Origin of the sequence: Enterobacter wuhouensis (assembly GCF_004331265.1) — a bacterium.
GTDB lineage: Bacteria > Pseudomonadota > Gammaproteobacteria > Enterobacterales > Enterobacteriaceae > Enterobacter > Enterobacter wuhouensis.
In genome coordinates this window covers 55,823-113,493 of sequence record NZ_SJOO01000009.1, presented here as the reverse complement: position 1 = coordinate 113,493, position 57,671 = coordinate 55,823, and the positions used below count along the sequence as shown (strand labels likewise).

48 protein-coding genes (2 of these 48 running past the window's edge) are annotated in these 57,671 nt (G+C 58.6%); 32 read left to right on the top strand and 16 right to left on the bottom strand.

Annotation, left to right across the window (positions count from 1 at the left end):
• Positions 1-422, top strand: partial view of a branched chain amino acid ABC transporter substrate-binding protein LivJ gene (gene livJ / locus E0L20_RS18215; RefSeq protein WP_131635176.1) — the 3' end only. It extends 679 nt beyond the left edge of the window; the window shows 422 of its 1,101 coding nt (coding positions 680-1,101); its start codon lies beyond the left edge, outside the window; the stop codon is at positions 420-422.
• A gap of 115 nt (positions 423-537) precedes the next feature.
• Here livJ and panM read toward each other — a convergent pair whose 3' ends face one another.
• The gene (gene panM / locus E0L20_RS18210; RefSeq protein WP_131635175.1) at positions 538-927 is read right to left on the bottom strand and encodes an aspartate 1-decarboxylase autocleavage activator PanM; all 390 of its coding nucleotides are present in this window, start codon (positions 925-927) and stop codon (positions 538-540) included.
• Positions 928-1,352: 425 nt separating this feature from the next.
• On the opposite strand from panM, the gene livK reads away from it, so the two are divergent.
• From livK to ugpQ, 10 genes are all read left to right on the top strand, one after another.
• Complete coding sequence (livK, locus tag E0L20_RS18200) at positions 1,353-2,462, top strand: high-affinity branched-chain amino acid ABC transporter substrate-binding protein LivK (protein ID WP_131635174.1); 1,110 nt, start codon at positions 1,353-1,355, stop codon at positions 2,460-2,462.
• A 46-nt stretch (positions 2,463-2,508) separates the two neighbouring features.
• Complete coding sequence (gene livH / locus E0L20_RS18195) at positions 2,509-3,435, top strand: high-affinity branched-chain amino acid ABC transporter permease LivH (protein WP_131635173.1); 927 nt, start codon at positions 2,509-2,511, stop codon at positions 3,433-3,435.
• The gene (gene livM / locus E0L20_RS18190) at positions 3,432-4,709 is read left to right on the top strand and encodes a branched chain amino acid ABC transporter permease LivM (protein ID WP_131635172.1); all 1,278 of its coding nucleotides are present in this window, start codon (positions 3,432-3,434) and stop codon (positions 4,707-4,709) included. The genes livH and livM overlap by 4 nt, the downstream gene beginning before the upstream one ends.
• Positions 4,706-5,473: a high-affinity branched-chain amino acid ABC transporter ATP-binding protein LivG gene (livG, locus tag E0L20_RS18185; protein ID WP_028015149.1), complete on the top strand. Its 768-nt coding sequence runs from the start codon at positions 4,706-4,708 to the stop codon at positions 5,471-5,473. The genes livM and livG overlap by 4 nt, the downstream gene beginning before the upstream one ends.
• 1 nt (position 5,474) lies before the next feature.
• Complete coding sequence (gene livF, locus E0L20_RS18180) at positions 5,475-6,188, top strand: high-affinity branched-chain amino acid ABC transporter ATP-binding protein LivF (protein ID WP_131635171.1); 714 nt, start codon at positions 5,475-5,477, stop codon at positions 6,186-6,188.
• Between the two features lie 270 nt (positions 6,189-6,458).
• Positions 6,459-7,775 (top strand): sn-glycerol-3-phosphate ABC transporter substrate-binding protein UgpB, encoded by a 1,317-nt coding sequence (gene ugpB, locus E0L20_RS18175; protein WP_131635170.1) that lies wholly within the window; start codon positions 6,459-6,461, stop codon positions 7,773-7,775.
• Between the two features lie 116 nt (positions 7,776-7,891).
• Positions 7,892-8,779: a sn-glycerol-3-phosphate ABC transporter permease UgpA gene (gene ugpA, locus E0L20_RS18170; protein WP_131635169.1), complete on the top strand. Its 888-nt coding sequence runs from the start codon at positions 7,892-7,894 to the stop codon at positions 8,777-8,779.
• Positions 8,776-9,621: a sn-glycerol-3-phosphate ABC transporter permease UgpE gene (gene ugpE, locus E0L20_RS18165; protein WP_131635168.1), complete on the top strand. Its 846-nt coding sequence runs from the start codon at positions 8,776-8,778 to the stop codon at positions 9,619-9,621. The genes ugpA and ugpE overlap by 4 nt, the downstream gene beginning before the upstream one ends.
• Position 9,622: 1 nt before the next feature.
• Positions 9,623-10,693, top strand: coding sequence for a sn-glycerol-3-phosphate import ATP-binding protein UgpC (locus E0L20_RS18160; protein WP_131635167.1), 1,071 nt, complete (start codon positions 9,623-9,625; stop codon positions 10,691-10,693).
• On the top strand, positions 10,690-11,439 hold the full coding sequence (gene ugpQ, locus E0L20_RS18155) for a glycerophosphodiester phosphodiesterase (protein WP_131635166.1): 750 nt from the start codon (positions 10,690-10,692) through the stop codon (positions 11,437-11,439). Before E0L20_RS18160 ends, ugpQ begins: the two co-directional genes overlap by 4 nt.
• Here ugpQ and E0L20_RS18150 read toward each other — a convergent pair.
• The gene (locus E0L20_RS18150) at positions 11,420-11,800 is read right to left on the bottom strand and encodes a DUF2756 family protein (protein ID WP_131635165.1); all 381 of its coding nucleotides are present in this window, start codon (positions 11,798-11,800) and stop codon (positions 11,420-11,422) included. The genes ugpQ and E0L20_RS18150 overlap by 20 nt on opposite strands.
• Before the next feature lie 126 nt (positions 11,801-11,926).
• On the opposite strand from E0L20_RS18150, the gene ggt reads away from it, so the two are divergent.
• The gene (ggt, locus tag E0L20_RS18145) at positions 11,927-13,669 is read left to right on the top strand and encodes a gamma-glutamyltransferase (RefSeq protein WP_131635238.1); all 1,743 of its coding nucleotides are present in this window, start codon (positions 11,927-11,929) and stop codon (positions 13,667-13,669) included.
• A 93-nt stretch (positions 13,670-13,762) separates the two neighbouring features.
• On the opposite strand, the gene yhhY is transcribed toward ggt, so the two are convergent.
• Positions 13,763-14,251, bottom strand: coding sequence for an N-acetyltransferase (gene yhhY / locus E0L20_RS18140; protein ID WP_131635164.1), 489 nt, complete (start codon positions 14,249-14,251; stop codon positions 13,763-13,765).
• A 310-nt stretch (positions 14,252-14,561) separates the two neighbouring features.
• Between yhhY and E0L20_RS18130 the strand changes: the two genes are divergently transcribed.
• The 5 genes from E0L20_RS18130 to gntU all read left to right on the top strand — a co-directional run bounded on the left by E0L20_RS18130 (position 14,562) and on the right by gntU (position 19,503).
• Positions 14,562-15,599 (top strand): oxidoreductase, encoded by a 1,038-nt coding sequence (locus E0L20_RS18130; RefSeq protein ID WP_131635162.1) that lies wholly within the window; start codon positions 14,562-14,564, stop codon positions 15,597-15,599.
• A 123-nt stretch (positions 15,600-15,722) separates the two neighbouring features.
• Positions 15,723-16,418, top strand: a complete 696-nt coding sequence (locus E0L20_RS18125; RefSeq protein WP_003861565.1) for a pirin family protein — start codon at positions 15,723-15,725, stop codon at positions 16,416-16,418.
• A gap of 91 nt (positions 16,419-16,509) precedes the next feature.
• Positions 16,510-17,505: a gluconate operon transcriptional repressor GntR gene (gntR, locus tag E0L20_RS18120; RefSeq protein ID WP_089598541.1), complete on the top strand. Its 996-nt coding sequence runs from the start codon at positions 16,510-16,512 to the stop codon at positions 17,503-17,505.
• Positions 17,506-17,631: 126 nt separating this feature from the next.
• A complete protein-coding gene (gntK, locus tag E0L20_RS18115) occupies positions 17,632-18,159 on the top strand; it encodes a gluconokinase (RefSeq protein ID WP_131635161.1) in 528 nt (175 codons plus the stop codon).
• Between the two features lie 3 nt (positions 18,160-18,162).
• Entirely contained in the window at positions 18,163-19,503 is a 1,341-nt protein-coding gene (gene gntU / locus E0L20_RS18110; protein WP_010436459.1) for a gluconate transporter, read from the top strand.
• Positions 19,504-19,631: 128 nt separating this feature from the next.
• Here the strand turns inward: gntU and E0L20_RS18105 are convergent, their stop codons facing one another.
• Together E0L20_RS18105 and yhgN are read right to left on the bottom strand one after the other, a co-directional pair.
• Positions 19,632-20,078 carry a hypothetical protein gene (locus E0L20_RS18105; RefSeq protein WP_131635160.1) on the bottom strand — a complete coding sequence of 149 codons (447 nt, stop codon included), beginning with the start codon at positions 20,076-20,078 and terminating at the stop codon, positions 19,632-19,634.
• A gap of 397 nt (positions 20,079-20,475) precedes the next feature.
• The gene (yhgN, locus tag E0L20_RS18100; RefSeq protein ID WP_003861574.1) at positions 20,476-21,069 is read right to left on the bottom strand and encodes an NAAT family transporter YhgN; all 594 of its coding nucleotides are present in this window, start codon (positions 21,067-21,069) and stop codon (positions 20,476-20,478) included.
• A 177-nt stretch (positions 21,070-21,246) separates the two neighbouring features.
• Between yhgN and asd the strand changes: the two genes are divergently transcribed.
• The 6 genes from asd to glgP all read left to right on the top strand — a co-directional run bounded on the left by asd (position 21,247) and on the right by glgP (position 31,950).
• Complete coding sequence (gene asd, locus E0L20_RS18095) at positions 21,247-22,350, top strand: aspartate-semialdehyde dehydrogenase (protein ID WP_119937579.1); 1,104 nt, start codon at positions 21,247-21,249, stop codon at positions 22,348-22,350.
• Positions 22,351-22,581: 231 nt separating this feature from the next.
• Complete coding sequence (glgB, locus tag E0L20_RS18090) at positions 22,582-24,768, top strand: 1,4-alpha-glucan branching enzyme (protein ID WP_131635159.1); 2,187 nt, start codon at positions 22,582-22,584, stop codon at positions 24,766-24,768.
• Positions 24,765-26,738, top strand: coding sequence for a glycogen debranching protein GlgX (glgX, locus tag E0L20_RS18085; protein WP_131635158.1), 1,974 nt, complete (start codon positions 24,765-24,767; stop codon positions 26,736-26,738). The genes glgB and glgX overlap by 4 nt, the downstream gene beginning before the upstream one ends.
• Positions 26,739-26,755: 17 nt before the next feature.
• The gene (gene glgC, locus E0L20_RS18080; RefSeq protein ID WP_131635157.1) at positions 26,756-28,051 is read left to right on the top strand and encodes a glucose-1-phosphate adenylyltransferase; all 1,296 of its coding nucleotides are present in this window, start codon (positions 26,756-26,758) and stop codon (positions 28,049-28,051) included.
• Positions 28,051-29,484 (top strand): glycogen synthase GlgA, encoded by a 1,434-nt coding sequence (gene glgA / locus E0L20_RS18075; protein ID WP_131635156.1) that lies wholly within the window; start codon positions 28,051-28,053, stop codon positions 29,482-29,484. The genes glgC and glgA overlap by 1 nt, the downstream gene beginning before the upstream one ends.
• Positions 29,485-29,502: 18 nt before the next feature.
• Entirely contained in the window at positions 29,503-31,950 is a 2,448-nt protein-coding gene (gene glgP / locus E0L20_RS18070; protein WP_131635155.1) for a glycogen phosphorylase, read from the top strand.
• Positions 31,951-32,035: 85 nt separating this feature from the next.
• On the opposite strand, the gene glpD is transcribed toward glgP, so the two are convergent.
• Positions 32,036-33,544 carry a glycerol-3-phosphate dehydrogenase gene (gene glpD / locus E0L20_RS18065; RefSeq protein ID WP_131635154.1) on the bottom strand — a complete coding sequence of 503 codons (1,509 nt, stop codon included), beginning with the start codon at positions 33,542-33,544 and terminating at the stop codon, positions 32,036-32,038.
• A gap of 296 nt (positions 33,545-33,840) precedes the next feature.
• On the opposite strand from glpD, the gene glpE reads away from it, so the two are divergent.
• The 3 genes from glpE to E0L20_RS18050 are packed head-to-tail and all read left to right on the top strand — an operon-like array spanning position 33,841 to position 35,826.
• Positions 33,841-34,173: a thiosulfate sulfurtransferase GlpE gene (glpE, locus tag E0L20_RS18060; RefSeq protein ID WP_131635153.1), complete on the top strand. Its 333-nt coding sequence runs from the start codon at positions 33,841-33,843 to the stop codon at positions 34,171-34,173.
• Between the two features lie 47 nt (positions 34,174-34,220).
• A complete protein-coding gene (gene glpG / locus E0L20_RS18055; RefSeq protein WP_131635152.1) occupies positions 34,221-35,051 on the top strand; it encodes a rhomboid family intramembrane serine protease GlpG in 831 nt (276 codons plus the stop codon).
• A gap of 16 nt (positions 35,052-35,067) precedes the next feature.
• Positions 35,068-35,826 (top strand): DeoR/GlpR family transcriptional regulator, encoded by a 759-nt coding sequence (locus E0L20_RS18050; protein WP_131635151.1) that lies wholly within the window; start codon positions 35,068-35,070, stop codon positions 35,824-35,826.
• 62 nt (positions 35,827-35,888) lie between these two features.
• On the opposite strand, the gene malT is transcribed toward E0L20_RS18050, so the two are convergent.
• Positions 35,889-38,594, bottom strand: a complete 2,706-nt coding sequence (malT, locus tag E0L20_RS18045) for an HTH-type transcriptional regulator MalT (RefSeq protein ID WP_131635150.1) — start codon at positions 38,592-38,594, stop codon at positions 35,889-35,891.
• 574 nt (positions 38,595-39,168) lie between these two features.
• Here malT and malP point away from each other — a divergent pair.
• The gene (gene malP, locus E0L20_RS18040; RefSeq protein WP_131635149.1) at positions 39,169-41,562 is read left to right on the top strand and encodes a maltodextrin phosphorylase; all 2,394 of its coding nucleotides are present in this window, start codon (positions 39,169-39,171) and stop codon (positions 41,560-41,562) included.
• Between the two features lie 9 nt (positions 41,563-41,571).
• The gene (malQ, locus tag E0L20_RS18035; RefSeq protein ID WP_131635148.1) at positions 41,572-43,653 is read left to right on the top strand and encodes a 4-alpha-glucanotransferase; all 2,082 of its coding nucleotides are present in this window, start codon (positions 41,572-41,574) and stop codon (positions 43,651-43,653) included.
• Positions 43,654-43,739: 86 nt separating this feature from the next.
• Here malQ and gntT read toward each other — a convergent pair whose 3' ends face one another.
• From gntT to gntX, 3 genes are all read right to left on the bottom strand, one after another.
• Positions 43,740-45,056 (bottom strand): gluconate transporter, encoded by a 1,317-nt coding sequence (gene gntT, locus E0L20_RS18030; protein ID WP_131635147.1) that lies wholly within the window; start codon positions 45,054-45,056, stop codon positions 43,740-43,742.
• A gap of 395 nt (positions 45,057-45,451) precedes the next feature.
• Positions 45,452-46,027, bottom strand: a complete 576-nt coding sequence (nfuA, locus tag E0L20_RS18025; protein WP_014072124.1) for a Fe-S biogenesis protein NfuA — start codon at positions 46,025-46,027, stop codon at positions 45,452-45,454.
• A 61-nt stretch (positions 46,028-46,088) separates the two neighbouring features.
• A complete protein-coding gene (gene gntX, locus E0L20_RS18020; protein ID WP_131635146.1) occupies positions 46,089-46,772 on the bottom strand; it encodes a DNA utilization protein GntX in 684 nt (227 codons plus the stop codon).
• 37 nt (positions 46,773-46,809) lie between these two features.
• On the opposite strand from gntX, the gene bioH reads away from it, so the two are divergent.
• Together bioH and E0L20_RS18010 are read left to right on the top strand one after the other, a co-directional pair.
• Positions 46,810-47,583, top strand: coding sequence for a pimeloyl-ACP methyl ester esterase BioH (gene bioH / locus E0L20_RS18015; protein WP_131635145.1), 774 nt, complete (start codon positions 46,810-46,812; stop codon positions 47,581-47,583).
• A gap of 110 nt (positions 47,584-47,693) precedes the next feature.
• On the top strand, positions 47,694-47,963 hold the full coding sequence (locus tag E0L20_RS18010) for a YdgH/BhsA/McbA family protein (RefSeq protein WP_131635144.1): 270 nt from the start codon (positions 47,694-47,696) through the stop codon (positions 47,961-47,963).
• A gap of 33 nt (positions 47,964-47,996) precedes the next feature.
• On the opposite strand, the gene feoC is transcribed toward E0L20_RS18010, so the two are convergent.
• The 5 genes from feoC to greB all read right to left on the bottom strand — a co-directional run bounded on the left by feoC (position 47,997) and on the right by greB (position 54,037).
• Positions 47,997-48,233, bottom strand: coding sequence for a [Fe-S]-dependent transcriptional repressor FeoC (feoC, locus tag E0L20_RS18005; RefSeq protein ID WP_131635143.1), 237 nt, complete (start codon positions 48,231-48,233; stop codon positions 47,997-47,999).
• An 11-nt stretch (positions 48,234-48,244) separates the two neighbouring features.
• A complete protein-coding gene (gene feoB, locus E0L20_RS18000) occupies positions 48,245-50,563 on the bottom strand; it encodes a Fe(2+) transporter permease subunit FeoB (RefSeq protein WP_131635142.1) in 2,319 nt (772 codons plus the stop codon).
• Between the two features lie 29 nt (positions 50,564-50,592).
• Positions 50,593-50,820, bottom strand: coding sequence for a ferrous iron transporter A (feoA, locus tag E0L20_RS17995; RefSeq protein ID WP_010436417.1), 228 nt, complete (start codon positions 50,818-50,820; stop codon positions 50,593-50,595).
• A gap of 335 nt (positions 50,821-51,155) precedes the next feature.
• Positions 51,156-53,477, bottom strand: a complete 2,322-nt coding sequence (locus E0L20_RS17990) for a Tex family protein (RefSeq protein WP_131635141.1) — start codon at positions 53,475-53,477, stop codon at positions 51,156-51,158.
• Positions 53,478-53,563: 86 nt separating this feature from the next.
• The gene (gene greB / locus E0L20_RS17985; RefSeq protein ID WP_010436410.1) at positions 53,564-54,037 is read right to left on the bottom strand and encodes a transcription elongation factor GreB; all 474 of its coding nucleotides are present in this window, start codon (positions 54,035-54,037) and stop codon (positions 53,564-53,566) included.
• Positions 54,038-54,265: 228 nt separating this feature from the next.
• Here greB and ompR point away from each other — a divergent pair, with 228 nt between their 5' ends.
• Together ompR and envZ are read left to right on the top strand one after the other, a co-directional pair.
• On the top strand, positions 54,266-54,985 hold the full coding sequence (gene ompR, locus E0L20_RS17980; protein WP_006177890.1) for an osmolarity response regulator transcription factor OmpR: 720 nt from the start codon (positions 54,266-54,268) through the stop codon (positions 54,983-54,985).
• The gene (gene envZ / locus E0L20_RS17975) at positions 54,982-56,328 is read left to right on the top strand and encodes a two-component system sensor histidine kinase EnvZ (RefSeq protein WP_010436407.1); all 1,347 of its coding nucleotides are present in this window, start codon (positions 54,982-54,984) and stop codon (positions 56,326-56,328) included. The genes ompR and envZ overlap by 4 nt, the downstream gene beginning before the upstream one ends.
• 96 nt (positions 56,329-56,424) lie before the next feature.
• Here envZ and pckA read toward each other — a convergent pair whose 3' ends face one another.
• On the bottom strand, positions 56,425-57,671 hold the 3' portion of the coding sequence (pckA, locus tag E0L20_RS17970; RefSeq protein ID WP_131635140.1) for a phosphoenolpyruvate carboxykinase (ATP). 370 nt of this gene lie beyond the right edge of the window; 1,247 of the gene's 1,617 nt are visible here — the last part of the coding sequence; its start codon lies off the right edge, out of view; its stop codon occupies positions 56,425-56,427.

Sequence of the window (57,671 nt, the reverse complement as noted above, 5' to 3'; positions counted from 1 at the left end):
AAATGGGCCAGATCCTGCGCCAGGCGCGTGCTGCCGGTCTGAAAACCCAGTTCATGGGGCCGGAAGGCGTGGCGAACGTGTCTCTGTCTAACATCGCGGGTGAATCTGCCGAAGGCCTGCTGGTGACCAAGCCGAAGAACTACGACCAGGTCCCTGCGAACAAACCTATCGTGGATGCGATTAAGGCGAAGAAACAGGATCCAAGCGGCGCGTTCGTCTGGACCACCTACGCGGCGCTGCAGTCGCTGCAGGCGGGGCTGAACCAGTCAGCCGATCCGGCTGAAATCGCTACCTGGCTGAAAGCGAACTCCGTGGAAACCGTGATGGGGCCGCTGTCCTGGGATGAGAAGGGCGATCTGAAGGGCTTCGAGTTCGGCGTGTTTGACTGGCATGCGAACGGGACTGCTACTGACGCAAAATAATGCTGGTGCGGGTTGATGCCCTCACCCTAACCCTCTCCCACAGGGAGAGGGGATGCTCGGTGTTCTCCCTCTCCCTGTGGGAGAGGGCCGGGGTGAGGGCATCAGGCCGCACAAATCAACCCTGCCGCTTCTCCCACCCGTTCGCCTGCGCCGTAAACCCTAACGCCTGCATAAATGCCGCCATCACGCCGCGGTCTTCTACGCCCACGTCGGCCATCCACCAGGAGGTCACGCTCGGGTTCTCGCGGAGCACTTCTTCAATCAAATATTGCCCAACGCCGCGGCGGCGGGTCACGTCGCGCACGCGCAGCGAATCCAGCGCCCCTTCCGTGCCGCTCAGCGTTACGCGAACGGCGGCCAGCAGGCGCTCGTTAAAACGCGCGGCATAAATACGGTGGTTCTCGTCAACGGCCAGCGACGAAGGGGAATATTCCGGCCAGATTTTGCCCAGGTCGATATGATCCTGGTCGCTAAAGGTCACCAGACGCACGATAGTCAGTTTCATTAGCTGCTTGTCCAAATCTAAAAGAGTAGGGGGGAGTGTACTCAATTTATTTGCTCAGGGGCTTTCTCTTTTTATTCCCATTTACCAGGTGATTAGTTTTTTGGCAGCCCAATGCGCAGTTCGAAAACACATGGATCGAAAAATAAGCAGGATTTTAACCTAAAAGGTAGTGATTTATTCGGCGCTTTGTACCGTTATTTTATGCTGCCAACCACGCTTTTATTTGTTTATCTCTGCCTGATTTCAGAATATTATCTTTGCTTAATCGCCTGAAAAATAGAGATATTAGTCTGGTTTTTGATAAAAAACCTCGCTAAACCATTAAAGGCACTGGTAAAAATAGCGTTGTTCATTAAAAGTACAGAATGCTTTTTAACCATAATAAAACAAAATATAAACATCACGTCACGAATGGGGATTCAGAGATGAAAAGGAACGCGAAAGCATTAATCGCGGGAATGGTTGCACTGGCAATTTCGCAGGCCGCGATGGCGGAAGACATTAAAGTTGCGGTGGTCGGTGCGATGTCCGGTCCTGTTGCCCAGTGGGGCGATATGGAGTTCAACGGCGCGCGTCAGGCCATCAAAGACATCAACGCCAAAGGCGGCATCAAGGGCGACAAGCTGGTAGGCGTGGAGTATGACGACGCCTGCGATCCAAAACAGGCCGTCGCGGTTGCCAACAAAATCGTTAACGACGGCATCCAGTACGTTATCGGTCACCTGTGCTCATCCTCCACCCAGCCCGCGTCTGACATCTATGAAGACGAAGGTATCCTGATGATCACCCCGGGCGCGACCAACCCGGAGCTGACCCAGCGCGGCTACCAGCACATCATGCGTACCGCCGGCCTGGACTCCTCGCAGGGGCCAACGGCGGCTAAATACATCCTCGAAACCGTCAAGCCGCAGCGCATTGCCATCATCCATGACAAGCAGCAGTACGGCGAAGGCCTGGCGCGCTCCGTGCAGGACGGCCTGAAAAAAGGCGGCGCGAACATCGTCTTCTTCGACGGTATCACCGCCGGCGAGAAGGACTTCTCCGCGCTGATCGCCCGTCTGCAAAAAGAAAATATCGACTTCGTCTACTACGGCGGCTACTACCCGGAAATGGGGCAGATGCTGCGCCAGGCGCGCGCCACCGGTCTGAAAACCCAGTTCATGGGGCCTGAGGGCGTCGGCAACGCCTCCCTGTCGAACATCGCGGGCGACGCGGGCGAAGGCATGCTGGTCACGATGCCAAAACGCTATGACCAGGATCCGGCGAACAAGGCTATCGTAGATGCGCTCAAGGCGCAGAAGAAGGATCCGAGCGGTCCGTACGTGTGGATCACCTATGCCGCCGTGCAGTCTCTGGCCACCGCGCTGGAGCGTACCGGCAGCAAAGAGCCGCTGGATCTGGTGAAAGATTTAAAAGCACACGGGGCGAACACCGTGATTGGGCCGCTGAACTGGGATGAGAAAGGCGATCTGAAGGGATTTGAATTTGGTGTCTTTAAGTGGCACGCCGACGGGTCTTCCTCGGCCGCCAAATAATTATCCCACCGCCCGGCTCGCCGGGCGGGTATAAAAAGGTTTGTATATGTCCGAGCAGTTTCTCTATTTCCTGCAGCAGATGTTTAACGGCGTCACGCTGGGAAGCACCTACGCGCTGATCGCCATCGGCTACACGATGGTTTACGGCATTATCGGCATGATCAACTTCGCCCACGGCGAGGTGTACATGATCGGTAGCTACGTCTCCTTTATGATTATCGCCGCGCTGATGATGATGGGCATCGACAGCAGCTGGCTGCTGGTTGCCGCCGGGTTTGTCGGGGCGATTATTATTGCCAGCGCCTACGGCTGGAGCATCGAACGCGTGGCCTATCGGCCCGTGCGCAGCTCCAAGCGCCTGATCGCGCTCATCTCCGCCATCGGGATGTCTATTTTCCTGCAAAACTACGTCAGCCTGACCGAAGGCTCGCGCGACGTGGCGCTGCCAAGCCTGTTTAACGGCCAGTGGATTGTGGGCGCCAGCGAGAACTTCTCTGCCTCTATCACCACCATGCAGCTGGTTATCTGGGTGGTAACCTTCCTGGCGATGCTGGCCCTGACCCTTTTCATCCGCTATTCACGCATGGGGCGCGCCTGCCGCGCCTGTGCGGAAGACCTGAAGATGGCGAGCCTGCTCGGCATCAACACCGACCGCGTGATTGCCCTGACCTTCGTGATTGGCGCCGCGATGGCGGCGGTGGCGGGCGTCCTGCTCGGCCAGTTCTACGGCGTAATCAACCCGTACATCGGCTTTATGGCCGGGATGAAAGCCTTCACCGCGGCGGTTCTGGGCGGTATCGGCAGTATTCCGGGCGCGATGATCGGCGGCCTGATCCTGGGCGTGGCGGAAGCGCTCTCCTCGGCGTACCTGAGCACTGAATATAAAGACGTGGTGTCGTTTGCCCTGCTGATTCTGGTTCTGCTGGTGATGCCTACCGGTATTCTGGGCCGTCCGGAGGTAGAGAAAGTATGAAACCAATGCATTTTGCAATGGCGCTGCTCTCTGCCGCCATGTTCTTCGTGCTGGCGGGCGTCTTTATGGGCGTCCAGCTGGAGCTGGACGGCACTAAGCTGGTGGTCGACACTGCTCCCGACATCCGCTGGCAGTGGGTCTTTATCGGCACCGCCGTGGTGTTCCTGTTCCAGCTGCTGCGTCCGGCGTTCCAGAAGACGTTGAAAAACGTCTCCGGGCCGAAGTTCGTGCTGCCGGCGATCGACGGTTCTACCGTGAAGCAGAAGCTGTTCCTCGTCGCGCTGCTGGTGGCCGCCGTGGCGTGGCCGTTCGTGGTGTCGCGTGGCACCGTGGATATTGCCACCCTGACCATGATCTACGTGATTCTGGGTCTCGGTCTGAACGTGGTGGTGGGGCTGTCAGGCCTGCTGGTGCTGGGCTACGGCGGCTTCTACGCCATCGGTGCCTACACCTTCGCGCTGCTGAACCACTATTACGGCCTCGGCTTCTGGACCTGCCTGCCGCTGGCGGGGCTGGTCTCTGCCGCCGCGGGCTTCCTGCTCGGCTTCCCGGTGCTGCGCCTGCGCGGTGACTACCTGGCGATTGTGACCTTAGGCTTCGGGGAAATCGTCCGTATCCTGCTGCTCAACAACACCGAAGTGACCGGCGGCCCGAACGGCATCAGCCAGATCCCGAAACCGACCTTCTTCGGCCTGGAGTTTAGCCGTACCGCCCGCGAAGGCGGCTGGGATACCTTCAGCAACTTCTTCGGCATCAAGTACGATCCGTCCGACCGCGTGATCTGGCTTTATCTCGTGGCGCTGCTGCTGGTGGTGATTACCCTGTTCGTGATCAACCGCCTGCTGCGCATGCCGCTGGGCCGCGCGTGGGAAGCGCTGCGTGAAGATGAGATCGCCTGCCGCTCGCTGGGCCTGAACCCGACCCGCATCAAGCTGACCGCGTTCACCATCAGCGCCGCGTTTGCCGGTTTCGCCGGAACGCTGTTTGCCGCGCGTCAGGGCTTCGTCAGCCCGGAATCCTTCACCTTTGCCGAATCCGCCTTCGTGCTGGCGATCGTGGTGCTCGGCGGGATGGGCTCGCAGTTCGCCGTTATCCTCGCGGCCATCCTGCTGGTGGTCTCGCGCGAGCTGATGCGCGACTTTAACGAATACAGCATGCTGATGCTGGGTGGTTTGATGGTGCTGATGATGATCTGGCGTCCGCAGGGCCTGCTGCCGATGACTCGTCCACAGCTGAAGCTGAAGAACGGGCAAGCGAAAGGAGAGCAGGCATGAGTCAGCCATTATTATCCGTTAACGGCCTGATGATGCGTTTTGGCGGCCTGCTGGCGGTCAACAACGTGAATCTGGATCTGCACAAGAAAGAGATTGTCTCCCTGATTGGCCCGAACGGCGCGGGAAAAACCACGGTCTTTAACTGCCTGACCGGCTTCTACAAGCCGACGGGCGGCACCATCATGCTGCGCGACCAGCACCTGGAAGGGCTGCCGGGCCAGCAGATTGCCCGCATGGGCGTGGTGCGTACCTTCCAGCACGTGCGTCTGTTCCGCGAGATGACGGTGATTGAGAACCTGCTGGTGGCACAGCACCAGCAGCTCAAAACCGGCCTGTTCTCCGGCCTGCTGAAAACCCCGGCCTTCCGCCGCGCGCAGGAGGAGGCGCTCGACCGCGCCGCCACCTGGCTCGACCGTATCGGCCTGCTCCAGCACGCCAACCGCCAGGCAAGCAACCTGGCCTACGGCGATCAGCGTCGCCTGGAAATTGTGCGCTGCATGGTGACCCAGCCGGAAATCCTGATGCTCGACGAACCGGCGGCAGGGCTTAACCCGAAAGAGACCAAAGAGCTGGACGAGCTGATTGCCGAGCTGCGCGACCATCACGACACCACCATCCTGCTGATTGAGCACGACATGAAGCTGGTGATGGGCATTTCGGACCGTATCTACGTGGTAAACCAGGGCACGCCGCTGGCAAACGGGACGCCGGAAGAGATCCGCAACAACCCGGACGTGATCCGCGCATACCTTGGTGAGGCATAAGATGGAAAAAGCGATGTTAACGTTCGACAAGGTCAACGCGCACTACGGCAAGATCCAGGCGCTGCACGACGTCAGCCTGCACATCAATCAGGGTGAAATCGTGACCCTGATCGGAGCCAACGGCGCGGGTAAAACCACGCTGCTCGGCACCCTGTGCGGCGACCCGCGCGCGACCAGCGGGCGGATTGTGTTCGATGATAAAGACATTACCGACTGGCAGACCGCCAAAATCATGCGCGAAGCGGTAGCGATTGTCCCGGAAGGGCGTCGCGTGTTTTCCCGCATGACGGTGGAAGAGAACCTGGCGATGGGCGGCTTCTTTGCCCACCGCGACCAGTTCCAGACCCGCATCAAGTGGGTATACGAGCTTTTCCCACGCCTGTGGGAGCGCCGTATCCAGCGTGCGGGCACTATGTCCGGCGGCGAGCAGCAAATGCTGGCGATTGGCCGCGCATTGATGAGCCAGCCGCGCCTGCTGCTGCTGGACGAACCGTCGCTCGGGCTTGCGCCGATCATCATCCAGCAGATCTTCGACACCATCGAACAGCTGCGCAAAGAGGGGATGACCATCTTCCTCGTCGAGCAGAACGCCAACCAGGCGCTGAAGCTCGCGGATCGCGGCTACGTGCTGGAGAACGGGCGCGTGGTGCTCTCGGATACCGGCGACGCGCTGCTGGCGAACGAGGCGGTGCGGAGCGCGTATTTAGGCGGCTAATCGCGTTTCCCCCTCACCCTAACCCTCTCCCTCAAGGGAGAGGGAACCGATCGCCTTTCTCCCTCTCCCTGTGGGAGAGGGCCGGGGTGAGGGCATCAGACCGCACTCAAACCAAACCCCAACCCCTTCACACAACCATCATCCCCCTGACGCCTGGCTGTCACTTATCTGTAAACAAACAGTTATTTTTCTGTAATTCGAGCATGTCATGTTACCTCGCGAGCATAAAACGCGTGATATCGCGCATCCGGCACAATAAGAGAGATGACAATGACATCGTTACGACACACAGCTTTGGGTCTGGCACTGGGTCTGGCTTTTGCGACGAACGCAATGGCTGTCACCACCATTCCGTTCTGGCATTCCATGGAAGGGGAGTTGGGTAAAGAGGTTGACTCCCTGGCGCAGCGTTTCAACGACACCCACCCGGATTACAAAATTGTGCCGGTGTATAAAGGCAACTACGAGCAGAGCCTGAGCGCGGGCATCGCCGCCTTCCGTACCGGCAACGCGCCTGCCCTGTTACAGGTTTATGAAGTGGGTACCGCGACCATGATGGCCTCTAAAGCCATCAAGCCGGTCTACGAAGTGTTCAAAGACGCAGGCATCAACTTCGACGAATCACAGTTCGTGCCGACCGTCTCCGGCTACTACACCGATTCCAAAACCGGCCATCTGCTGTCCCAGCCGTTTAACAGCTCTACGCCGGTGCTGTACTACAACAAAGACGCCTTCAAAAAAGCCGGTTTAGACCCGGAGCAGCCGCCAAAAACCTGGCAGGATCTGGCCGAGTACACCGCGAAGCTGAAAGCGGCGGGGATGAAGTGCGGCTACGCCAGCGGCTGGCAGGGCTGGATCCAGATTGAAAACTTCAGCGCCTGGCACGGCCTGCCGGTGGCGACCAAAAACAACGGCTTCGACGGCAACGACGCGGTACTGGAGTTCAACAAGCCGGAGCAGGTGAAGCACATCGCGCTGCTTGCCGATCTGAACAAGAAGGGCGACTTCAGCTACTTCGGCCGTAAAGACGAATCCACCGAGAAGTTCTACAACGGCGACTGCGCCATTACCACCGCCTCGTCCGGCTCGCTGGCGGATATCCGTCACTACGCCAAATTCAACTACGGCGTGGGCATGATGCCTTACGACGCTGACGTGAAGGGCGCGCCGCAGAACGCCATTATCGGCGGGGCGAGCCTGTGGGTGATGCAGGGTAAAGACAAGGGCACCTACAAAGGCGTAGCCGAGTTCCTCGACTTCCTGGCGAAGCCTGAAAACGCCGCCGAGTGGCACCAGAAAACCGGCTACCTGCCGATCACTAAAGCCGCGTACGACCTGACCCGCGAGCAGGGCTTCTACAGCAAGAGCCCGGGCGCGGACATCGCGACGCGCCAGATGCTGAACAAGCCGCCGTTGCCGTTCACCAAGGGCCTGCGTCTGGGCAACATGCCGCAGATCCGCACCATCGTAGATGAAGAGCTGGAAAGCGTGTGGACCGGTAAGAAAACGCCACAGCAGGCGCTGGATTCTGCGGTAGAGCGTGGAAATCAGCTGCTGCGCCGCTTTGAGCAGTCGACCAAATCGTAATTCAAACTAATCCCCCTCACCCTAACCCTCTCCCCAAAGGGGAGAGGGGACGATTACACCCTCGCCCCTTTGGGGAGAGGGCCGGGGTGAGGGGTGAATACCTACAGAGCAAACCTATGTCATCATCCCGTCCGGTGTTCCGGTCCCGCTGGCTGCCGTATCTGCTGGTCGCGCCGCAGCTGGTCATCACCGTTATCTTCTTTATCTGGCCTGCGGGCGAAGCGCTGTGGTACTCGGTACAAAGCGTCGATCCCTTCGGGCTTTCCAGCCAGTTTGTCGGGCTGGACAACTTCACCGCGCTGTTCCATGACAGCTACTATCTGGACTCCTTCTGGACGACGATGAAGTTCAGCGCGCTGGTCACCGTGAGCGGTCTGGTTGCCTCGCTGTTCTTCGCCGCGCTGGTCGACTACGTGGTGCGCGGCAGCCGCCTGTATCAAACGCTGATGCTGCTGCCCTACGCCGTGGCTCCCGCGGTGGCGGCCGTGCTGTGGATCTTCCTGTTTAACCCGGGGCGCGGGCTGATTACCCACTTCCTGGCCGAACTGGGCTACGACTGGAACCACGCCCAGAACAGCGGCCAGGCGATGTTCCTGGTGGTGTTCGCCTCGCTGTGGAAGCAGATCAGCTACAACTTCCTGTTCTTCTTTGCCGCGCTGCAGTCCATTCCGCGCTCGCTGGTGGAAGCCGCGGCAATTGACGGCGCAGGCCCGGTTCGCCGCTTCTTCAGGCTGTCGCTGCCGCTGATCGCCCCGGTGAGTTTCTTCCTGCTGGTGGTTAACCTCGTGTACGCCTTCTTCGACACCTTCCCGGTGATCGACGCGGCGACCGCAGGCGGTCCGGTGCAGGCGACAACGACGCTTATCTATAAGATCTACCGCGAAGGCTTCGCCGGTCTGGATCTCTCTGCCTCTGCCGCACAGTCCGTCGTGCTGATGTTCCTCGTCATCATCCTCACGGTGGTGCAGTTCCGCTATGTCGAAAGTAAGGTGCGCTACCAATGATTGAGAACCGTCGCGGGCTGACGATTTTCAGCCATACCATGCTGATTTTAGGGATTATCGTCATCCTCTTCCCGCTGTACGTGGCGTTCGTCGCCGCCACGCTGGACACCAAAGCCGTATTTGACACGCCGATGACGCTGATCCCAGGCACACATCTTTTCGAGAACATGAAGACCATCTGGACCCAGGGCGTGGGCGCCAATAGCGCGCCGTTCTGGCTGATGATGCTCAACAGCTTCATCATGGCGTTTAGCATTACCGTCGGCAAAATCACGGTGTCGATGCTGTCGGCCTTCGCCATCGTCTGGTTCCGCTTTCCGCTGCGTAATCTCTTCTTCTGGATGATCTTCATTACCCTGATGCTGCCGGTGGAAGTGCGTATCTTCCCGACGGTGGAGGTGATCGCCAACCTGAAGATGCTCGACAGCTATGCGGGCTTAACCCTGCCGCTGATGGCCTCGGCAACCGCCACCTTCCTGTTCCGCCAGTTCTTTATGACCCTGCCGGACGAACTGATTGAAGCCGCGCGTATCGACGGGGCCTCGCCGATGCGCTTCTTCCGCGACATCGTGCTGCCGCTGTCGAAAACTAACCTTGCGGCGCTGTTTGTGATCACCTTTATCTACGGCTGGAACCAGTACCTGTGGCCGCTGCTGATTATTCAGGATGTCAACCTCGGCACCGCCGTGGCGGGCATCAAGGGCATGATCGCCACCGGCGAAGGCACCACACTCTGGAACCAGGTGATGGCGGCAATGCTGCTCACCCTTATCCCCCCGGTCGTTATCGTTTTAGCCATGCAGCGTGCGTTTGTGCGTGGTTTAGTGGACAGTGAGAAATAAGATGGCAGGTTTAAAACTTCAGGCAGTCACCAAAAGCTGGGATGGCAAAACCCAGGTTATTCAGCCGCTGACGCTCGACGTGGCGGACGGGGAATTTATCGTGATGGTCGGCCCGTCCGGCTGTGGCAAATCCACCCTGCTGCGCATGGTGGCGGGGCTGGAGCGCGTGACGTCCGGGGATATCTGGATTGACCGCCAGCGCGTCACCGAGATGGAACCCAAAGACCGCGGCATCGCGATGGTGTTCCAGAACTACGCCCTCTATCCGCACATGAGCGTGGAGGAGAACATGGCCTGGGGGCTGAAAATCCGCGGCATGGGCAAAGGCCATATCGACGAGCGGGTGAAGGAGGCGGCGCGCATTCTGGAACTCGACGGCCTGCTCAAGCGCCGCCCGCGCGAGCTTTCCGGCGGCCAGCGCCAGCGCGTGGCGATGGGGCGCGCCATCGTGCGCGATCCGGCGGTATTCCTGTTCGACGAACCGCTCTCTAACCTCGACGCCAAGCTGCGCGTGCAGATGCGTCTTGAGCTGCAGCAGCTGCATCGTCGTCTGAAAACCACCTCTCTTTACGTGACCCACGATCAGGTCGAAGCCATGACCCTCGCCCAGCGCGTGATGGTGATGAACAAAGGCATCGCCGAGCAGATTGGCACCCCGGTGGAGGTGTACGAAAAACCGGCGACCCGCTTCGTGGCGAGCTTTATCGGCAGCCCGGCCATGAACCTGCTGGAAGGGCGCATCAGCAGCGCGGGCACGCACTTTGAGATGGAAAGCGGTATGGCAATGCCGATCGGCTGGTACTATCGTGGCTACGCCGGGCGTAAGATGACGCTCGGCATCCGCCCGGAGCATATTGGTTTAACCTCTCAGGCGGACGGCGGCGTGCCTCTGGTGATGGACACGCTGGAAATGCTGGGTGCAGATAACCTCGCACATGGGCGCTGGGGCGAGCAAAAAATAGTTGTACGCCTCGCGCATCAGGAGCGCCCGAAAGCAGGCAGCACGCTGTGGCTGCATCTGCCGGAACATCACCTGCACTTATTTGACGGTGAAACAGGACAACGAGTATGAGCAACTGGCCTTATCCCCACGTCGTCGCCCACCGCGGCGGCGGTAAGCTGGCGCCGGAGAACACCCTGGCGGCCATCGATACGGGCGCGCATCACGGTCACACCATGATCGAATTTGACGCCAAGCTGTCGAAAGACGGCGAAATTTTCCTGCTGCACGACGATAACCTCGAGCGCACCAGCAACGGCTGGGGCGTGGCGGGGGAGCTGCCGTGGCGCGATCTGCTGAAGGTAGACGCCGGAAGCTGGTACAGCGGCGAGTTCAAGGGAGAACCGCTGCCCCTGCTGGCTGAAGTGGCGGACCGCTGCCGCCAGCACGGCATGATGGCCAACATCGAAATCAAACCGACCACCGGCACCGGGCCGCTGACCGGCAAAGTGATTGCGCTGGCCGCGCGCGAGCTGTGGGACGGGATGACCGCGCCGCTGCTGTCGTCGTTTGAGATCGACGCGCTGGAAGCCGCGCAGGCGGCCGTACCGGAGCTGCCGCGCGGGCTGCTGCTGGACGAGTGGCGCGAAGACTGGCGCGAGCTGACGACGCGCTTAGCGTGCGTTTCTATCCATCTCAATCACAGGCTGCTGGATGAGGCGCGGGTGAAAATGCTGAAAGAGGCGGGGCTGCACATTCTGGTCTACACCGTCAACAGACCCCAGCGCGCGGCAGAACTGCTGCGCTGGGGCGTCGACAGCATTTGTACCGATGCGATTGACCGCATCGGCCCTGACTTTAATTCTGCGAATTATTAAGCATGCTGCCGTTAGACTGCGGCGTCAGCATATGCTGCTGGCCGCTGTTTAACGTGCTTCCCCCGCTCAGCATCCCGCCGTTTTTATTCTGCAATGGCTGCTCGCGCACCTGGCCCTGCTGAATACGCTGCGTGTTGGCGTTCATCTGATTTTGCAGGTTCTGCTGCTGCATCTGGGTCTGCGTTCTCAGCTGTTGATTGAGCATCCCTTTTTGCTGCTGCTGCTGGCTCATCATCTCCGTCTGCATGCGCTGCTGGCTGGGAATGACGTAGCCCTGCTGGTTAGGGTTGTTCATGGTGTTAAGCGGCTGTGCGAGCGCGGCGAACGGGAGCAGCGCGGTAATAATCAGTAAGCGTTTCATTGTCATCTCCTCCTTTTGAGGCTTCTCTTAAGTTTACCCTGATTCCACCATAACGATGATTTTTTAGGAGTTGTGAACCAGGCTTAAGCGGGGAATATGGGCCCCTTCACCTGGAGAACAATAATGATGAAACCAACGTTTTTGCGCTGGATAGCGATCGCTGCGCTGATGGCCGGCGGCACATTCACCGTGGCGGCCAACCCGCCGGCGGCTCCGCCAGTCTCCTACGGCGTGGAGGAAGATGTTTTTCATCCCGTGCGGGCGACGCACGGCATGGTGGCCTCGGTTGACGCGCTGGCAACCCAGGTGGGCGTCGATATCCTCAGGCAGGGCGGTAACGCGGTGGATGCGGCGGTTGCGGTAGGGTACGCGCTGGCGGTCACGCACCCGCAGGCGGGTAACCTCGGCGGCGGCGGGTTTATGATGCTGCGCACCAAAGACGGCAAAACCACCGCCATCGACTTCCGCGAGATGGCACCGAATCAGGCCTCCCGCGATATGTTCCTTGACGACCAGGGCAACCCGGACAGCAAAAAATCCCTGACCTCGCACCTTGCCTCCGGCACGCCGGGCACCGTTGCGGGCTTCTCGCTGGCGCTGGAAAAATACGGCACACTGCCGCTGAACAAGGTGGTGCAGCCTGCTATCAGGCTGGCGCGCGACGGTTTTGTGGTCAATGACGCGCTCGCGGACGACCTCAAAACCTACGGCAGCGAAGTCATTCCGAATCACGAAAACAGCAAGGCTATCTTCTGGAAGGACGGCGAGCCGCTGAAAAAGGGCGATAAGCTGGTGCAGAAGAACCTCGCCAAAAGCCTGGAGCTGATTGCGGAGCACGGTCCGGACGCCTTCTACAAAGGGGCGATAGCCGACCAGATTGCGGAAGAGATGCAGAAAAACGGCGGGCTTATCACCAAAGCGGATCTGGCGGAATACAAGGCGGTGGAGCGCGAGCCGATTAGCGGCACCTATCGCGGCTACGAGGTCTTTTCCATGCCGCCGCCGTCTTCCGGCGGTATTCATATCGTGCAGATCCTCAACATTCTTGAAAACTTCGATATGCACAAGTTCGGCTTCGGCAGCGCGGACGCCATGCAGGTGATGGCGGAAGCGGAAAAACGCGCCTACGCCGATCGTTCGGAATATCTCGGCGATCCGGACTTCGTGAAGGTGCCGTGGCAGGCGCTGACCAACAAGGCCTATGCCAAATCCATTGCCGATGAGATCGACATCAACAAGGCGAAGCCGTCAAGCGAGATCCGCCCCGGCAAGCTGGCGCCGTACGAAAGCAACCAGACCACCCACTTCTCGGTGGTGGATAAAGACGGTAACGCGGTGGCGGTGACCTACACGCTCAACACCACCTTCGGCACCGGGATTGTGGCGGGCAACAGCGGCATTCTGCTGAACAACGAGATGGATGACTTCTCCGCCAAGCCGGGCGTGCCGAACGTTTACGGGCTGGTGGGCGGTGATGCCAACGCCGTTGGGCCGAAGAAACGTCCGCTGTCGTCGATGTCGCCAACGATCGTCGTGAAAGACGGGAAAACCTGGCTGGTAACCGGCAGCCCTGGCGGCAGCCGAATTATCACCACCGTGCTGCAGATGGTGGTGAACAGTATCGACTTTGGGATGAACGTCGCTGAAGCCACCAACGCGCCGCGTTTCCACCACCAGTGGCTGCCGGACGAGCTGCGCGTCGAGAAGGGCTTCAGCCCGGATACCATCAAGCTGCTGGAGCAGCGCGGGCAGAAGGTGGCGGTGAAAGAGGCGATGGGCAGTACCCAGAGCATTATGGTCGGGCCGGACGGGGCGCTGTTTGGCGCGTCGGACCCGCGTTCGGTGGATGATTTAACGGCGGGATATTGACGGTTCCCCTCACCCCGTCCCTCTCCCCAAAGGGGAGAGGGTGTAATCGTTCCCTCTCCCCTTTGGGGAGAGGGCTAGGGTGAGGGGAATGTACTACTTCATCCGCGCCATATAATACGCATCCACATATTCGCCGTTGCGCAGGGCAAATTTCCTGCCGGTGCCTTCGATTTCAAAACCAAACTTCCGGTACAGCGCCAGTGCTGCGGGGTTATCGGCAAAAACCGTTAGCTCAATACGCTCGATGCGCATCCAGTTATCGCACAGGTTGATCATCTCGCGCATGAGCGCACTCCCCACGCCGCGCCCCTGCGCATGTGCCGCTACGCTAATGCCAAACGTTGCCACGTGGCTGCGTCGCGGGCTGGCTTCCACCTGCAGCGCCAGGTCGCCGACGATGTTCTCGTCAATGCAGGCGACCAGACGTTTTAGGCCGGGTTTAGGATTCAGGCGTTCCTGCCACATCTCAAGGGAAGGGTGAGGTAGCTGTAGCGTGTCGTGATACACCCCGGGATGCATATAGTTTTGGCGTAAAGCGTCGGCATCTTTCGGTTCAGCGTGGCGTATCACAATCTCACTCATTCCATGTTCCTCAGTCAGTTAAGCGTCCCTTCCAACATCAATGACTTTAAAATTTGAGTCAACCGCAATTTTTTGCAAAAAGTGTTGGACAAGTGCGAATGAGAATGATTATTATTGCTCTGCATTCAGGAAGACCCCTACGGGAACCTGAAAGCACGACATTGCTCACATTGCTTCCAGTATTACTTTAGCCAGCTTCTCGCTGGCTTTTTTTTTTGGTTTTTTCACCCTCTCCCCGTGGGAGAGGGCTGGGGTGAGGGCAAAACTTGCGCTATGGTTGCAGTCAATAACCTTCCAAAAGGACTGAGCCATGACACTACATTGCGCATTTATTGGATTTGGTAAAAGCACCACCCGCTACCACCTGCCGTATGTTCTCAACCGTAAAGACAGCTGGCACGTAGCCCATATCTACCGCCGCCGCGCGAAGCCGGAAGAGCAATCCCCGCAGTATTCTCATATCCATTTCACCAGCGATCTCGATGAGGTGCTTAACGACCCGCAGGTCAAACTGGTTGTCGTCTGCACCCACGCCGACAGCCACTTCGACTACGCGAAGCGCGCGCTGGAGGCGGGCAAAAACGTGCTGGTGGAAAAGCCGTTCACCCCGACTATCGCCGAAGCGAAGGAACTGTTCGCGCTGGCGAAAAGCAAAGGCCTGACCGTTACGCCGTATCAGAACCGTCGCTTTGACAGCTGCTTCCTGACGGCGAAAAAGGCGATTGAAAGCGGCAAGCTGGGTGACATCGTGGAGATCGAAAGCCACTTCGATTACTACCGCCCGGTGGCGGAAACCCAGCCCGGCCTGCCGCAGGACGGCTCGTTCTATGGTCTGGGCGTGCACACCATGGACCAGATCATCTCTCTGTTTGGTCGCCCGGACCACGTGGCGTATGACATCCGCAGCCTGCGCAATAAGGCCAACCCGGACGATACCTTCGAGGCGCAGCTGTTCTACGGCGACCTGAAGGCCATCGTCAAAACCAGCCATCTGGTGAAAATCGACTATCCAAAATTTATCGTTCACGGCACCAAAGGCTCATTTATCAAGTACGGCATCGACCAGCAGGAGACCAGCCTGAAGGCCAACATCATGCCGGGCGAACCGGGCTTCGCGGCGGATGATTCCGTGGGCGTCCTGGAGTATGTGAACGACGAGGGCGTAACGGTCAGGGAAGAGCTGATGCCGGAAATTGGCGATTATGGCCGCGTCTACGATGCGCTGTATGAAACCCTCACAGCCGGCGCGCCGAATTACGTCAAGGAATCTGACGTACTGACCAACCTGGAAATCCTGGAACGCGCCTTCGAGCAGGCTTCTCCTGCCACGATAACCCTCGCGAAATAAGCAAAAACGGCTCCTCTGCGCTTGTTCATAATTTTTGAACAGAGGAGTCAATTTTCACCCTCTATGATCCCCGGCGGTTTGCGTCCACACTTACTCCATCGAAACGAACTGAGGGTGAAAACAATGATCTACTTACGCAAAGCAAACGAACGTGGTCACGCAAATCATGGCTGGCTGGACTCATGGCATTCATTCTCGTTTGCCGACTACTACGACCCGAACTTCATGGGCTTCTCCGCACTGCGCGTGATTAACGACGACGTGATTGATGCAGGCCAGGGCTTCGGTACCCACCCGCACAAGGACATGGAAATCCTGACCTACGTGCTGGAAGGGGCGGTTGAGCACCAGGACAGCATGGGCAACAAAGAGCAGGTGCCGGCGGGCGAGTTCCAGATCATGAGCGCGGGTACCGGGGTGCGTCACTCCGAGTACAACCCGAGCAAAACGGAAAAACTGCACCTGTATCAAATCTGGATCATTCCAGAAGAAACCGGCATCACGCCGCGCTACGAGCAGCGCCGCTTCGACGCGAAGCAGGGCAAACAGCTGGTGCTGTCCCCGGATGCGCGTGAAGGTTCCCTGAAGGTGCATCAGGATATGGAACTGTACCGCTGGGCGCTGGCGAAAGACGAACAGTCCGTGCACCAGATTGCCGCCAACCGCCGCGTGTGGATCCAGGTGGTGAAAGGTGAAGTGTCTATCAACGGCACCAAAGCCACCACGGCGGACGGCCTGGCCGTCTGGGACGAGCAGGCGCTCTCCGTACACGCCGACAGCGAAAGCGAAATTTTGCTGTTTGACCTGCCGCCGGTCTAAATAATTTCTCAACCTTCCCTTTAAACGGGGAAGGTTGAGCTTTGTCCGTGATAAACTGAGAAAATCTCTCACTTCAAGATTTCTCAGGACGATGAAAAAGAAACGCCCCGTACTTCAGGATGTCGCCGATCGCGTCGGTGTGACCAAAATGACGGTCAGCCGTTTTTTACGTAACCCGGAGCAGGTTTCCGTGGCGTTGCGTGGCAAGATTGCCGCGGCCCTTGATGAACTGGGTTATATCCCCAACCGCGCACCCGATATTCTCTCCAATGCGACCAGCCGTGCGGTGGGCGTCCTGCTTCCTTCCTTAACCAACCAGGTGTTTGCCGAAGTACTACGCGGAATCGAAAGCGTCACCGATGCCTTTGGCTATCAGACCATGCTCGCGCACTACGGGTACAAGCCGGAACTGGAAGAAGAACGTCTTGAATCCATGCTTTCCTGGAACATCGACGGCCTGATTTTAACGGAACGTACCCACACCGCCCGCACGCTCAAAATGATTGAAGTGGCCGGTATTCCGGTGGTGGAGCTGATGGACAGCCAGTCGCCGTGTCTCGACATCGCCGTGGGCTTTGATAACTTCGAAGCAGCACGTCAGATGACGGCGGCCATCATCGCCCGTGGGCATCGTCATATCGCCTACCTGGGTGCGCGTCTGGATGAACGTACTATCATCAAACAGAAGGGATACGAGCAGGCGATGCTCGACGCCGGCTTAACGCCGTACAGCGTGATGGTGGAGCAATCCTCCTCCTATACGTCGGGTATTGAGCTGATGCGTCAGGCGCGACGCGAGTATCCGCAACTGGACGGTATTTTCTGTACTAACGATGACCTTGCGGTCGGAGCGGCGTTTGAGTGCCAGCGTCTGGGGCTGAAGATCCCCGACGATATGGCGATTGCCGGTTTTCACGGCCACGACATCGGCCAGGTGATGGAGCCGCGTCTGGCGAGCGTCCTGACCCCGCGCGAGCGCATGGGCCGTATCGGTGCAGAACGCCTGCTGGCGCGCATTCGTGGTGAGGCAGTTACCCCTAAAATGTTAGATTTAGGTTTCACCTTGTCACCGGGTGGATCTATTTAATCCGACAAATTTGAAGTAGCTCACACTTATTCACTTCGCGCACGTTTGGATATTGCTTCTCTTTTGCCCCGGCAGGACAATGTTACCGATAACTGTTACCCGTAACAATTGACTGAGGGACACCCTTTGAGCACGACTAATCACGATCACCACGTTTACGTCCTGATGGGCGTGTCCGGTAGCGGTAAATCTGCCGTGGCGAGCGAAGTGGCGCATCAACTCCATGCCGCGTTTCTTGATGGCGACTTCCTCCATCCGCGCAGCAACATAACCAAAATGGCCGCAGGCGAACCGCTGAACGACGACGATCGCAAACCGTGGCTGCAGGCGCTGAATGACGCCGCGTTCGCTATGCAGCGTACCAACAAAGTCTCCCTGATCGTCTGCTCCGCGCTGAAAAAAACCTACCGCGATCTGTTGCGCGACGGCAACCCGAACCTCTCTTTCATCTATCTGAAAGGCGATTTCGAGGTGATTGAAAGCCGCCTGAAGGCGCGTAAAGGCCACTTCTTCAAAACCCAGATGCTGGTCACGCAGTTTGAAGCGCTGCAGGAGCCGGGTGCGGATGAGCAGGACGTATTAGTGGTTGATATCGATCAGCCGCTGGACGGTGTTGTTGCCAGCACCATCGAGGTCATTAATAAAAGGCAGTAAGTTTTGAGTACATTAACGCTTGTTTTGACAGCAGTGGGTTCCGTATTGCTGCTGCTGTTTTTAGTAATGAAGGCGCGTATGCATGCCTTCGTTGCTTTGATGGTGGTTTCTATTGGTGCAGGTCTCTTTTCCGGTATGCCGCTCGATAAAATCGCGGCGACCATGGAAAAAGGGATGGGCGGCACGCTGGGCTTCCTGGCGATTGTGGTCGCGCTCGGCGCGATGTTCGGCAAGATTTTGCACGAGACGGGCGCGGTCGATCAGATTGCCGTCAAGATGCTGAAATCCTTCGGGCACAGCCGCGCGCACTATGCGATTGGCCTGGCGGGCCTGATCTGCGCGCTGCCGCTGTTCTTCGAGGTGGCCGTTGTGTTGCTGATTAGCGTTGCGTTCTCGATGGCGCGCCACACCGGCACCAACCTCGTGAAGCTGGTCATACCGCTGTTTGCGGGCGTGGCGGCGGCGGCGGCGTTTCTGCTGCCGGGGCCTGCGCCGATGCTGCTGGCGTCCCAGATGCACGCTGATTTTGGCTGGATGATCCTGATTGGCCTCTGCGCCGCGATCCCGGGGATGATTATCGCCGGTCCGCTGTGGGGTAACTTCATCAGCCGCTACGTTGAGCTGCACATTCCGGACGACATCACCGAGCCGCACCTGGGCGAGGGCAAAATGCCGTCCTTCGGCTTCAGCCTGTCGCTGATCCTGCTCCCGCTGGTGCTGGTTGGCCTCAAAACCATCGCTGCACGTTTTGTTCCGGTAGGTTCTTCTGCCTACGAGTGGTTTGAGTTTATCGGCCACCCGTTCACCGCGATCCTGGTGGCGTGTCTGGTGGCGATTTACGGCCTGGCGATGCGTCAGGGGATGCCGAAAGACCGCGTGATGGAGATTTGCGGCGCCGCGCTGCAGCCTGCGGGCATCATCCTGCTGGTGATCGGTGCCGGTGGCGTGTTCAAGCAGGTGCTGGTGGATTCCGGCGTGGGTCCGGCGCTGGGCGAAGCGCTGACCGGGATGGGCCTGCCGATTGCGGTCACCTGCTTCGTGCTGGCCGCGGCGGTGCGTATCATTCAGGGCTCTGCAACCGTGGCATGCTTAACCGCAGTGGGCCTGGTGATGCCGGTGATTGAACAGCTGAACTACTCCGGTGCGCAGATGGCGGCGCTGTCTATCTGTATCGCGGGCGGTTCGATTGTGGTATCCCACGTGAACGACGCAGGCTTCTGGCTATTCGGTAAATTTACCGGCGCGACCGAAGCGCAAACCCTGAAAACCTGGACGCTGATGGAGACCATCCTCGGCACGACGGGTGCGATTGTCGGGATGATTGCGTTTACGTTGTTGAGCTAACGGATTTTCTCCCTCTCCCTGTGGGAGAGGGCGGCCGTATGTTTGTCGGGTGGCGGCTTCGCCTTACCCGACCTACAAACCCCCTCAGGTCCCGTAGGCCGGGTAAGCGCAAGCGCCACCCGGCTTTTTTACAGCGGCACGATGCCTTCCTTTGTGCGCAGCCAGCGCGGCGCTTTCAGCGTATCGCTGTACAACCCCACTAAGCCCTGCAACAAATCTCCTGCCACTCTTTCATCACTTCCAGAAAGCGTTCGAGCCAACAGTAGTTGCGTTAACAGCTGGCAGTATCTCCCCAGCTGATCCACTTCCGGCTCGAAGACCGGCACGTCCAATGGCAGGTCGTCCACCGTCAGGCTGGCTTTTAAAAATTCCGGTACAGGTTCAAGCAGCGTAGGCTGAAGCAGAGCGAGACAGGCAGAGAGCCGTCCGCACAGCGCCATCTTCTGGGCTGGGTTGTCACATTCAACCAGCACGTCGGCAAACCGCGCGCAGTTGTCTGCCAGTTCGGTGAAATCGGTGGTGTGATCGAACGGGGTGGTGAATAAAGCGTGAGGAAAGTTAGGGGTAGTAGTCATATGACCGCCTCCAAAGAGTAGTTTTTATCCACCACTGGAGAGGCTAATCTCGCTGGTGGCGGAACCGAGCAGGGTTAGCCTTACCGGCCTCTTCGGATACCGGCGCGTCTTTCGACGCCCCCGCTCGGCCCACCTTTGGAGTGTAGCTAAGCGCGCGACACAAAAAAACGTGTGTCACCGAAGAAGTAAGTCAGGAGGCTAATCCCGACGCCTGATTTTGCAGGCGCGGCAAGAAGATACTGCTTTGAAGATCGGGTGGCAAGAGAAGCTCTGGAAGGCAGCTCGCAAAACGCAATATTATTTTGGGGTGCGGCCTGATGCCCTCACCCCGGCCCTCTCCCACGGGGAGAGGGTGCAAACACTAAAAATGGCCACGTGGTGGCCATTTTGCTTTTACCTAGCCCTTCATCCACGCCCGGATCCCGTCCAGGAACATCTGCGTCGCCATCATCACCAGAATCAGCCCCATCAGGCGCTCCAGCGCGTTCACCCCTTTCTCGCCCAGCAGGCGCAGGAACAGCGACGACTGCAGCAGGATGATAAACGTCCCGCCCCAGGCAATTAGCAGGGCAATCACCAGATGGCTCATCTGATTCGGATACTGGTGCGACAGCAGCATCAGCGTCGCCAGAATGGTCGGCCCGGCGACCAGCGGGATCGCCAGCGGCACGATGAACGGCTCTTCACCCGCAGGCAGGCCGCTGCTGCTGCCTTCCGCACTTGGGAAAATCATTTTGATGGCAATCAGGAACAGAATAATCCCGCCCGAAATCGAGACCGTTTCCGCGCGCAGGTTCAGGAACGCGAGGATCTTCTCCCCGGCAAAGAGGAAGATAAACATCACCAGCAGAGCGATAAGCAGCTCGCGGATCATGATCGCCCGACGGCGCTTCGGCTCGGTGTGCTTTAGCACCGACATGAAGATGGGCAGGTTTCCGAGTGGATCCATTATCAGGATCAATAAAACCGCCGCGGAAATGATTTCACTCATGTAAATTATCCCTGAAACTCTCTATGGTTATTATGATGATTAGCTGTATTTCTGATTGCCGGGCAATCATCGATTAATTTCGCTTGCGACTTTGGCAGCATTTTGTAATGTGAAGCATATCCCAGTTCAATACTGGCTTGCACAAACAGCACACACCCTCTGCAGGAAATAAATGCTATGAAAAACGTTGGTTTTATCGGCTGGCGCGGTATGGTCGGCTCTGTACTCATGCAACGCATGGTTGAAGAGCGCGATTTCGACGCTATCCGCCCGGTCTTCTTCTCCACTTCCCAGCTCGGCCAGGCTGCACCGTCCTTTGGTGGTACCACAGGCACGTTGCAGGATGCTTACGATCTGGAAGCGCTGAAGGCACTCGACATTATTGTCACGTGTCAGGGCGGCGATTATACCAACGAAATCTATCCAAAGCTGCGTGAAAGCGGCTGGCAGGGCTACTGGATTGACGCGGCCTCTTCGCTGCGTATGAAAGACGATGCCATCATCATTCTCGACCCGGTTAACCAGGGCGTCATCACCGACGGCCTGAACAACGGCGTGAAAACCTTTGTCGGCGGCAACTGTACCGTTAGCCTGATGCTGATGTCCCTGGGCGGCCTGTTCGCGCAGGATCTGGTGGAGTGGGTCTCCGTGGCGACCTACCAGGCCGCGTCCGGCGGCGGCGCGCGCCACATGCGCGAGCTGCTGACCCAGATGGGCCAGCTGCACCAGAGCGTCGCAGCCGAGCTGGCAAACCCGGCGTCTGCAATCCTCGATATCGAGCGTAAAGTCACCCAGCTGACCCGCAGCGGCGAGCTGCCGGTGGACAACTTCGGCGTACCGCTGGCCGGTGGCCTGATCCCGTGGATCGACAAACAGCTGGACAACGGCCAGACCCGCGAAGAGTGGAAGGGCCAGGCTGAGACCAACAAAATCCTCAACACCGCGTCGGCGATCCCGGTTGACGGACTGTGCGTGCGCATCGGCGCGCTGCGCTGCCATAGCCAGGCCTTCACCATTAAACTGAAAAAAGATGTGTCTATTCCGACCGTGGAAGAGCTGCTGGCCGCGCACAACCCGTGGGCGAAAGTGGTGCCAAACGATCGCGATATCACCATGCGCGAGCTGACCCCGGCTGCCGTCACCGGCACGCTGACCACCCCGGTTGGCCGCCTGCGCAAGCTGAACATGGGGCCGGAGTACCTCTCCGCGTTCACCGTCGGTGACCAGCTCCTGTGGGGCGCCGCCGAACCGCTGCGCCGCATGCTGCGCCAGCTAGCGTAATAATTTGTTAACTACCGGGGGTGATTTTCACCCCCTTTTTTTGCGTACTACATGGAGTAACACGCGTATGTCTTATTTTTTATCAGGAGTCATGTAGAGCGTTGGCTATGCTTTAAGGAAGATTTGTTTCTTACCTGAGGTTAGGACGGGGCTGAGTGGATGCCCGTTCAGGTCACATTAAAGTCGTCCCAGGCGCTTAATAAGGGCGACATAAAAAACAGGATGAATACCATGTCCGATCGTGTGGATAGAGACGTGATTAATGCGCTTATTGCGGGTCATTTTGCCGACCCCTTTTCTGTGCTAGGGATGCACCGTACGGAGGCCGGACTGGAAGTTCGGGCGCTGCTGCCGGATGCCACAGAAGTCTGGGTGATTGAACCTAAAACCGGCCGCAAGGTCGGCAACCTGGAATGCCTCGATTCCCGTGGCTTCTTCTCGGGCGTCATGCCCCGCCGTAAAAACCCCTTTCGCTACCAGCTTGCCGTTATCTGGCACGGTCAGCAAAACCTGATTGACGATCCCTACAGCTTTGGCCCGCTCCTGAAGGAGATGGACGCCTGGCTGCTGTCCGAAGGCACCCACCTGCGCCCCTATGAAACGCTTGGCGCGCATGCCGATACCATGGACGGTATCACCGGCACGCGGTTCTCCGTGTGGGCACCGAACGCCCAGCGCGTCTCGGTCGTCGGGCAGTTCAACTACTGGGACGGTCGCCGTCACCCGATGCGCCTGCGCCGTGAAACCGGCATCTGGGAGCTGTTTATCCCCGGCGCGCACAACGGCCAGCTGTATAAATTCGAGATGATCGATGCCCACGGCAAGCTGCGCATCAAGGCCGATCCGTACGCCTTCGAAGCGCAGATGCGCCCGGAGACCGCGTCGCTGATCTGCGGCCTGCCCGAAAAGGTCGTGCAGAGCGAGGAGCGCAAGCAGGCCAACCGCTTCGACGCGCCGATTTCCGTCTATGAGGTTCACCTCGGGTCGTGGCGCCGCCACACCGACAACAACTTCTGGCTCAGCTATCGCGAGCTGGCAGACCAGCTGGTGCCGTACGCAAAATGGATGGGCTTTACCCATCTGGAGCTGCTGCCGGTCAACGAACACCCGTTTGACGGGAGCTGGGGCTATCAGCCAACCGGGCTCTATGCCCCGACGCGCCGCTTCGGCACGCGTGACGACTTCCGCTACTTCATCAACGCCGCCCACGCCGCCGGGCTGAACGTCATCCTCGACTGGGTGCCGGGCCATTTCCCGTCCGATGATTTTGCGCTGGCAGAGTTCGACGGCACGAAGCTGTACGAGCACAGCGACCCGCGCGAAGGCTATCACCAGGACTGGAACACGCTGATCTACAACTACGGTCGCCGCGAAGTCACGAACTACCTGGTGGGGAACGCGCTGTACTGGATCGAGCGCTTCGGCATTGATGCCCTGCGCGTCGATGCGGTGGCGTCGATGATCTACCGCGACTACAGCCGTAAAGAGGGGGAGTGGATCCCGAACGAGTTTGGCGGCCGTGAGAATCTCGAAGCGATAGAGTTCCTGCGCAACACCAACCGCATTCTCGGCGAGCAGGTGGAAGGCGCCGTGACCATGGCGGAAGAGTCCACCGACTTCCCCGGCGTCTCGCGTCCACCGTCAATGGGCGGCCTGGGCTTCTGGTACAAGTGGAACCTGGGCTGGATGCACGACACCCTCGACTACATGAAGCTCGACCCGGTTCACCGCCAGTATCACCACGACAAGCTCACCTTCGGGCTGCTCTATAACTACACCGAAAACTTCATGCTGCCGCTGTCGCACGATGAAGTGGTGCATGGCAAAAAATCCATCCTCGACCGGATGCCGGGCGACGCGTGGCAGAAGTTTGCCAACCTGCGGGCCTACTACGGCTGGCTGTTCGCTTTCCCCGGCAAGAAGCTGCTGTTTATGGGCAACGAGTTCGCGCAGGGCCGCGAGTGGAACCACGATACCAGCCTCGACTGGCACCTGCTGGAAGGCGGCGATAACTGGCACCACGGCGTGCAGCGCCTGGTGCGCGACCTCAACCTGACCTATCGCCACCACAAAGCGCTGCACGAGCTGGATTTTGACCCGTACGGCTTTGAATGGCTGGTGGTGGACGACCACGAGCGCTCGGTGTTTGTCTTTGTGCGCCGCGATAAGGCGGGCAATGAAATTATCGTTGCCAGCAACTTCACGCCGGTGCCGCGCGAGCACTACCGCTTCGGCATCAACCAGCCGGGGAAATGGCGCGAAATCCTGAACACCGATTCCATGCACTACCACGGCAGCAACGCGGGTAACGGCGGGCTTGTGCAGAGCGATGCGATCGAAAGCCACGGGCGACCGAACTCCCTGAGCCTGACGCTGCCGCCGCTGAGCACCATCTGGCTGGTGCGGGAGGGGGAATGACGCAGCTCACGGCAGGTAAACCCGAACCGCTCGGGGCAAGCTTTGACGGAAAGGGGGTGAACTTCACCCTGTTTTCAGCCCATGCGGAGCGGGTAGAACTCTGCGTGTTTGACGGGGAAGGTAACGAGCACCGTTACGATTTACCCGAACGCACCGGGGATACCTGGCACGGCTACCTGTCCGGCGGTCGGCCGGGAATGCACTACGGCTTTCGCGTTCACGGCCCGTGGCAGCCTTCGCAGGGGCACTGGTTTAACCCGGCGAAGCTGCTGATCGATCCGTGCGCGCACCGCGTGGACGGCGAGTTTAAGGACGATCCCATCTTCCACGTCGGTTACGGTGAACCCGACCACCGCGACAGCGCGCCGCTCGCGCCAAAAAGCGTGGTGGTGAACGACCTCTACGACTGGGAGGACGATGCCCCGCCGCGCACGCCGTGGGGCAACACCGTCATTTACGAAGCGCATGTGAAGGGGCTGACGTATCTGCACCCGTCGATCCCCAAGGAGATGCGCGGCACCTATAAGGCGCTCGGGCATCCGACGATGGTCGCCTACCTGAAGCATTTGGGTATCACCGCGCTGGAGCTGCTGCCCGTGGCGCATTTCGCCAGCGAACCTCGCCTGCTGCGCCTGGGGCTGAGCAACTACTGGGGGTATAACCCGCTGGCGATGTTCGCCCTCGATCCGCGCTATGCGGTTCATCCCGAGAAGGCGCGGGACGAATTTCGCGATGCGGTAAAAGCGCTCCACGCGGCGGGCATTGAGGTCATTCTGGACGTGGTATTGAACCACAGCGCGGAAAGCGATCTTGACGGCCCGACGCTCTCGCAGCGCGGAATTGATAACCGTAGCTATTATTGGATCAGGGAGGATGGCGATTACTACAACTGGACCGGCTGCGGTAACACGCTGAATCTCAGCCATCCGGCGGTATCGCACTACGCGTATGAATGCCTGAAATACTGGGTAGAAACCTTCCACGTGGACGGTTTTCGGTTCGACCTGGCGCCGGTGATGGGGCGCACGCCGGCGTTTAGCCAGCAGGCGCCGCTGTTTGAAGCCATCAAAAACTGTCCGGTGCTCTCTCAGGTGAAGCTGATCGCGGAGCCGTGGGACATCGGTGAGGGCGGTTATCAGGTGGGGAATTTCCCGCCGCTGTTTGCCGAATGGAACGATCGCTACCGGGATGCCATCCGCCGCTTCTGGCTGGCGCGGGATCTGTCGTTAGGCGAATTCGCCGGACGCTTTGCCGGTTCAGCCGATCTCTTTAAGCGCGACGGTAAACGTCCGTCGGCCACCATCAATCTGGTGACGGCGCACGACGGTTTTACGCTGCGCGACTGCGTTTGTTTCAATCAGAAACACAATGAGGCAAACGGCGAGGAGAATCGCGATGGGACTAACAATAACCATAGCTTTAACCATGGTATAGAAGGGTTAGGCGGAAGCCTCGACGTTATCGAACGGCGACGCGACAGCGTACACGCGCTGCTGACGACGCTGTTGTTGTCGCAGGGCACGCCGATGCTGCTGGCGGGCGATGAACACGGCCATAGCCAGCACGGTAACAACAACGCCTATTGCCAGGATAACACCTTAACCTGGCTCGACTGGGGGGAAGCGAACAGCGGGTTAACCCATTTTACCGCGGCGCTGATCCACCTTCGCCAGCAAATCCCTGCCCTTACCGCCGACGGCTGGTGGGAGGAGGGCGATGGCAACGTTCGCTGGCTGAATAAAGACGCGCGATCGTTGAGCGCGCAAGAGTGGCAACACGGCATAACCTGCCTGCAAATCCTGCTCTCGGATAGGTGGCTGGTGACGCTGAACGCGACGGACGACGTCGCAGAGATTGTTTTACCTGACGGGGAGTGGCGAGCCGTTCCCCCCTTTGCCGGAGCGGATAATCCGGTAGTTATGGCTGTCTGGCACGGGCCTGCGCACGGAGTGTGCGTATTCCAAAGATGATAAAAAAGGAGTTAGTCATGGTTAGATTAGAGAAGAACGATCCGTTAATGTTGGCGCGCCAGCTACCATTAAAAACTGTTGCCCTGATACTCGCGGGCGGGCGTGGTACCCGTCTGAAGGATTTAACCATCAAGCGCGCCAAGCCGGCCGTTCACTTTGGTGGTAAGTTTCGCATCATCGACTTTGCACTCTCCAACTGCCTGAACTCAGGCATTCGCCGCATTGGCGTCATTACGCAGTATCAGTCGCACACCCTGGTGCAGCACATCCAGCGCGGCTGGTCATTTTTCAGCGAAGAGATGAACGAGTTTGTCGACCTCCTGCCTGCGCAGCAGCGCGTTCACGGGGAAAACTGGTATCGCGGCACGGCGGATGCGGTGACCCAGAACCTCGACATCATTCGCCGCTACAGCGCGGAATACATCGTGATCCTCGCCGGGGATCACATCTACAAGCAAGACTACTCCCACATGCTCATCGACCACGTCGAAAAAGGGGCGCGCTGCACCGTGGCGTGTCTGCCGGTGCCCGTTGCCGAGGCGACGGCGTTTGGCGTGATGCACGTGGATGCCGATGACAAAATCATCGACTTCGTCGAAAAACCGGCGAATCCGCCGACCATGCCGGGAGATGACACCAAATCGCTCGCCAGCATGGGGATCTATGTCTTTGATGCAGATTACCTTTATGAGCTGCTGGAAGACGATGACAAAGACGAAAACTCCAGCCACGACTTCGGTAAAGACATCATCCCGAAAATCACCAAAGCTGGCATGGCGTATGCACATCCCTTCCCGCTGTCCTGCGTGCAGTCTGACCCGAATGCGGAACCTTACTGGCGCGACGTAGGGACGCTGGAGGCGTACTGGAAAGCAAACCTCGATCTCGCGTCCGTCACGCCTGAGCTGGATATGTACGACCAGAACTGGCCGATTCGTACCCATATGGAATCGCTACCGCCCGCGAAGTTCGTGCAGGACCGCTCCGGCAGCCACGGCATGACGCTGAACTCGCTGGTGTCCGGCGGGTGCATTATCTCCGGATCGGTGGTGGTGCAGTCCGTCCTGTTCCCGCGCGTGCGCGTAAATTCATTCTGTAATATCGACTCGGCGGTCCTGCTGCCGGATGTGTGGGTAGGGCGTTCGTGTCGTCTGCGTCGCTGCGTAATCGACCGCGCCTGCGTCATTCCTGAAGGAATGGTGATTGGTGAAAACGCGGAAGAAGACGCACGTCGCTTCTACCGTTCTGAAGAGGGGATCGTGTTAGTCACACGGGAAATGTTGCGGAAGCTGCAGATCAAACAGGAGCGATGATGCAGGTTTTACACGTATGTTCTGAGATGTTCCCGTTGTTGAAAACGGGCGGTCTGGCGGATGTTCTGGGGGCATTACCGGCGGCGCAAATTGCCGGAGGCGTGGATACCCGAGTTCTGTTGCCCGCCTTTCCGGATATCCGGCGCGGAATACCTGATGCAAAGGTCGTGACGCGCCGTGAAACGTTCGCCGGACGTATTACCCTGCTGTTTGGACACTACAACGGCGTGGGCATCTACCTGATCGATGCCCCACACCTTTACGATCGACCGGGGAGCCCGTACCACGATACCAACCTGTTCGCCTACACGGACAACGTGCTGCGCTTTGCGCTGCTGGGCTGGGTCGGGGCGGAGATGGCCGTCGGGCTGGATCCGTTCTGGCGACCCAACGTGGTGCATGCCCACGACTGGCATGCTGGCCTTGCGCCCGCGTATCTGGCGGCGAAAGGTCACCCGGCCAAATCAGTGTTTACGGTACACAACCTGGCGTATCAGGGGATGTACTACGCCCATCATATGAATGACATCGATCTGCCATGGTCGTTCTATAACATGCACGGGCTGGAGTTTAATGGACAGATCTCGTTCCTGAAGGCGGGGATTTATTACGCCGATCACATTACGGCGGTGAGCCCAACCTACGCGCGTGAAATCACCCAGCCGGAGTTTGGCTACGGTCTGGAAGGGCTGTTGCAGCAGCGCCACCGTGAAGGCCGCCTGTCGGGCATTCTGAACGGCGTGGATGAGCAGATCTGGAGCCCGGAAACCGATCTTCTGCTGGCCGCGCGCTACGGCCGCGATTCGGTGGAAGACAAAGCCGAAAACAAACGCCAGCTGCAGATTGCGATGGGGCTGAAGGTAAACGACAAGGTGCCGCTGTTTGCGGTGGTCAGCCGCCTGACCAGCCAGAAGGGGCTGGATCTGGTGCTGGAGGCGCTGCCCGGTTTACTGGAGCAGGGCGGGCAGCTGGCGCTGCTCGGCGCGGGCGATCCGGTGCTGCAGGAAGGTTTCCTCGCCGCGGCCGCGGAACATCCGGGGCAGGTGGGCGTGCAGATTGGCTATCACGAGGCGTTCTCGCACCGCATCATGGGCGGCGCGGACGTGATTCTGGTGCCGAGCCGCTTCGAGCCCTGCGGCCTGACGCAGCTCTACGGCCTGAAGTACGGCACGCTGCCGCTGGTGCGCCGCACGGGCGGGCTGGCGGATACGGTGTCCGATAGCTCTCTGGAAAACCTGGCGGACGGTATCGCCAGCGGGTTTGTCTTTGAGGACAGTAATGCCTGGTCGCTGCTTCGTGCGATTCGGCGTGCGTTCGTCTTGTGGTCCCGTCCATCCCTGTGGCGTTACGTACAGCGTCAGGCGATGGCGATGGACTTTAGCTGGCACGTTGCGGCGCAGTCCTACCGCGACCTTTATCAACGCTTGATGTAACGAGGCGAAGTTACTGATATGAATGCACCTTTTAGCTACTCCTCACCCACGCTCAGCGTTGAGGCGTTAAAGCACTCCATCGCCTATAAGCTGATGTTTACCATCGGGAAAGATCCGGTTATCGCCAACAAACACGAGTGGCTAAACGCCACCCTGTTTGCGGTGCGTGACCGCATGGTCGAACGCTGGCTGCGCTCTAACCGCGCCCAGCTTTCGCAGGAAACGCGGCAGGTTTACTACCTGTCGATGGAGTTTTTGATTGGCCGCACGCTCTCTAACGCCCTGCTGTCGCTCGGTATCTACGACGACGTCAAAACCGCGCTGGAAGAGATGGGGCTGGATTTAGAAGAGCTGATTGACGAAGAGAACGACCCGGGCCTGGGTAACGGCGGCCTGGGGCGTCTTGCGGCCTGCTTCCTCGACTCGCTGGCGACGCTGGCGCTGCCGGGCCGCGGGTACGGTATCCGCTACGACTACGGCATGTTTAAGCAGAACATCGTCGACGGTCGCCAGAAAGAGTCCCCGGACTACTGGCTGGAGTACGGCAACCCGTGGGAGTTCAAGCGCCACAACACGCGCTATAAGGTGCGTTTTGGCGGGCGTATTCAGCAGGAAGGCAAAAAATCCCGCTGGGTAGAAACCGAAGAGATCCTCGCGGTGGCCTATGACCAGATTATCCCGGGCTACGACACCGACGCGACCAATACCCTGCGCCTGTGGAACGCCCAGGCCAGCAGCGAGATCAACCTCGGCAAATTTAATCAGGGCGACTACTTCGCGGCGGTGGAAGATAAAAACCACTCCGAGAACGTCTCCCGCGTGCTGTATCCGGACGATTCGACCTACTCAGGCCGCGAGCTGCGCCTGCGACAGGAGTATTTCCTCGTCTCCGCGACGATTCAGGACATCCTCAGCCGCCACCATCAGCTGCACAAAACCTACGCCAACCTCGCAGAAAAAACGGCTATTCACCTCAACGATACCCATCCGGTGCTCTCGATCCCCGAGCTGATGCGCCTGCTGATCGACGAGCATAAGTTCAGCTGGGACGAGGCGTTTGAAGTGACCTGCCAGGTGTTCTCTTACACCAACCACACTCTGATGAGCGAAGCGCTGGAAACCTGGCCGGTGGACATGCTCGGCAAAATTCTGCCGCGCCACCTGCAGATCATCTTCGAGATCAACGACTACTTCCTCAAGACATTGCAGGAGCAGTACCCGAACGATACCGGGCTGCTGAGCCGCGCCTCGATCATTGATGAATCAAACGGTCGCCGGGTGCGCATGGCCTGGCTGGCGGTGGTGATCAGCCACAAGGTCAACGGCGTGTCCGAGCTCCACTCGAACCTGATGGTGCAGTCGCTGTTTGCGGACTTCGCGAAGATCTTCCCGACGCGCTTCTGCAACGTGACGAACGGCGTCACGCCGCGCCGATGGCTGGCGTTGGCAAACAAGCCGCTGTCAGAAGTGCTGGATGCAAATATCGGGCGCACCTGGCGTACCGACTTGGGTCAGCTGAGCGAGCTTGAGCAGCATATCGATTTCCCGACGGTGAACAAAGCCGTGCGGGAAGCCAAGCTGCTGAACAAAAAACGTCTCGCGGTCTGGCTTGCTATGCATTTGAACGTGGTGGCGAACCCGAAAGCGCTGTTTGACGTCCAGATCAAGCGCATACACGAGTACAAGCGCCAGCTGATGAACGTGCTGCACGTGATCACCCACTACAACCGCATCAAGGCCGATCCGACGGCCGACTGGGTGCCGCGCGTGAAGATCTTTGCCGGTAAGGCGGCGTCTGCCTACTACATGGCGAAGCACATCATTCACCTGATTAACGATGTGGCGAAGGTGGTGAACACCGATCCGGACATTGGCGACAGGCTGAAGGTGGTGTTCATCCCGAACTACAGCGTGAGCCTGGCGCAGCTGATCATTCCGGCGGCAGATCTCTCCGAGCAGATTTCAACGGCGGGGACGGAAGCATCCGGCACCAGCAACATGAAGTTTGCCCTCAACGGCGCGCTGACCATCGGCACGCTGGACGGGGCGAACGTCGAGATGCTGGAGCACGTAGGCGAGGAAAACATCTTTATCTTCGGGAATACCACGGAAGAGGTGGAGGCGCTGCGCGCGAAGGGCTACTCGCCGCGTGAGTATTACGAAGAGGATGAAGAGCTACGCCAGGTGCTGACGCAAATCGCGACGGGTCTGTTTAATCCTGACGAGCCGGGGCGCTATCGTGACCTGGTGGATTCGCTGATTAACTTTGGCGATCACTATCAGGTGCTGGCGGATTACCGTAGCTATGTTGATTGTCAGGACAGGGTCGACGAGCTGTACCGTCAGCAGGAGAAGTGGACCAGCGCCGCGATGTATAACATCGCCAATATGGGGTATTTCTCGTCGGACAGGACCATCAAAGAGTATGCCGAGAACATTTGGCATATTGATCCGGTGCGGTTGTAAAAACATTGCCCGGTGGCGCTGCGCTTACCGGGCCTACGGGATTGAGTAGGCCGGGTAAGGCGGAGCCGCCACCCGGCTTTTTACATCACGACGCCAGCGACAATTCACGCTTTCCCGCATGCTGCTGCAACCACTGCGCCACGCGAGACTGCTGCTCGGCGTTGAGCCACATCCCTTCTTTGGTACGACGCCAGATAGCATCGTCCAGACGACGAACCCACTCGTGCTCCACCAGGTAACGCAGCTCGGCTTCGTACAGCTCGTGGCCAAAATGCTCGCCCAGATCCGCAATCTCTTTCGCTTCGTTCAGGAACAGCTCGGTATTGCTGCCGTAGGTGCGGGCGTAGTGGCGCGCCATCCCTTCGGTAATGAACGGGAAGCGACGGCGCAGCTTCGCGGCGTAATCGTCGCGGTTATTACCAATATCACCGCCGGGCAGAACCGCGCCTTTGGTCCACGCCGGGCCGATGCCTTTGTAGTACGGCGCCAGTTTTTCCAGCGCGTGCTCGGCCAGCTTGCGGTAGGTAGTGAGCTTGCCGCCGAACACCGACAGCAGCGGCGCCTGGCCGTCTACGTCGTGAATATCAAGCGTATAGTCGCGGGTGATGGCCTGTGGTGAGTCAGATTCGTCATCGCACAGCGGACGCACGCCGGAGTAGGTCCAGACTACGTCATCCCGCGCCAGCTGTTTCTTGAAGTGCGCGTTATACACTTTCAGCAGGTAGTTCACTTCGCTCTCGTCGATCTCGACGTTCTTCGGATCGCCTTTGTACTCCACGTCGGTGGTGCCGATGATCGAGAACTCGTCCATCCACGGGATCACAAACACGATGCGCTTGTCTTCGTTCTGCAGAATGTAGGCCTGCTTCTGGGTATGCACGCGCGGCACCACGATGTGGCTGCCCTTGATCAGGCGAATGCCGTACGGGGACGGCAGGTGCATGCCGTCGTCGAAGAACTGCTTCACCCACGGGCCGGTCGCGTTCACCAGGCCGCGCGCTTTCCAGCTGAACTTCTCGCCGGTATCCACGTCTTCCGCTTCCACAATCCACAGGCCGTTTTCACGGCGCGCGGCGGTCGCGCGGGTACGGGTTTTCACCTCGCCGCCTTTCTTCTCGACCATCTGCGCATTCGCCAGCACCAGGCGGGCATCGTCCACCCAGCAGTCGGAATATTCGAAACCGCGCACGATTTCAGGCTTAAGGACCGATTCTGAGCCAAAACGCAAACCGTTCGAACCCGGCAGGCTGGTGCGTTTACCCAGATGATCGTACATAAACAGGCCGATGCGGATCATCCACGCCGGACGCAGGTGCGGACGATGGGGCAGGCGGAAGCGCATCGGGATCGCCAGATGCGGGGCCATTTTCAACAGCACTTCGCGTTCGGCCAGCGCTTCGCTGACCAGGCGGAATTCGTAGTGTTCAAGGTAGCGCAGGCCACCGTGAATCAGCTTGGAGCTGGCGGACGACGTCGCGCAGGCGAGATCGTTAGCTTCCAGCATCAGTACGGATAATCCGCGTCCTGCGGCATCGACCGCAATACCGGCACCGTTGATGCCACCGCCTATCACAATCAGATCTTTGGTTTCCATAACACCCTCACGCACTTTCGTTAAAGCTCAGAAATGTTCGATATCGCTCATAATAGCAAAGGAACGCGCTTTTGGTAACATCAAAAAAACAATTTAGAGTGATATGGATAACATAATGGCGTTTACCCGCCGCCAGGACGTACACTACGGGGTAAAATAGTGCGGTGAAACTTCACCCCTCACCCTAACCCTCTCCCCTGAGGGGAGAGGGAATGGTTTGCTCCCTCGCCCCCTTGGGGAGAGGGCCGGGGTGAGGGGAAAAACCGCACCACACCTGAATATAAGATGAGAACACCATGGATCAGTTTGAATGTATTAACGTAGAAGAAGCCCACCAGAAGATGCATCAGGGAAAAGCGGTGCTGGTGGATATCCGCGATCCGCAGAGCTTTGCGATGGGCCACACGCCGGGCGCGTTTCATCTTACCAACGACTCATTGGGCGCGTTTATGCGCGATAACGACTTTGACACCCCGGTGCTGGTGATGTGCTACCACGGCAACAGCAGCAAAGGCGCGGCGCAGTATCTGCTTCAGCAGGGCTACGACGCGGTATACAGCGTCGACGGCGGCTTCGATGCCTGGCATCGTCATTTCCCTGCGGAAGTGGAATACGCTTTTGAGCGCTGATCCCGCTATACTGTCCCCTTTTGTGTGGAAATAAGCGACCGCCGCCCATGTTGATGATTACCTCCTTTACCAACCCGCGCGTCGCCCAGGCGTTTGTCGACTATATGGCGACGCAGGGCATTATTCTGACGATTCAGCAACATAACCAGACCGACGTCTGGCTGGCCGATGAGAGCCAGGCCGCGCGCGTAAACGAAGAGCTGGCGCGTTTTCTTGAAAACCCCGGCGACCCGCGCTATCTGGCGGCAAGCTGGCAGTCCGGGCAGACCGGCAGCGGTTTGCACTACAGCCGGTTTCCCTTTCTTGCCACCATCCGCGAACGTGCAGGGCCGTTTACGCTGCTGCTGATGGCGGCGTGCATCATCGTCTTCATTATTATGAACGTGGTGGGCGACCAGAGCGTGATGATGGCCCTCGCGTGGCCGTACGATCCGTCGCTGGATTTTGACGTCTGGCGCTACTTCTCCCACGCGCTGATGCACTTCTCGGTCATGCATATCCTCTTTAACCTGCTGTGGTGGTGGTATCTTGGCGGTATCGTTGAGAAGCGTCTCGGCAGCGGCAAGCTGATCGTCATTACGGTTATCAGCGCCCTGCTGAGCGGCTACGTTCAGCACAAGTTCAGCGGCCCGTGGTTCGGTGGATTGTCCGGCGTGGTATATGCCCTGATGGGCTACGTCTGGCTCAGAGGCGAGCGCGACCCGGAAAGCGGCATCTATCTGCAACGCGGATTGATAACCTTTGCGTTAATATGGCTAATTGCCGGATGGTTTGATCTGTTTGGTATGTCTATCGCCAACGGTGCACACGTTACCGGGCTGGCCGTGGGGCTGGCGATGGCGATTGCCGACACGCTCCATGCGCGGAAACGAACATAATTCCCAGGGATATTTCATGAAACAAACACAGCGTCATGACGCCATTATCGAACTGGTTAAAAAGCAGGGATACGTCAGCACCGAAGAGCTGGTGGAGCAGTTTGCGGTCAGCCCGCAAACCATTCGTCGCGACCTGAACGACCTGGCCGATCAGAACCGCATCCTTCGCCACCACGGCGGCGCGGCGCTGCCGTCCAGCTCGGTTAACACCTCCTGGCACGACCGTAAGGCCACGCAGACGGCTGAGAAAGAGCGCATTGCCCGGAAAGTGGCGAGCCAGATCCCGAACGGCGCGACGCTGTTTATTGATATCGGCACCACGCCGGAAGCGGTCGCCCATGCGCTGCTGGATCACGAAAACCTGCGCGTGGTGACCAACAACCTGAACGTCGCCAACACCCTGATGCAGAAAGATGATTTCCGTATCATCCTGGCGGGCGGCGAGCTGCGCAGCCGCGACGGGGGCATTATCGGCGAAGCGACGCTCGATTTTATCTCCCAGTTCCGCCTCGACTTCGGCATTCTGGGGATCAGCGGCATCGACAGCGACGGTTCCCTGCTGGAGTTTGATTACCACGAGGTGCGCACCAAGCGCGCGATTATCGAAAACTCACGCCACGTGATGCTGGTGGTAGATCACTCTAAGTTTGGCCGTAACGCGATGGTGAACATGGGCAGCATCAGCATGGTCGATGCGGTGTACACCGACGTGCCGCCGCCGGCAGGGGTGATGCAGGTGATAAAAGATAATAATGTGCAGTTAGAGTTGTGTTGAGAAGCCTTTCTCCCACTCCCTGTGGGAGAGGGCCGGGGTGAGGGCATCAGGCCGCACAAAACCTAAACGCCGTACCCCATCATCTTCAATAATTGCTGCGCGTGCAGCACGGCATCCTGACGGTGCGCCACGCCCAGCTTCTGATACAGATTGCGGATATGCGTTTTGATGGTGGTCGCCGCCACCGCCAGTTCGCCGGCAATCTGCTCGTTGCTATAGCCTGAATAGATCAGCCCCAGCACCTGCCATTCACGCTGGGTGAGCGGGCTGGTGCGGATAAGCTCCGGCACTTCCGGATGGTTCAGCAGACGTTCCACGAAGTTCTCATCGAAATGCGCAAATTTGTGGCGATGATGCTGGTTAATCTCGCGCAGAATGCGCTGGGCGCGATGCTGATCCAGCTCCGGCAGCGTGTTGAGCTGAATAAGCTGGCGCAGCTGCTGCGCCATCACTTCGCCTTCAATCACAAAGTGGCTGATAAACCCGGTGCGGTTGGCGAGCTGGAGCGCTTCCAGCAGCACGCGCTGGGCGTCGTTTTTGCGCCCCGCCTGCCAGTAAAGCTGGTTGAGCAGCAGCAGGTTGCGGTTCAGATCGCTCATCAGGCGCAGGCTGCGGGCGTTTTCGTTCAACTCCTCCAGCACGATCTCGGCAGGTTCGAAGTCACCCAGCAGGATCTGCACGCGGGCAATATTGCGCCACTGGCTCTGCAGGAAGTGGTTATTGGCAAATTCCGGTTTTGGCGTCTGGCGCAGCCAGTTGGCGGCGGATTTTTTGTCGCCGGTCATTTGCCAGTAAATCACCCGGACCTTGTCGGCGTTCGATACCCAGTCGCTGTGATACTGGCCGTTGCCGAGCAGGTTTTCCAGGCGGTTTAGGTGGTTGCGGGCATTATCCAGATCCCCGCGCGCCAGCGAGCACTGCACCAGCAGCGCCAGACACTGCAGCTGCTGCTGCGGCTGGAAGCTGGAAAGGACGTCCACACCCTGACGCGCGCAGCTTTCTGCTTCGTCCAGGCGCGACCACGCCCACAGCAGCTGGGCGCGAATACGCAACAGAAACTCGTGCATCGGCAGCTGTTCCAGATGCTGTTCACGAATCAGCTGGAACGCTTTTTCCTGATTCTCCCAGGCGGCCTGCAGGAAGCCCTGCGCGAATAAAATCTCGCTCTGCTGGATCAGGCTCCACAGCGCGTAGTGCCAGACATCGTGACGACGGGCCATCTGTTCGGTTTGCTGCATTAATGAAAGCGAACGGGTGAGATCGCCTTTGCAGTGCAGCACTTCACCGTGCACCGAGGTCGCCACAATGCGGCTGTAGAAGTTGGCCAGCGGAAGCTCATCCAGCGCGACCATGGCAAGGCGCTCTGCCTCGTCCGGGTCGCCATCGTTAATCGCCACCTGCGCGCGCAGGGCGTTAAACTCGCCGTGCAGGGTGACATCCATTTCGCTTTCCATCTCCTGCTCGGCGCGCGCCAGCAGGGTATTCACTTCGCTGTAGCGATGCTGGCTCTGCATCAGCCAGGCCTGCAGCAGCACCAGGCGCGGGTTCTCCAGCAGGCTCTCCCACGGCAGGGCTTTTAATGACTCTTCCAGCAGGGACAGTTCGCTGTGGTTAAACAGCCCCCACGCATGGTTGAGGAGGATATCGCGCAGCATGCCGGCATCACCGGCGGCCAGCGCGTGGTGGATAGCCTCGCTCGGGAAACCTTGCGCCATCCAGCTTTCGGCGGCGGCGCGGTGGATTTCCGGCAGTTCGACGGCCAGCTCCCACTGACAGCGCTGGCGCAGGAAGCTGCCAAACAGCGGGTGATAGCTAAACCACTCCCCCGGATCGTCCATGCGGGTCAGGAAAAGGCCCTGACGTTCAATCTCTTCGAGCTGTAGCTGACCGTTTTCACAGCCCGTCACGCGCACGATGAGCGCATCGTTCATGGAACGCAGCAGGGAACTTTTCAGCAGAAAATTGCGGGTAGAAGTATCGACGCTGTCCAGTACCTCATCCACCAGATAATCTGACAGGTGGCTGGCGTTAATGCCCGCCAGGCGGCGCGCGGACTGGTGCGTTGGGCTATTGTTCTGACGCGCGGAAAGAGCGATAAGCTGCAGGGCGGTGGCCCATCCCGCAACGTCATCGCAGAGGCGGCTGCTTTCGGCGGCCTCAATCGGCGAGGTCAGGCGGCAGTCGAAGAACTGTTTGGCCTCCTGATGCGTAAAGGCGAGCTGTTGGCTGCCCACTTCCAGCAGCTGATCGCGCACGCGCAGGTTGGCAATGCCCAGCTGCGGCAGGTTGCGCGACAGGACGACCAGCGTCAGGTTTTCCGGCTGATGGCGCAGGAAGAAGCGCATCGACTCGTGGATCGCCGGGTTGGTGATTAGATGATAATCATCAATGACGACGTACAGCGGGCGATGCCATTCCGCCAGCTCAATAAAAATCTGCGAGAAAAGGGAGGACAGGCTGGCGTACTGGCGCTTCTGCACCATCACCTCACTGGCGGCACAGTGTCCGTTAGTCGCCTGCTGAATAGCAGCAACCAGGTAGCTGGCAAAACGCTCTTGCTGGTTATCGCCCTCGTCGAGGGAGTACCAGCCAAGATCGCTTTTACCTGCGGCCCATTGCGAAATGAGCGTTGTTTTTCCATAACCTGCAGGACTCGTTACCAGCGCCAGTCGGAAATTATGCGCGCCGGAAAGTTTAGCCAACAGACGCTCGCGGACCACCGTATGGTCAAGACGAACCGGGCGACTTAATTTGGACGGAATCAACATAGTTTTCACTTCACTGTGGGGAACGAGAGAATTTATTTTTTTTGCGCTTCGTAATTAATAGATATAAGGTCGGCCAATAAGGGAACTATTGCAAGTTATGTCGGGCTTTTGTGGCTCTGAATTTGCACTCTGTCACAAAACATTCCCGTACGGGGTGGAACTTTTTAAAAATGGCTCACACACCGCGTGGATGCTGGTTTGTATGCATTTAGTGCGGTTACGCTGAAACTGGTTTCAGAAAGTTATAGTGACGTCAAAGTTAATAAAGTTTGGGTAAGGTTATGCGGGATTAATAGCCTTCCAGGGTAATCCTCAGTTGCAGAAATATTATTCTACGTAAGTAATCATTTCAGCGTGGATTAATTTCCTGCGAAACCGCATTTCATTTTTTTGACACTCTTCCAGGATAACTTTTCCTCCGCAGTGCACACTCACAGAGTGGCCTCGATCACACTTTTATGCTCATCCCCGCTACTCCTCCCTGTCTAATCCCCCACGGGAGGAGGAAGAGGCGAAATGAGCCAGGCACACTAGCGCTAACTTGTGTTCTCTTTCTAAAGGATGCCGATCCCCTATGTCACAGCCTACCTTCAACAAAGCTCAATTCCAGGCTGCCCTGACGCGTCAGTGGCAGCGTTTTGGCCTTCACGCCGCCAGCGAGATGACGCCTCACCAGTGGTGGCAGGCCGTGAGCGGCGCGATCGCAGAGCAGCTGGACGCTCAGCCGGTGGCGAAGCCGGTTAAAAGCCAGCGTCACGTGAACTACATTTCGATGGAATTCCTGATTGGCCGTCTGACCGGCAACAACCTGCTGAACCTCGGCTGGTATCAGGACGTCGGTGACGTCCTCAAAGAACACGACATTAACCTGACCGACCTGCTGGAAGAAGAGACTGACCCGGCGCTGGGCAACGGTGGTCTGGGACGCCTGGCGGCCTGCTTCCTGGATTCTATGGCTACCGTCGGCCAGTCGGCTATTGGCTACGGCCTGAACTATCAGTACGGCCTGTTCCGCCAGTCGTTCGCCGACGGGCATCAGATGGAAGCGCCGGACGACTGGCACCGCAATACCTACCCGTGGTTCCGCCACAACGCGCAGCTGGACGTGCAGGTGGGTATTGGCGGGAAGGTCACAAAGCAGGGTGTTTGGGAACCGGCGTTTACCATCACCGGTGAAGCCTGGGATCTGCCGGTGCTCGGCTACCGCAACGGCGTGTCGCAGCCTCTGCGCCTGTGGCAGGCGAAGCACGCGCATCCGTTCAACCTGACCAAATTCAACGACGGCGACTTCCTGCGCGCCGAGCAGCAGGGCATCGACGCCGAGAAGCTGACCAAGGTGCTCTACCCGAACGACAACCACCTGGCGGGTAAAAAGCTGCGCCTGATGCAGCAATACTTCCAGTGCGCCTGCTCCGTGGCGGACATTCTGCGTCGCCATCACCTGGCGGGCCGCAAGCTGGCGCAGCTGCCGGACTTCGAAGTGATTCAGCTCAACGACACGCACCCGACCATTGCTATTCCCGAACTGCTGCGCGTGCTGATCGACGAGCATCAGCTGAGCTGGGACGACGCCTGGGCCATCACCAGCCGTACCTTTGCCTACACCAACCACACCCTGATGCCGGAAGCGCTCGAGTGCTGGGATGAGAAGCTGGTGAAAACGCTGCTGCCGCGCCATATGCAGATTATCAATAAAATTAACGACCAGTTTAAAGTGCTGGTGGATAAAACCTGGCCGGGCGACAAAGCCGTGTGGGCGAAGCTAGCGGTTGTGCATGATAAACAGGTGCGCATGGCGAACATGTGCGTAGTCAGCGGCTTCGCGGTGAACGGCGTGGCGGCGCTGCACTCGGATCTGGTGGTGAAAGATCTGTTCCCGGAATACCACCAGCTGTGGCCGACCAAATTCCACAACGTGACCAACGGCATCACGCCGCGCCGCTGGATCAAGCAGTGCAACCCGCTGCTGGCAGGGCTGCTGGACAAGACCCTGAAGAAAGAGTGGGCCAACGACCTGGACCAGCTCATCAACCTGGAAAAACAGGCTGACGACGCGAAGTTCCGCGAGCAGTACCGCGCCATCAAACGGGAGAACAAGGTTCGCCTGGCGGCGTTCGTGAAGGCGCGTACCGGGATTGAGATCAACCCGAACGCGATTTTCGACATCCAGATCAAACGCCTGCACGAGTACAAACGTCAGCACCTGAACCTGCTGCACATTCTGGCGCTGTACAAAGAGATCCGCGAGAACCCGCAGGCCGACCGCGTGCCGCGCGTGTTCCTGTTCGGTGCGAAAGCGGCGCCGGGCTACTACCTGGCGAAAAATATTATCCTCGCCATCAATAAGGTGGCGGCGGCGATCAACAGCGATCCGAAAGTGGGCGACAAGCTGAAGGTGGTGTTCCTGCCGGATTACTGCGTCTCTGCGGCTGAAATGCTGATCCCGGCGGCGGATATCTCCGAGCAGATCTCCACGGCAGGTAAAGAAGCGTCCGGTACTGGCAACATGAAGCTGGCGCTGAACGGCGCGCTGACCGTCGGCACGCTGGACGGTGCAAACGTCGAAATCGCCGAGAAGGTCGGCGAGGAGAACATTTTTATCTTCGGCCATACTGTTGAAGAAGTGAAAGCCATCAAGGCCAAAGGCTACGACCCGGTGAAATGGCGTAAAAAAGACAACGTGCTGGATGCGGTGCTGAAAGAGCTGGAAAGCGGTAAGTACAGCGACGGTGATAAGCATGCGTTTGACCAGATGCTGCACAGCATGGGCAAACAGGGCGGCGATCCGTATCTGGTGATGGCGGACTTCGCGGCCTATGTTGAGGCGCAGAAGCAGGTCGACGTGCTGTACCGCGACCAGGAGGCCTGGACCCGCGCGTGTATTCTGAACACCGCGCGCTGCGGTATGTTCAGCTCTGACCGTTCAATCCGTGATTATCAGTCCCGTATCTGGCAGGCAAAACGCTAAGGAAGCGCGATGGAGAGTAAACGTCTGGACAGTGCCGCGCAGGCGGCGGGAATTAGCCTCAGTTACATCAATGCGCACGGCAAACCGCAGTCTATTGGTGCGGACACCAAAAGACGTTTGCTGGATGCCATGCACAAAACCGACGCGAAAGCGTCGGCTGCACCGGTGCCAAACGTGAAGGTATTCACCGCGGGCAAAAAGATGCCGCTGGCGGTAGAGGGGCGGGGGGATTTTAGCTGGCTGCTCACCACCGAAGAGGGGCATCAGCACAAGGGCCACGCCACCGGCGGCAAGGCGCTTAACCTTCCGGCGAAGCTGCCGGAGGGCTACCACACCTTAACGCTCACCCAGGACGATCGGCGTTTTCACTGCCGGGTGATCGTCGCGCCAAAACGCTGCTACGAGCCGCAGGCGCTGCTTGAAGGCAAAAAGCTGTGGGGCGCCTGCGTGCAGCTCTATACGCTGCGCTCCGACAGCAACTGGGGCATCGGTGATTTTGGCGATCTGAAAAAGATGCTGGCATCCGTGGGCGAGCGCGGCGGCGCGTTTATCGGCCTCAACCCGATCCACGCGCTCTATCCGGCGAATCCGGAAAGCGCAAGTCCGTACAGCCCGTCATCCCGCCGCTGGATGAACGTAATTTATATCGACGTTAACGCGTTAGATGATTTCAAAAACAGCAAAGAGGCGCAGGCGTGGTGGAAACTCCCGACCACGCAGCAGCTTCTGAAGCAGGCGCGCGAGGCGGATTGGGTCGACTATTCCACCGTCACCTCGCTGAAGATGGCCGCGCTGCGTCTGGCGTGGAAAGGCTTTGCGCAGCGCGATGACGAGCAGATGGCGGCCTTCCGACAGTTTGTGACGCAGGAAGGCGAAAGCCTTTACTGGCAGGCGGCGTTCGACGCGCTTCATGCGTATCAGGTAAAAGAGGATGAAATGCGCTGGGGCTGGCCGGTCTGGCCCGAAGCGTATCGGTCCGTCAACACGCCTGAGGTGAAAGCCTTCTGTAAAAAATATGCCGATGAAGTGGACTTCTATCTGTGGCTGCAGTGGCTGGCGTACAGCCAGTTTGCCGCCTGCTGGCAGGTGAGTCAGGGTTATAACATGCCGATCGGCCTGTATCGCGATCTGGCCGTCGGCGTGGCGGAAGGCGGGGCGGAAACCTGGTGTGACCGTGAACTTTACTGCCTCAAGGCCTCCGTGGGTGCGCCACCGGATATCCTTGGCCCGCTGGGGCAGAACTGGGGCCTGCCGCCGATGGACCCGCACGTGATGGCGGCGCGCGCCTACGAGCCGTTTATCGACCTGCTGCGTGCGAACATGCAGAACTGCGGGGCGCTGCGCATTGACCACGTGATGTCCGTGCTGCGCCTGTGGTGGATCCCCTACGGTGAAACGGCGGATCACGGGGCGTACGTGCAGTATCCCGTTGACGATCTGCTGTCGATCCTCGCGCTGGAAAGTAAGCGCCATCAGTGCATGGTGATCGGTGAAGATCTCGGCACCGTACCGGTGGAAATCGTCAGCAAGCTCCGCGACAGCGGCGTCTACTCCTACAAAGTCCTCTATTTTGAAAGCGATCATGAGAAAACCTTCCGCGCGCCGCAGGCGTACCCGGAACAGTCAATGGCAGTCGCGACGACGCATGACCTTCCTGTGCTTAAAGGCTATTGGGAAAGCGGCGACCTGACGCTCGGTAAATCCCTGGGGCTGTATCCTGATGAAGAGGTGCTGCGCGGTCTGTATCAGGATCGCGAGCTGGCGAAGCAGGGCTTGCTGGATGCGCTGCACAAGCATGGCTGTCTGCCGAAGCGCGCCGGGCATAAGGCGTCGCTGATGTCGATGACGCCAACGCTTAACCGTGGCTTACAGCGCTACATCGCCGACAGCAACAGCGCCCTGCTGGGGCTGCAGCCGGAAGACTGGATTGGTATGGCGGAGCCGGTGAACATTCCGGGCACCAGCTATCAGTACAAGAACTGGCGTCGCAAGCTGTCCACAACGCTTGAGAAGATGTTTGCCGATGACGGGGTGAACAGGCTGATTAAGGATTTGGACAAGCGCAGAAGGGCGGTGGGTAAGAAGCGGTAGCTTCACCCTCACCCTCACCCTCTCCCGGAGGGAGAGGGAATCGAATGTAGGCCGGGTAAGCGTCAGCGCCACCCGGCTTTTTTACATCAGACAACCATATTCAACAGCAGCACCCCGACCAGACCGCACACCGAAATAATGGTTTCCAGCGCGGACCAGGACTTGATGGTTTCACCGATCGTCAGGTTGAAGTACTCCTTGAACAGCCAGAAGCCAGGGTCGTTAACGTGGGAGAAAATCACGCTGCCGGAACCGACGGCGATAACCATCAGCTCAGGGCTTACGCCCGTGGTCGCAATCAGCGGGGCAACGATACCGCCTGCGGTGATCGCCGCAACGGTCGCCGAACCCAGCGCAATACGCAGAACCGCAGCAATAGACCAGGCCATCAGGAGCGGCGACACGTTGGTTTCATGCATCATGGCAGCGATGTATTTGTCCACGCCGCTGTCGACCAGAACCTGCTTGAACGCACCGCCACCGCCGATGATCAGGAGCATCATGGCAATGATTTTGATGGAGGAGGTCAGCGTGTCGTTGATCTGATCCATTGAACGGCCGCGGTTCAGACCGAAGGTGAACATTGCGATCAGCACCGCAATCAGCGTTGCCATTACCGGGTCACCCAGGAATTCGGCAACCGCCAGGAACGCATGACCTTTTGGCAGAACCATCTCCGCCACGGCACGCATCGCCATCAGGATCACCGGTACCAGAGAAGTCCAGACGCTGACGCCAAAGCCAGGCATCTCTTCTTCGGTAAAGGTTTTGGCGCTGTACAGACCTTCCGGAATCGGCTTATCGATGCCTTTCAGGAAGCGCGCATAAACCGGGCCCGCCAGAATCACGGTTGGGATTGCCAGAATCGTACCGAACAGCAGGGTTTTACCCATATCCGCGTGGAAGATGGTGGCGATAGCGGTTGGACCCGGGTGCGGCGGCAGGAAGCCGTGGGTCACGGACAGCGCCGCAGCCATTGGCACACCGACATACAGCAGCGGGATATTTGCCGCAGCCGCGATGGTGAACACCAGCGGCAGCATCAGCACGAAGCCCACTTCATAGAACAGCGCGAAACCGACGGTAAAACCGGTTAACACCACGGCCCACTGAATGTGCTGTTTACCGAATTTGGCAATCAGGGTGGTGGCAATACGCTGCGCGCCACCGCAGTCCGCCAGCATTTTGCCGAGCATGGCGCCGAAGCCCATGATCAGCGCCAGGCTGCCGAGCGTACCGCCGACGCCGGCCTTGATGGAGCTAATAACCTTAACCAGCGGCATACCCTGCATCAGACCGACTGCAAGTGCCACCAGAACCAGAGCGATAAACCCGTTCAGCTTGAAGCGGATCATCAAGAGCAGTAATAACACAACACCGATAGCGACGATGACTAATGGCATGATTTACCTGGCCTTTGAATTGTTATGGGTAACGTCATTGTTTCAACGACAAATTCCGGTTGTCCCAACTGGGAACAGAGCGTTAACGGCACTCATACTGATGCCGGCGAAACCATTAAGTTTAGTCGGCTGTTATAAGGGTGTTGAGTGCCCACGAGAATGATACGGGTAACATGCGGTGATTGAGAATCACCCAAGGAGGCAAAATTTGAATTATGAGACGCAGGTCAACATATAGAGGGAGAGGTAAACGCAAAACGGTAACCACGAGGTTACCGTTTTTAATGTTTTCACCCTCTCCCGTGGGAGAGGGCCGGGGTGAGGGCATCAGACCGCACTATTTTTGTAGGCCCGGTAAGCGCAGCGCCACCGGGCGGTACAAACGGGGGACTGAATTAGTAGTAAGAGTGCTCGCCGCGCTGGTGCTCGGTCAGATCGCGCACGCCTTTCAGTTCCGGGAATTCGTTCAGCAGCTGCTTCTCGATCCCTTCTTTCAGGGTCACGTCGACCATGGAGCAACCGTTACAGCCGCCGCCGAACTGCAGGATCGCCAGACCGTCTTCCGTGATTTCCATTAGGGAAACGCGACCGCCGTGGCCCGCCAGCTGTGGGTTGATCTGGGATTGCAGCAGATACTCAACGCGCTCCATCAGCGGGGCATCGTCGGAGACTTTACGCATTTTCGCGTTCGGCGCTTTCAGGGTCAGCTGAGAACCCAGCTGATCGGTGACGAAGTCGATCTCCGCATCGTCAAGATACGGCGCGCTCAGCTCGTCGACGTAAGCGGTGAGCTGTTCAAATTTAAGGGCAGTGTCAGTTGCTTCCACAGCGTCCGGAGGACAATACGAGACACCACATTCTGCATTCGGAGTGCCTGGATTGATCACAAACACGCGGATCTGCGTCCCTTCTTCCTGATTTGCCAGCAGTTTGGCAAAGTGCGCTTGTGCAGAATCGGAAATACGGATCATAGCTTTGGCCTAATAGTTGACTAAATTACCTGGGTATAATCATACGCCCATTGAAGAAGGGCTACAAGGTACGGCACAGACACCATACCTGAACCGACGCCGCGCCGCTTCGCAAAAGCAGTCGGGAAAGTTCAGCCACGGTACTGCCCGTCGTGACGACATCATCCACAATCGCGATATGGAGGCCGTTGACCGGCAATTCAAGGCGAAAGGCGTTTCGCAGGTTTCTTTTGCGCAGCCGGGCGTTCAGCTGATGCTGTATCGCCGTCGCGTGAACGCGCGTCAGGGCTGAGGGCGCATAACGGCAGCCGAGCCAGCGGGCAAGCGGGCGGCAGAGCAGGTCACTCTGGTTAAAGCCGCGCCGCCACTGTCGGCGGTGGTAGAGCGGGACATTCACGATCGTGTCGACGCGGGGCAGGGCGCGGGTCCGTCGGGCCTGCAAAATTGCCAGCAGCAGCAGGCGGGCAAGCGGCTGCGCCAGAACGCACTGGCCGGAAAACTTCAGCCTGAGAATAAGACCGCTTAGCGGCGGAACATAATCATCAACCGCCACCAGCGCACGCCAGGGCGGCGATTTTTTCAGGCAGCGGCCGCAGGGAAGCAGCCGATTGACGGCGGGTAAACCGCACTGCGGACACCGGTTGATACGACATTTCAGCGAGCGCGTGCAGACTGAACAGATCCCCCACGCGCTCAGCGCAAGCGGCATTCGGCATAGCCAGCACAAGCCGGGCACTGTTAGCATGTGTAACCTCCATGTTTTGAAAAGAGAACAGTAACTGATGAAGACGCTGTGGTGGCAGACCGTTGGGACGGGAAATTGTCATCTTGTGCTGCTGCACGGATGGGGACTGAATGCGGAAGTGTGGCATTGCATAAGCGAGGAACTCGCCTCGCATTTTACGCTGCACCTGGTTGATTTACCGGGATTTGGCCGCAGCCACGGCTTTGGCGCACTGTCGCTGGACGAGATGGCGCAGGTGGTGGTAGACGCCGCGCCGAAAAATGCCATCTGGCTCGGCTGGAGCCTGGGCGGGCTGGTGGCAAGCAGGATTGCCCTGGCTTACCCCGAGCGCGTGCAGGCGCTGGTGACGGTGGCCTCGTCGCCGTGTTTCAGCGCCCGGGACGCGTGGCCGGGGATCAAACCTGACGTGCTGGCCGGTTTCCAGCAGCAGCTGAGCGAAGATTTTCAGCGCACGGTAGAACGCTTCCTGGCGCTTCAGACGATGGGCACCGACACCGCCCGCCAGGATGCGCGTACCCTGAAGCAAACGGTGCTTTCCCTGCCGATGCCGGACGTTGAGGTGCTCAACGGTGGCCTTGAAATCCTGAAAACGGCCGATCTGCGTGAGCCGCTGATTTCGCTTCCGATGCCGCACCTGCGTATCTACGGCTATCTCGACGGGCTGGTGCCGCGCAAGGTGGTTCCGCTGCTGGATGCGCTGTGGCCCGAAAGCGAATCCCTGATCGTTGCCAAAGCGGCGCACGCGCCGTTTATCTCTCATCCGGCTGAGTTTTGCTCTGCGCTGTTGGCATTAAGTCAACGTTTAAACTGATTATTTTCCAACCCGCCTGGCAAAAGTGACGCACCGCAACAATACTCAATATATCGTTGCGGTTGTTGAGCAGACGATGATCAAAACAACAATCTAAGGAGAGTCATGGTATGAAACTTGTCACAGGTATTGTTACATCTCTGGTTATTGGGTCACTGTCATTCGGCGCGCTTGCTGCAGAAGAGCTGGCAAAAGATAAAGTCAAAGATATGAATCTGACCAAAGTGGGTGAGATCACAACGTCTGACACCACCGCGCCAATGGACGCGAAGCGCGAGCTGTCCAAGAAGGCGGATGAGCTGGGCGGGAAATACTACGTGATCACCAGCGCAGAGAAATACACCAAAGACGTGCGTGCAACCGCGGACGTGTATAAGTAATACAATAAAGCCGGGCTGCATTGCCCGGCTTTGTTAACGCAGCGCCCACCACTCCCTGAGACAGGCTTTACCTTCCGGACAGCTTTTACAGCTTCCCGCCAGGCATCTGTCGGGCTCTTCCTGAATGCGCACGGCTTTTCCCATCGCTTCCAGTCTTTCCAGCATGGCATCGATCATCGGCTGCGGCGTGTGCAGGCTGAGGCTGAGCTGTTTTGCCTCCATTCGCCCCTGCAGCGCCAGTAAATCCCGAACCTGAATCAACGATGCCATCTGTTTGCCCCTCAGTGACAGTCGCCAGCCGGACTGTCGCAGCAGGTAGTTGGCGTTTTACGCGTTGCCAGCAGGTTGACATCAACGCGGCTGCGCGCCCTGCGCAATAGGCCCATCACAACCACGTTGAACAGGATCACCGCCAGGATGCAGACCAGGCTGTAACGCGGATGCTGGCTAAAGTTAGCGGTCTGGTAAAAGACCGTCGACAGCGAGTAGGCGATGTTCAGCCCCCACAATATGGAGAAGCCCATCCAGCCGCGGCTGGACTCGCGGGCAATTGCCCCCATCACCGAGATGCACGGGATATAGAGCAGAACGAAGATCAGATAGCTGTAGGCCGCGGAGGCGCTGCCGAATTTCTCGCTCATTACGCCCATTGCGCCGGTCGCCATTTCGCCGTCGCCTTTACTGGCTTCGATTGGGTTTGCCAGCACGCTCAGGCTAAAGGTGTCTTTCAGGCTCTGCCAGGTTTCTTCAACGGCGCCCAGCAGTTCGTCGCCGAGGCTAAACTCTGCCGGATTAAAGTCTTGCTCCTGAATGTTCTCGGCGGTGTAGAGCGTGTTCAGCGTCCCGACAACCACCTCTTTCGCCATCGCGCCGGTGAACAGGCCGACGGTTGCCTGCCAGTTATCCTCATGCACGCCAATCGGTTTAAAGATTGGGGTAATCACGCGGCTGACGGAGGCGAGGGCGGAGTCGTTGATGTTGTCCGCCGCCTGGCCGCTGAGGGTGAAGCTGTTCAGGGCGCTCAGGAAGATGCTGACGATAACAATCACCTTACCGGCGCGCAGAACGAAGCCTTTCAGGCGCTGCCAGGTCTGGATCGCCAGGCTCTTCAGGTGCGGAACGTGATACACCGGCAGCTCCATCACGAACGGCGATGCTTCACCGCGCATGATGGTGTGCTTCAGCATTAATCCGGTCAGGATCGCCATCACGATCCCCAGCACGTACAGCGAGAAGACCGCCAGCGCGCCCTGCTGACCAAAGAAGGCCGCCGCAAAGACCGCGAAGATGGCCAGACGCGCGCCGCAGGACATAAACGGCGCCATCATGATGGTCATCAGGCGTTCGCGCGGCGCATCCAGCGTGCGTGCGCCCATCACCGACGGCACGTTACAGCCGAAGCCGACAATCAGCGGCACGAAGGATTTCCCCGGCAGCCCCAGCGCCTGCATCAGGCGGTCCATCACGAACGCCGCGCGCGCCATGTAGCCGGAGTCCTCCAGGAATGAGAGGAACAGATACATCATGCCGATCTGCGGCACCAGCGGAAGCACGGTGTTGATACCGCCGCCGATGCCCTGGGCAAGGAAGATGGTCAGCCATTCCGGGAAATGCAGGGTGTAGCCCAGCCACTGAATGCCGTGCACGAAGATCGCCACGGAACCGGCGTCGAAAACAGGCTGGAGCGCGCCGCCGATGTTAATGGCGAGCAGGAACATCAGGTACATCACCAGTAAAAACACCGGCAGTCCCAGGAAGCGGTTGAGCACAATTTTATCCACGGCGGCGGTAAAGCGGCTTGGCTCTGCCGTCAGGGCGTTGCTGACCACGTCGCAAATCGCGGCGATGGCCTGATAGCGCGCGTCCGCAATGTGCAGCGCGGGGTCGTCAAGCTCGTTGCTCAGGTGCGCCAGCGCAACGTCGAGTTTATCTGCCGCATCGCCCGCGTAGGCGCGGCTGTAGATATCACCTTCCAGCATCTGCAGGCCGAGCCACTGGCGCTGTCTGGCGGGCATGGATTTGTCCATCTCCTGCGCCAGCCTGTCCGCTTCGCGCAGCAGCGGCTGCGCGTAGTGCACCAGCTCAACGTCGGCATTGCCCGCGTGACGATCGATTGCCAGCTTCAGGGCATCAATGCCGCGCGCGCGGGTCGAAACCAGCGGAACCACCGGACAGCCCAGGCGAGCGGAGAGAGCGTCGACGTCGATGCGCAGTTTTTGCTTCTCTGCGATGTCGAGCATGTTGAGCGCCACGATGCAGGGAATACCCAGCTCAAGCAGCTGCAGCGTGAGATAGAGATTACGCTCGAGGTTAGAGGCATCGACCACGTTAATTAATAAATCCGCGTCGCCGCTCAGAATATAGTGGCAGGCAATCTGCTCATCGAGAGAGGTTTGGGATGAAATAGTGGTGAGCGAATAGGTGCCGGGCAGATCGACCAGCGTGACCTGGTTGTCCGTCGTCGTGAACTGGCCTTCTTTACGTTCAACCGTCACGCCTGCCCAGTTACCCACGCGCTGGCGTGCGCCGGTGAGCTGATTAAATAAGGTTGTCTTGCCGGAATTAGGATTGCCAATTAAGCCAATAGTTAATTTTTTCATTGTTTTAGACTCACTGAACCGCTGGCGTGTTATTGAGATAAGGCTTCGACTTCAATTAACGCGAGGTCTTTTTTTCGGAGTACCAGATTAACGCGCCGGGTTTCGATATGGACAGGGTCGCCCAACGGGGCAACGCGCACCACCTGAAAGGATGAGCCGGGCAGCATGCCTAGCGATAACAGCTTCTGCCGATAGGCCGGGCTAATTTCACGGGTAAAACCGGTAATTTTCCATGCACTGTCTGGAGTGAATTGCATAGCGCCTGATTCCACGAGAGGTTAAATAATCTACACTGCGATGATAATGAGAATAGTTTTTATCAGCAATAATAAAACTGTGACGGAATGTTGTTTGCGGTATTAATTTACGGCCAGCTTGACCTTGCTCAATATTTGCCGAATTGCCTGGAAAACGAAAAGGGGAGTATTTGTTAACGGGGTGATAATTGGTGGTTTAAATATGGATATGCAATCGGTTTCATATATTTCGAATAATATTTCCCCTCACCCCGGCCCTCTCCCCAAAGGGGCGAGGGTGTAATCGTCCCCTCTCCCCTTTGGGGAGAGGGTTAGGGTGAGGGGTGTTAACAACCTTAGCGTTTCTTACCCATTGCCGCCGCCAGCGCATCCATCATCGCGCTGTTGCCCGCCGGCTGGGCCTCACGTCCGCGCGGCTTCGCGGCCTTCGCAGCGGGACGCTGCTGCTCGCGACCGCCGCCGCGGCGCGCGTTGGTTTCGCCGGGCTGCTCGTCGAGACGCATGGTTAAAGCGATACGCTTGCGCTGCAGATCCACTTCCAGCACTTTGACCTTCACGATGTCGCCCGCCTTGACCACGGTGTGCGGGTCTTCAACGAACTTGTCGGCCAGGGAGGAAATATGCACCAGACCGTCCTGATGCACGCCGATATCCACAAACGCGCCAAAGTTGGTGACGTTAGTGACTGCGCCCTCCAGCACCATGCCCGGCAGGAGATCGTTCATGGTTTCCACGCCGTCGGCAAAGGTCGCGGTTTTAAACTCAGGACGCGGATCGCGGCCCGGTTTTTCCAGCTCTTTGATGATGTCGGTGACCGTCGGTACGCCAAACTGCTCGTCGGTAAAATCAGACGCTTTCAGATTACGCAGCGCGCCGTTGTCGCCCATCAGGTCTTTCAGCGCCTGCTGGGTCGCGGCCAGAATACGCTCCACCACCGGGTAGGCTTCCGGGTGAACGGTAGAGGCATCGAGCGGGTTATCGCCGTGGTTGATGCGCAGGAAGCCCGCGCACTGCTCAAACGCTTTCGGCCCGAGACGGCTCACCTTCAGCAGCTGCTGACGGTTCTGGAACTGGCCGTTCTCATCGCGCCAGGCCACGATGTTCTGCGCCATCATGCGGGTTAAGCCCGCCACGCGGGTCAGCAGGGGCACGGAGGCGGTGTTCAGATCGACGCCAACGGCGTTCACGCAGTCTTCCACAACCGCGTCCAGCTTGCGCGCCAGCTGCGTCTGGCTCACGTCGTGCTGGTACTGGCCCACGCCGATGGATTTCGGGTCGATTTTCACCAGCTCCGCCAGCGGGTCCTGCAGGCGACGGGCGATAGAGACCGCGCCGCGCAGGGAAACGTCGAGATCCGGGAACTCAAGCGCCGCCAGCTCGGAGGCGGAATAGACGGATGCGCCCGCTTCGCTGACGATCACTTTCTGCGCCGTCACTTTCGGGAACTGCTTCTGCACGTCGAGGTAGAAACGTTCGGTTTCGCGTGACGCCGTGCCGTTGCCGATGGCAACCAGCTCCACGTTGTACTTCTCGCACAGCGCGGCGACGACAACAGCCGCTTTCGCTGCCTGACCGGTGTGCGGATAGATGGTGTCGGTCGCCACCAGCTTGCCGGTGCCATCAACCACGGCCACCTTCACGCCGGTACGCAGGCCCGGATCGAGACCCATGGTGGCGCGCAGGCCCGCAGGGGCAGCCATCAGCAGGTCGTGCAGGTTACGGGCAAACACATTGATCGCTTCGTCTTCGGCGCGCTCGCGCACGGTGCCCATCAGCTCGGTTTCGAGATGCATCAGCACCTTAATGCGCCAGGTCCAGCTCACCACGCCTTTGCGCCAGCTGTCCGCCGGAGCGTTGTTCAGGCGCAGGCCGAGATGATCGATGATGATCTGCTCGCAGTGGCTCTCTTTCGGCGGCTCGTCAAACTGAGGGTCGGCGTTCAGGGAGAGCTGCAGCACGCCTTCGTTGCGGCCGCGGAACATCGCCAGCGCGCGGTGAGACGGTGCGGTAGAAATCGGTTCGTGGTGATCGAAGTAGTCGCGGAACTTCGCGCCTTCTTCCTCTTTGCCCGCCACCACGGTAGAGACGATGTGGGCATTCTTCCACAGGTAATCACGCACCTTCGCGAGCAGGGCGGCGTCTTCGGCGAAGCGCTCCATCAGAATGTAGCGCGCGCCGTCGAGGGCGGCCTTGGTGTCCGCCACGCCTTTATCAGCGTCGATGAATTTGGCGGCTTCGGTTTCCGGGTCGTGAGAAGGCTCGTTCCACAGCAGGTCAGCCAGCGGCTCAAGGCCTGCTTCAATCGCAATCTGCCCGCGCGTGCGGCGCTTCGGCTTGTACGGCAGATAGAGATCTTCGAGTTCGGTTTTGCTCAGGGTGCCGTTGATGGCTTTTTCCAGGTCGCTGGTGAGCTTGCCCTGTTCGCCAATGGATTTAAGGATTGCCTGACGTCGGTCTTCCAGCTCGCGCAGGTAGCCCAGACGGGTTTCCAGGTTACGCAGCTGCGTGTCGTCCAGACCGCCGGTGACTTCCTTACGATAGCGTGCAATAAACGGCACGGTGTTCCCTTCATCAAGCAGGCGAACGGCAGCTTCTACCTGTTCGGCCCTGGCCTGAATATCACCCGCAATAATGCGGCAGAGCGAATCTTTCATCATGGCTTTATCATCTTGTGGGTCAAAAATCAGGGGATAGTTATACGGGCTGGCACGGCAAAATGCCAGCCGGGGAGGGCGCTCTCGGACTATTTAACGTACTCGATTTCGTTCACGTACCAGCTCGCTTCACCGGACGGCGTCTGGACGACGGCCAGATCGCCCACTTCCTTTTTCAGCAGCGCGCGGGCCATCGGCGAATCGATAGAGATGTAATCCTTACGACCAAAAATTTCATCGTAGCCAACGATGCGAAAGCGCAGGGTGTTACCGTCGTCATTTTCGATCTCCACCCAGGCACCGAAGAACACCTTGCCCTCCTGCTGCGGGGAGTAATCGACAATTTTGAGATTTTCGAGGCACTTTGTCAGATACCGCACCCGGCGGTCGATTTCGCGCAGCCGTTTTTTGTTGTACTGGTAGTCCGCATTTTCGCTGCGATCGCCCAGGCTTGCGGCCCAGGTGACCTTTTTGGTCACTTCCGGGCGCTCCTCGCGCCACAGGTAATCCATCTCTTTTTTGAGTTTTTCGTACCCTTCGCGGGTGATCAGGGGCGTTTTCATGGTGAAGCCTTTGCTGCCGGTTAACTGTCTTGCGCACAATACGTACCACAGAGTGTAACAGACAGGATTAATAATGATTTATGTGATGAAATGAGCAGATAAGCTGCTGTTAAATATGCTTTGTAACAATTTCGACTAGAATTTATACCAGAATTAGCTGGTCGAATACGTGCACTTTTTTAGAATACGCTGTTACAAAGACTATCCGAACCTTTGGGAGTACACACAATGCAAGAAAACTACAAAATTCTGGTCGTGGATGACGACATGCGCCTGCGCGCGCTGCTTGAGCGTTATCTGACCGAGCAGGGCTTCCAGGTTCGTAGCGTCGCGAACGCCGAGCAGATGGACCGTCTGCTGACCCGCGAATCTTTCCACCTGATGGTCCTCGACCTGATGCTACCTGGCGAAGACGGGCTTTCTATTTGCCGCCGCCTGCGCAGCCAGAGCAACCCGATGCCGATCATCATGGTGACCGCGAAGGGCGAAGAGGTTGACCGTATCGTGGGCCTCGAAATCGGCGCGGACGACTACATTCCAAAACCGTTTAACCCGCGCGAGCTGCTGGCGCGTATTCGCGCCGTGCTGCGCCGTCAGGCGAACGAGCTGCCGGGCGCACCGTCGCAGGAAGAAGCGGTCATCGCCTTCGGCAAGTTCAAGCTGAACCTCGGCACCCGCGAGATGTTCCGTGAAGACGAGCCAATGCCGCTTACCAGCGGTGAGTTTGCGGTACTAAAAGCGCTGGTCAGCCACCCGCGCGAGCCGCTCTCCCGCGACAAGCTGATGAATCTGGCGCGCGGTCGTGAATACTCCGCAATGGAACGCTCCATCGACGTGCAGATCTCTCGCCTACGCCGCATGGTGGAAGAAGATCCGGCGCATCCTCGTTATATTCAGACCGTGTGGGGTCTGGGCTACGTGTTCGTCCCGGACGGCGCTAAAGCATGAGGCGAATGCGCTTCTCGCCGCGAAGCTCGTTTGCCCGTACCCTGCTGTTGATCGTCACCCTGCTGTTCGTCAGCCTGGTGACGACCTACCTGGTGGTGCTGAACTTTGCGATCCTGCCTAGCCTCCAGCAGTTTAATAAGGTCCTGGCCTACGAAGTCCGTATGCTGATGACCGATAAGCTGCAGCTGGAGGACGGCACGCAGCTGGTTGTTCCCCCGGCGTTTCGCCGTGAAATCTACCGCGAGCTGGGCATTTCGCTCTACTCAAACGAGGCGGCGGAAGACGCTGGCCTGCGCTGGGCGCAGCACTACGAATTCCTCAGCCAGCAGATGGCGCAGCAGCTGGGCGGCCCAACGGAAGTGCGCGTTGAGGTCAACAAAAGCTCGCCGGTCGTCTGGCTGAAAACCTGGCTGTCACCCAATATCTGGGTGCGCGTTCCGCTCACTGAAATCCATCAGGGCGACTTCTCGCCGCTGTTCCGCTATACGCTCGCGATTATGCTGCTGGCGATAGGCGGCGCGTGGCTGTTTATCCGTATTCAGAACCGACCGCTGGTCGACCTGGAGCACGCGGCGCTGCAGGTCGGTAAAGGGATTATTCCACCTCCGCTGCGCGAGTATGGCGCGTCGGAAGTCCGTTCGGTGACGCGCGCGTTTAACCATATGGCGGCCGGCGTGAAGCAGCTGGCGGACGACCGTACGCTGCTGATGGCGGGGGTTAGCCATGACCTGCGCACCCCGCTGACGCGTATTCGTCTGGCGACGGAGATGATGGGGGAAGAGGATGGCTATCTTGCCGAGTCCATCAATAAGGACATCGAAGAGTGTAATGCCATCATCGAGCAGTTCATCGACTACCTCCGCACCGGGCAGGAGATGCCGATGGAGATGGCCGACCTGAACGCGGTGCTGGGCGAAGTGGTGGCTGCGGAAAGCGGCTACGAGCGCGAGATTGATACCGACCTGCAGGCGGGCGAGATCCAGGTGCGCATGCACCCGCTCTCCATTAAGCGCGCGGTGGCGAACATGGTGGTCAACGCGGCGCGCTACGGTAATGGCTGGATTAAGGTCAGCAGCGGATCTGAACTCAACCGCGCCTGGTTTCAGGTGGAGGACGACGGTCCGGGCATCAAGCCCGAGCAGCGTAAGCATCTGTTCCAGCCGTTTGTGCGCGGCGACAGCGCGCGCAGCACCAGCGGCACGGGCTTAGGCCTGGCGATTGTTCAGCGTATTATCGATAACCACAACGGACTGCTGGAGATTGGCACCAGCGAGCGGGGCGGATTGAGCATTCGCGCCTGGCTGCCGGTGCCGGTGACGCGGGGGCAGGTGAAAGAGGGTTAAGCCTTAAAGGTGCGGTCTGATGCCCTCACCCCGGCCCTCTCCCACGGGGAGAGGGAGAAAACATTAAAAAAGGCAACTTTCGTTGCCTTTTTGCTTTTACCTTGGTCCCGCGCTCACCAGCGCAGCACCCGCCGGGGTATCGGTATACTTCTCGAAGTTCTCAATGAACAGCTTCGCCAGCGATTCCGCCTTCTCGCGCCACTGCTCCGGTGAACCGTAGGTATTGCGCGGGTCGAGGATATGTGTATCCACGCCCGGCAGCGACGTTGGGATCGCCAGATCGAACATCGGCAGGGTGAAGGTTTCGGCGTTATCCAGAGAACCATCCAGAATGGCGTCGATAATGGCGCGCGTATCTTTGATGGAAATGCGCTTGCCGGTACCGTTCCAGCCGGTGTTCACCAGGTATGCCTGCGCGCCGGATGCCTGCATGCGTTTCACCAGCACTTCTGCATACTGGGTCGGGTGCAGCGACAGGAATGCCGCGCCGAAGCAGGCGGAGAAGGTTGGGGTTGGCTCCGTCACGCCGCGCTCGGTACCCGCCAGCTTGGCGGTGAAGCCGGAGAGGAAGTGGTATTGCGTCTGGTTAGCGGTCAGGCGAGACACCGGCGGCAACACGCCAAACGCATCGGCGGTGAGGAAAATCACCTTCGTGGCATGACCTGCCTTCGACACCGGCTTGACGATATTGTCGATGTGGTAAATCGGATACGACACGCGGGTGTTTTCGGTTTTCGACGCATCGTCGAAGTCGATGGAGCCGTCGGCACGCACGGTGACGTTTTCCAGCAGCGCGTCGCGACGGATCGCGTGGAAGATGTCCGGCTCAGCCTCTTCAGACAGGCGGATGGTCTTCGCGTAGCAGCCGCCTTCGAAGTTAAATACGCCGTCATCGTCCCAGCCGTGTTCGTCATCGCCAATCAGGCGGCGTTTCGGGTCGGTGGACAGCGTAGTTTTCCCGGTGCCGGACAGGCCGAAGAACACCGCTACGTCGCCTTTCTCGCCGACGTTCGCCGAGCAGTGCATCGAGGCGATGCCGCGCAGCGGCAGCAGGTAGTTCATGACCGAGAACATCCCTTTCTTCATCTCGCCGCCGTACCAGGTACCGCCGATCAGCTGGATACGCTCGGTCAGGTTGAAGGCGATGAAGTTTTCGGAGTTCAGGCCCTGCTCTTTCCACTGCGGGTTAGTGCATTTTGCACCGTTCATCACGATGAAATCCGGGGTGAAGTCCTGCAGCTCGTCGTCGGTTGGACGAATGAACATGTTCTTCACGAAATGCGCCTGCCAGGCCACTTCGGTAATAAAGCGTACGGAAAGACGGGTGTCGGCGTTAGCGCCGC

Coding starts and splice junctions, on each gene's coding strand:
- feoB (WP_131635142.1), bottom strand. CDS start 50,563: ATGAAAAAATTAACTATTGGCTTAATTGGCAATCCTAATTCCGGCAAG.
- malT (WP_131635150.1), bottom strand. CDS start 38,594: ATGTTGATTCCGTCCAAATTAAGTCGCCCGGTTCGTCTTGACCATACG.
- glgP (WP_131635155.1), top strand. CDS start 29,503: ATGAATGCACCTTTTAGCTACTCCTCACCCACGCTCAGCGTTGAGGCG.
- yhgN (WP_003861574.1), bottom strand. CDS start 21,069: ATGAGTGAAATCATTTCCGCGGCGGTTTTATTGATCCTGATAATGGAT.
- ggt (WP_131635238.1), top strand. CDS start 11,927: ATGAAACCAACGTTTTTGCGCTGGATAGCGATCGCTGCGCTGATGGCC.
- glpG (WP_131635152.1), top strand. CDS start 34,221: ATGTTGATGATTACCTCCTTTACCAACCCGCGCGTCGCCCAGGCGTTT.
- livG (WP_028015149.1), top strand. CDS start 4,706: ATGAGTCAGCCATTATTATCCGTTAACGGCCTGATGATGCGTTTTGGC.
- glgB (WP_131635159.1), top strand. CDS start 22,582: ATGTCCGATCGTGTGGATAGAGACGTGATTAATGCGCTTATTGCGGGT.
- glgC (WP_131635157.1), top strand. CDS start 26,756: ATGGTTAGATTAGAGAAGAACGATCCGTTAATGTTGGCGCGCCAGCTA.
- gntX (WP_131635146.1), bottom strand. CDS start 46,772: ATGCTAACAGTGCCCGGCTTGTGCTGGCTATGCCGAATGCCGCTTGCG.
- glpD (WP_131635154.1), bottom strand. CDS start 33,544: ATGGAAACCAAAGATCTGATTGTGATAGGCGGTGGCATCAACGGTGCC.
- livM (WP_131635172.1), top strand. CDS start 3,432: ATGAAACCAATGCATTTTGCAATGGCGCTGCTCTCTGCCGCCATGTTC.
- feoC (WP_131635143.1), bottom strand. CDS start 48,233: ATGGCATCGTTGATTCAGGTTCGGGATTTACTGGCGCTGCAGGGGCGA.
- glgX (WP_131635158.1), top strand. CDS start 24,765: ATGACGCAGCTCACGGCAGGTAAACCCGAACCGCTCGGGGCAAGCTTT.
- malQ (WP_131635148.1), top strand. CDS start 41,572: ATGGAGAGTAAACGTCTGGACAGTGCCGCGCAGGCGGCGGGAATTAGC.
- livF (WP_131635171.1), top strand. CDS start 5,475: ATGGAAAAAGCGATGTTAACGTTCGACAAGGTCAACGCGCACTACGGC.
- E0L20_RS18130 (WP_131635162.1), top strand. CDS start 14,562: ATGACACTACATTGCGCATTTATTGGATTTGGTAAAAGCACCACCCGC.
- E0L20_RS18105 (WP_131635160.1), bottom strand. CDS start 20,078: ATGACTACTACCCCTAACTTTCCTCACGCTTTATTCACCACCCCGTTC.
- greB (WP_010436410.1), bottom strand. CDS start 54,037: ATGAAAACGCCCCTGATCACCCGCGAAGGGTACGAAAAACTCAAAAAA.
- panM (WP_131635175.1), bottom strand. CDS start 927: ATGAAACTGACTATCGTGCGTCTGGTGACCTTTAGCGACCAGGATCAT.
- ompR (WP_006177890.1), top strand. CDS start 54,266: ATGCAAGAAAACTACAAAATTCTGGTCGTGGATGACGACATGCGCCTG.
- glgA (WP_131635156.1), top strand. CDS start 28,051: ATGCAGGTTTTACACGTATGTTCTGAGATGTTCCCGTTGTTGAAAACG.
- yhhY (WP_131635164.1), bottom strand. CDS start 14,251: ATGAGTGAGATTGTGATACGCCACGCTGAACCGAAAGATGCCGACGCT.
- livK (WP_131635174.1), top strand. CDS start 1,353: ATGAAAAGGAACGCGAAAGCATTAATCGCGGGAATGGTTGCACTGGCA.
- glpE (WP_131635153.1), top strand. CDS start 33,841: ATGGATCAGTTTGAATGTATTAACGTAGAAGAAGCCCACCAGAAGATG.
- E0L20_RS17990 (WP_131635141.1), bottom strand. CDS start 53,477: ATGATGAAAGATTCGCTCTGCCGCATTATTGCGGGTGATATTCAGGCC.
- nfuA (WP_014072124.1), bottom strand. CDS start 46,027: ATGATCCGTATTTCCGATTCTGCACAAGCGCACTTTGCCAAACTGCTG.
- bioH (WP_131635145.1), top strand. CDS start 46,810: ATGAAGACGCTGTGGTGGCAGACCGTTGGGACGGGAAATTGTCATCTT.
- ugpA (WP_131635169.1), top strand. CDS start 7,892: ATGTCATCATCCCGTCCGGTGTTCCGGTCCCGCTGGCTGCCGTATCTG.
- ugpE (WP_131635168.1), top strand. CDS start 8,776: ATGATTGAGAACCGTCGCGGGCTGACGATTTTCAGCCATACCATGCTG.
- asd (WP_119937579.1), top strand. CDS start 21,247: ATGAAAAACGTTGGTTTTATCGGCTGGCGCGGTATGGTCGGCTCTGTA.
- gntT (WP_131635147.1), bottom strand. CDS start 45,056: ATGCCATTAGTCATCGTCGCTATCGGTGTTGTGTTATTACTGCTCTTG.
- ugpB (WP_131635170.1), top strand. CDS start 6,459: ATGACATCGTTACGACACACAGCTTTGGGTCTGGCACTGGGTCTGGCT.
- feoA (WP_010436417.1), bottom strand. CDS start 50,820: ATGCAATTCACTCCAGACAGTGCATGGAAAATTACCGGTTTTACCCGT.
- livH (WP_131635173.1), top strand. CDS start 2,509: ATGTCCGAGCAGTTTCTCTATTTCCTGCAGCAGATGTTTAACGGCGTC.
- E0L20_RS18150 (WP_131635165.1), bottom strand. CDS start 11,800: ATGAAACGCTTACTGATTATTACCGCGCTGCTCCCGTTCGCCGCGCTC.
- E0L20_RS18050 (WP_131635151.1), top strand. CDS start 35,068: ATGAAACAAACACAGCGTCATGACGCCATTATCGAACTGGTTAAAAAG.
- E0L20_RS18125 (WP_003861565.1), top strand. CDS start 15,723: ATGATCTACTTACGCAAAGCAAACGAACGTGGTCACGCAAATCATGGC.
- E0L20_RS18010 (WP_131635144.1), top strand. CDS start 47,694: ATGAAACTTGTCACAGGTATTGTTACATCTCTGGTTATTGGGTCACTG.
- E0L20_RS18160 (WP_131635167.1), top strand. CDS start 9,623: ATGGCAGGTTTAAAACTTCAGGCAGTCACCAAAAGCTGGGATGGCAAA.
- gntR (WP_089598541.1), top strand. CDS start 16,510: ATGAAAAAGAAACGCCCCGTACTTCAGGATGTCGCCGATCGCGTCGGT.
- malP (WP_131635149.1), top strand. CDS start 39,169: ATGTCACAGCCTACCTTCAACAAAGCTCAATTCCAGGCTGCCCTGACG.
- ugpQ (WP_131635166.1), top strand. CDS start 10,690: ATGAGCAACTGGCCTTATCCCCACGTCGTCGCCCACCGCGGCGGCGGT.
- envZ (WP_010436407.1), top strand. CDS start 54,982: ATGAGGCGAATGCGCTTCTCGCCGCGAAGCTCGTTTGCCCGTACCCTG.